Annotated in this window: 53 protein-coding genes, 1 tRNA gene and 1 riboswitch (1 of these 55 running past the window's edge); of the genes, 21 read left to right on the top strand and 33 right to left on the bottom strand. The window is 65.1% G+C overall.

The annotated features are described in order from the left end of the window. Positions 1-332, top strand: partial view of a nucleoside-diphosphate kinase gene (gene ndk, locus AC13EK_RS18165; protein ID WP_004210674.1) — the 3' portion only. It extends 91 nt beyond the left edge of the window; the window shows 332 of its 423 coding nt (coding positions 92-423); the start codon falls outside the window, past its left edge; it ends in the stop codon at positions 330-332. 275 nt (positions 333-607) lie between these two features. On the opposite strand, the gene AC13EK_RS18160 is transcribed toward ndk, so the two are convergent. Together AC13EK_RS18160 and AC13EK_RS18155 are read right to left on the bottom strand one after the other, a co-directional pair. Beyond that, entirely contained in the window at positions 608-1,246 is a 639-nt protein-coding gene (locus tag AC13EK_RS18160) for a hypothetical protein (RefSeq protein WP_069336662.1), read from the bottom strand. Positions 1,247-1,250: 4 nt separating this feature from the next. Continuing rightward, positions 1,251-1,925 carry a glutathione S-transferase family protein gene (locus AC13EK_RS18155; protein ID WP_026109031.1) on the bottom strand — a complete coding sequence of 225 codons (675 nt, stop codon included), beginning with the start codon at positions 1,923-1,925 and terminating at the stop codon, positions 1,251-1,253. Positions 1,926-2,008: 83 nt separating this feature from the next. Then, positions 2,009-2,118, top strand: a riboswitch (TPP riboswitch). A gap of 29 nt (positions 2,119-2,147) precedes the next feature. On the opposite strand from AC13EK_RS18155, the gene AC13EK_RS18150 reads away from it, so the two are divergent. From AC13EK_RS18150 to pnuC, 3 genes are read left to right on the top strand one after another with little or no spacing between them, the layout of a single operon-like run. Continuing rightward, positions 2,148-4,442, top strand: coding sequence for a TonB-dependent receptor (locus AC13EK_RS18150; protein ID WP_069336661.1), 2,295 nt, complete (start codon positions 2,148-2,150; stop codon positions 4,440-4,442). A 2-nt stretch (positions 4,443-4,444) separates the two neighbouring features. Further along, positions 4,445-5,587, top strand: a complete 1,143-nt coding sequence (locus AC13EK_RS18145) for a phosphotransferase enzyme family protein (protein WP_069336660.1) — start codon at positions 4,445-4,447, stop codon at positions 5,585-5,587. Then, a complete protein-coding gene (gene pnuC / locus AC13EK_RS18140; protein WP_037511505.1) occupies positions 5,587-6,153 on the top strand; it encodes a nicotinamide riboside transporter PnuC in 567 nt (188 codons plus the stop codon). The genes AC13EK_RS18145 and pnuC overlap by 1 nt, the downstream gene beginning before the upstream one ends. 47 nt (positions 6,154-6,200) lie before the next feature. On the opposite strand, the gene AC13EK_RS18135 is transcribed toward pnuC, so the two are convergent. Then, positions 6,201-6,274: transfer RNA gene (locus AC13EK_RS18135), tRNA-Cys, on the bottom strand. A gap of 190 nt (positions 6,275-6,464) precedes the next feature. Here AC13EK_RS18135 and AC13EK_RS18130 point away from each other — a divergent pair. From AC13EK_RS18130 to AC13EK_RS18095, 8 genes are all read left to right on the top strand, one after another. Beyond that, entirely contained in the window at positions 6,465-7,097 is a 633-nt protein-coding gene (locus AC13EK_RS18130; protein ID WP_004210712.1) for a protein-L-isoaspartate O-methyltransferase family protein, read from the top strand. Between the two features lie 10 nt (positions 7,098-7,107). Further along, positions 7,108-8,550 (top strand): TolC family outer membrane protein, encoded by a 1,443-nt coding sequence (locus tag AC13EK_RS18125; RefSeq protein WP_069336654.1) that lies wholly within the window; start codon positions 7,108-7,110, stop codon positions 8,548-8,550. A 69-nt stretch (positions 8,551-8,619) separates the two neighbouring features. Further along, complete coding sequence (locus AC13EK_RS18120) at positions 8,620-9,108, top strand: DUF2497 domain-containing protein (protein ID WP_004210714.1); 489 nt, start codon at positions 8,620-8,622, stop codon at positions 9,106-9,108. Between the two features lie 141 nt (positions 9,109-9,249). After that, complete coding sequence (locus AC13EK_RS18115; RefSeq protein WP_069336653.1) at positions 9,250-11,310, top strand: alpha/beta hydrolase family protein; 2,061 nt, start codon at positions 9,250-9,252, stop codon at positions 11,308-11,310. Between the two features lie 55 nt (positions 11,311-11,365). Further along, positions 11,366-11,581 carry a hypothetical protein gene (locus AC13EK_RS18110; protein WP_069336652.1) on the top strand — a complete coding sequence of 72 codons (216 nt, stop codon included), beginning with the start codon at positions 11,366-11,368 and terminating at the stop codon, positions 11,579-11,581. Then, positions 11,578-12,201 carry an ATPase gene (locus AC13EK_RS18105; RefSeq protein ID WP_069336651.1) on the top strand — a complete coding sequence of 208 codons (624 nt, stop codon included), beginning with the start codon at positions 11,578-11,580 and terminating at the stop codon, positions 12,199-12,201. Before AC13EK_RS18110 ends, AC13EK_RS18105 begins: the two co-directional genes overlap by 4 nt. Before the next feature lie 60 nt (positions 12,202-12,261). Then, complete coding sequence (locus AC13EK_RS18100; RefSeq protein ID WP_483022307.1) at positions 12,262-14,961, top strand: valine--tRNA ligase; 2,700 nt, start codon at positions 12,262-12,264, stop codon at positions 14,959-14,961. Between the two features lie 44 nt (positions 14,962-15,005). After that, positions 15,006-16,457 (top strand): MATE family efflux transporter, encoded by a 1,452-nt coding sequence (locus AC13EK_RS18095; RefSeq protein WP_069336649.1) that lies wholly within the window; start codon positions 15,006-15,008, stop codon positions 16,455-16,457. A gap of 14 nt (positions 16,458-16,471) precedes the next feature. Here AC13EK_RS18095 and AC13EK_RS18090 read toward each other — a convergent pair whose 3' ends face one another. Further along, the gene (locus AC13EK_RS18090; RefSeq protein ID WP_037491025.1) at positions 16,472-18,136 is read right to left on the bottom strand and encodes an ATP-binding protein; all 1,665 of its coding nucleotides are present in this window, start codon (positions 18,134-18,136) and stop codon (positions 16,472-16,474) included. 237 nt (positions 18,137-18,373) lie between these two features. Here AC13EK_RS18090 and AC13EK_RS18085 point away from each other — a divergent pair, with 237 nt between their 5' ends. Then, positions 18,374-19,456, top strand: coding sequence for an acyltransferase family protein (locus tag AC13EK_RS18085; RefSeq protein WP_069336659.1), 1,083 nt, complete (start codon positions 18,374-18,376; stop codon positions 19,454-19,456). Positions 19,457-19,460: 4 nt separating this feature from the next. On the opposite strand, the gene AC13EK_RS18080 is transcribed toward AC13EK_RS18085, so the two are convergent. The 11 genes from AC13EK_RS18080 to AC13EK_RS18030 all read right to left on the bottom strand — a co-directional run bounded on the left by AC13EK_RS18080 (position 19,461) and on the right by AC13EK_RS18030 (position 29,861). Continuing rightward, a complete protein-coding gene (locus tag AC13EK_RS18080) occupies positions 19,461-20,465 on the bottom strand; it encodes an LLM class flavin-dependent oxidoreductase (protein ID WP_069336658.1) in 1,005 nt (334 codons plus the stop codon). Positions 20,466-20,510: 45 nt separating this feature from the next. Further along, a complete protein-coding gene (locus tag AC13EK_RS18075; RefSeq protein WP_004210730.1) occupies positions 20,511-20,942 on the bottom strand; it encodes an Hpt domain-containing protein in 432 nt (143 codons plus the stop codon). A 55-nt stretch (positions 20,943-20,997) separates the two neighbouring features. Further along, on the bottom strand, positions 20,998-21,234 hold the full coding sequence (locus tag AC13EK_RS18070) for a sulfurtransferase TusA family protein (RefSeq protein ID WP_026109037.1): 237 nt from the start codon (positions 21,232-21,234) through the stop codon (positions 20,998-21,000). After that, positions 21,224-22,588 (bottom strand): ribosome biogenesis GTPase Der, encoded by a 1,365-nt coding sequence (der, locus tag AC13EK_RS18065; protein ID WP_010338561.1) that lies wholly within the window; start codon positions 22,586-22,588, stop codon positions 21,224-21,226. Before der ends, AC13EK_RS18070 begins: the two co-directional genes overlap by 11 nt. A 32-nt stretch (positions 22,589-22,620) precedes the next feature. After that, a complete protein-coding gene (locus AC13EK_RS18060; protein ID WP_004210733.1) occupies positions 22,621-23,970 on the bottom strand; it encodes an outer membrane protein assembly factor BamB family protein in 1,350 nt (449 codons plus the stop codon). A gap of 8 nt (positions 23,971-23,978) precedes the next feature. Continuing rightward, on the bottom strand, positions 23,979-24,677 hold the full coding sequence (locus AC13EK_RS18055) for a tetratricopeptide repeat protein (protein ID WP_004210734.1): 699 nt from the start codon (positions 24,675-24,677) through the stop codon (positions 23,979-23,981). A 74-nt stretch (positions 24,678-24,751) separates the two neighbouring features. Continuing rightward, a complete protein-coding gene (gene panB / locus AC13EK_RS18050; RefSeq protein WP_004210735.1) occupies positions 24,752-25,624 on the bottom strand; it encodes a 3-methyl-2-oxobutanoate hydroxymethyltransferase in 873 nt (290 codons plus the stop codon). 102 nt (positions 25,625-25,726) lie between these two features. Continuing rightward, positions 25,727-28,186, bottom strand: a complete 2,460-nt coding sequence (locus tag AC13EK_RS18045; RefSeq protein WP_069336648.1) for a TonB-dependent receptor — start codon at positions 28,184-28,186, stop codon at positions 25,727-25,729. Between the two features lie 167 nt (positions 28,187-28,353). Beyond that, positions 28,354-28,542: a YezD family protein gene (locus AC13EK_RS18040; protein ID WP_004210739.1), complete on the bottom strand. Its 189-nt coding sequence runs from the start codon at positions 28,540-28,542 to the stop codon at positions 28,354-28,356. A 110-nt stretch (positions 28,543-28,652) separates the two neighbouring features. Next, positions 28,653-29,321: an RBBP9/YdeN family alpha/beta hydrolase gene (locus AC13EK_RS18035; protein ID WP_010338566.1), complete on the bottom strand. Its 669-nt coding sequence runs from the start codon at positions 29,319-29,321 to the stop codon at positions 28,653-28,655. 174 nt (positions 29,322-29,495) lie between these two features. Continuing rightward, positions 29,496-29,861 carry a PRC-barrel domain-containing protein gene (locus AC13EK_RS18030; RefSeq protein WP_004210742.1) on the bottom strand — a complete coding sequence of 122 codons (366 nt, stop codon included), beginning with the start codon at positions 29,859-29,861 and terminating at the stop codon, positions 29,496-29,498. An 86-nt stretch (positions 29,862-29,947) separates the two neighbouring features. Between AC13EK_RS18030 and AC13EK_RS18025 the strand changes: the two genes are divergently transcribed. Beyond that, positions 29,948-30,379, top strand: coding sequence for an OsmC family protein (locus tag AC13EK_RS18025; RefSeq protein ID WP_069336647.1), 432 nt, complete (start codon positions 29,948-29,950; stop codon positions 30,377-30,379). Here the strand turns inward: AC13EK_RS18025 and AC13EK_RS18020 are convergent. The 7 genes from AC13EK_RS18020 to AC13EK_RS17990 form a co-directional block, all read right to left on the bottom strand. Further along, positions 30,376-31,281, bottom strand: a complete 906-nt coding sequence (locus AC13EK_RS18020; RefSeq protein WP_069336646.1) for a DMT family transporter — start codon at positions 31,279-31,281, stop codon at positions 30,376-30,378. The genes AC13EK_RS18025 and AC13EK_RS18020 overlap by 4 nt on opposite strands. A 53-nt stretch (positions 31,282-31,334) precedes the next feature. Continuing rightward, positions 31,335-32,141 carry a class I SAM-dependent methyltransferase gene (locus tag AC13EK_RS18015; RefSeq protein WP_069336645.1) on the bottom strand — a complete coding sequence of 269 codons (807 nt, stop codon included), beginning with the start codon at positions 32,139-32,141 and terminating at the stop codon, positions 31,335-31,337. An 87-nt stretch (positions 32,142-32,228) separates the two neighbouring features. Further along, positions 32,229-32,954, bottom strand: coding sequence for an anti-sigma factor family protein (locus tag AC13EK_RS18010; RefSeq protein WP_069336644.1), 726 nt, complete (start codon positions 32,952-32,954; stop codon positions 32,229-32,231). Next, complete coding sequence (locus AC13EK_RS18005; protein ID WP_037516480.1) at positions 32,947-33,474, bottom strand: sigma-70 family RNA polymerase sigma factor; 528 nt, start codon at positions 33,472-33,474, stop codon at positions 32,947-32,949. The genes AC13EK_RS18010 and AC13EK_RS18005 overlap by 8 nt, the downstream gene beginning before the upstream one ends. Positions 33,475-33,479: 5 nt before the next feature. Next, positions 33,480-34,703 (bottom strand): glycosyltransferase family 4 protein, encoded by a 1,224-nt coding sequence (locus tag AC13EK_RS18000; protein ID WP_069336657.1) that lies wholly within the window; start codon positions 34,701-34,703, stop codon positions 33,480-33,482. Positions 34,704-34,749: 46 nt separating this feature from the next. Further along, positions 34,750-35,475, bottom strand: a complete 726-nt coding sequence (locus tag AC13EK_RS17995) for a hypothetical protein (protein WP_234792185.1) — start codon at positions 35,473-35,475, stop codon at positions 34,750-34,752. A gap of 79 nt (positions 35,476-35,554) precedes the next feature. Then, a complete protein-coding gene (locus AC13EK_RS17990) occupies positions 35,555-37,087 on the bottom strand; it encodes a TadA family conjugal transfer-associated ATPase (RefSeq protein ID WP_004210759.1) in 1,533 nt (510 codons plus the stop codon). A gap of 243 nt (positions 37,088-37,330) precedes the next feature. On the opposite strand from AC13EK_RS17990, the gene AC13EK_RS17985 reads away from it, so the two are divergent. Together AC13EK_RS17985 and AC13EK_RS17980 are read left to right on the top strand one after the other, a co-directional pair. Further along, positions 37,331-38,356 carry a glycosyltransferase family 2 protein gene (locus tag AC13EK_RS17985; RefSeq protein WP_069336642.1) on the top strand — a complete coding sequence of 342 codons (1,026 nt, stop codon included), beginning with the start codon at positions 37,331-37,333 and terminating at the stop codon, positions 38,354-38,356. Further along, on the top strand, positions 38,353-39,054 hold the full coding sequence (locus AC13EK_RS17980) for a class I SAM-dependent methyltransferase (RefSeq protein WP_483022306.1): 702 nt from the start codon (positions 38,353-38,355) through the stop codon (positions 39,052-39,054). The genes AC13EK_RS17985 and AC13EK_RS17980 overlap by 4 nt, the downstream gene beginning before the upstream one ends. Here the strand turns inward: AC13EK_RS17980 and AC13EK_RS17975 are convergent. The 8 genes from AC13EK_RS17975 to AC13EK_RS17940 all read right to left on the bottom strand — a co-directional run bounded on the left by AC13EK_RS17975 (position 39,028) and on the right by AC13EK_RS17940 (position 47,836). Continuing rightward, positions 39,028-40,587 (bottom strand): hypothetical protein, encoded by a 1,560-nt coding sequence (locus AC13EK_RS17975; protein ID WP_069336640.1) that lies wholly within the window; start codon positions 40,585-40,587, stop codon positions 39,028-39,030. The genes AC13EK_RS17980 and AC13EK_RS17975 overlap by 27 nt on opposite strands. Before the next feature lie 121 nt (positions 40,588-40,708). Continuing rightward, entirely contained in the window at positions 40,709-40,963 is a 255-nt protein-coding gene (locus tag AC13EK_RS17970; RefSeq protein WP_004210764.1) for an ATP synthase F1 subunit epsilon, read from the bottom strand. A gap of 54 nt (positions 40,964-41,017) precedes the next feature. Then, positions 41,018-42,463 carry a F0F1 ATP synthase subunit beta gene (gene atpD, locus AC13EK_RS17965; protein WP_004210765.1) on the bottom strand — a complete coding sequence of 482 codons (1,446 nt, stop codon included), beginning with the start codon at positions 42,461-42,463 and terminating at the stop codon, positions 41,018-41,020. Between the two features lie 24 nt (positions 42,464-42,487). Then, entirely contained in the window at positions 42,488-43,372 is an 885-nt protein-coding gene (locus AC13EK_RS17960; RefSeq protein ID WP_004210766.1) for a F0F1 ATP synthase subunit gamma, read from the bottom strand. Between the two features lie 3 nt (positions 43,373-43,375). Further along, positions 43,376-43,966 carry a LysE family translocator gene (locus tag AC13EK_RS17955; RefSeq protein ID WP_037511450.1) on the bottom strand — a complete coding sequence of 197 codons (591 nt, stop codon included), beginning with the start codon at positions 43,964-43,966 and terminating at the stop codon, positions 43,376-43,378. Between the two features lie 42 nt (positions 43,967-44,008). After that, positions 44,009-45,538 (bottom strand): F0F1 ATP synthase subunit alpha, encoded by a 1,530-nt coding sequence (atpA, locus tag AC13EK_RS17950; RefSeq protein WP_004210768.1) that lies wholly within the window; start codon positions 45,536-45,538, stop codon positions 44,009-44,011. Between the two features lie 2 nt (positions 45,539-45,540). Then, positions 45,541-46,095 carry a F0F1 ATP synthase subunit delta gene (locus AC13EK_RS17945; RefSeq protein WP_004210769.1) on the bottom strand — a complete coding sequence of 185 codons (555 nt, stop codon included), beginning with the start codon at positions 46,093-46,095 and terminating at the stop codon, positions 45,541-45,543. A gap of 181 nt (positions 46,096-46,276) precedes the next feature. Then, complete coding sequence (locus tag AC13EK_RS17940; RefSeq protein WP_069336656.1) at positions 46,277-47,836, bottom strand: S1C family serine protease; 1,560 nt, start codon at positions 47,834-47,836, stop codon at positions 46,277-46,279. Positions 47,837-47,961: 125 nt separating this feature from the next. Here AC13EK_RS17940 and ada point away from each other — a divergent pair, with 125 nt between their 5' ends. After that, a complete protein-coding gene (gene ada / locus AC13EK_RS17935) occupies positions 47,962-49,035 on the top strand; it encodes a bifunctional DNA-binding transcriptional regulator/O6-methylguanine-DNA methyltransferase Ada (RefSeq protein ID WP_069336639.1) in 1,074 nt (357 codons plus the stop codon). A 59-nt stretch (positions 49,036-49,094) separates the two neighbouring features. After that, complete coding sequence (locus AC13EK_RS17930; RefSeq protein WP_069336638.1) at positions 49,095-50,609, top strand: hypothetical protein; 1,515 nt, start codon at positions 49,095-49,097, stop codon at positions 50,607-50,609. Here AC13EK_RS17930 and AC13EK_RS17925 read toward each other — a convergent pair. The 3 genes from AC13EK_RS17925 to AC13EK_RS17915 are packed head-to-tail and all read right to left on the bottom strand — an operon-like array spanning position 50,560 to position 53,590. Next, on the bottom strand, positions 50,560-50,745 hold the full coding sequence (locus AC13EK_RS17925; RefSeq protein ID WP_081331659.1) for a DUF1289 domain-containing protein: 186 nt from the start codon (positions 50,743-50,745) through the stop codon (positions 50,560-50,562). The two genes, AC13EK_RS17930 and AC13EK_RS17925, sit on opposite strands and share 50 nt — an antisense overlap. Next, positions 50,745-52,913 carry a primosomal protein N' gene (locus AC13EK_RS17920; RefSeq protein ID WP_069336637.1) on the bottom strand — a complete coding sequence of 723 codons (2,169 nt, stop codon included), beginning with the start codon at positions 52,911-52,913 and terminating at the stop codon, positions 50,745-50,747. Before AC13EK_RS17920 ends, AC13EK_RS17925 begins: the two co-directional genes overlap by 1 nt. Positions 52,914-52,951: 38 nt before the next feature. After that, positions 52,952-53,590, bottom strand: coding sequence for a DUF2490 domain-containing protein (locus AC13EK_RS17915; RefSeq protein ID WP_234792184.1), 639 nt, complete (start codon positions 53,588-53,590; stop codon positions 52,952-52,954). Positions 53,591-53,731: 141 nt separating this feature from the next. Between AC13EK_RS17915 and fsa the strand changes: the two genes are divergently transcribed. From fsa to AC13EK_RS17900, 3 genes are all read left to right on the top strand, one after another. Beyond that, entirely contained in the window at positions 53,732-54,385 is a 654-nt protein-coding gene (gene fsa / locus AC13EK_RS17910) for a fructose-6-phosphate aldolase (protein ID WP_004210778.1), read from the top strand. Between the two features lie 86 nt (positions 54,386-54,471). Further along, complete coding sequence (locus tag AC13EK_RS17905) at positions 54,472-54,798, top strand: antibiotic biosynthesis monooxygenase family protein (RefSeq protein WP_004210781.1); 327 nt, start codon at positions 54,472-54,474, stop codon at positions 54,796-54,798. Between the two features lie 57 nt (positions 54,799-54,855). Further along, positions 54,856-56,076 carry a GGDEF domain-containing protein gene (locus tag AC13EK_RS17900; RefSeq protein ID WP_069336636.1) on the top strand — a complete coding sequence of 407 codons (1,221 nt, stop codon included), beginning with the start codon at positions 54,856-54,858 and terminating at the stop codon, positions 56,074-56,076. Positions 56,077-56,273: the final 197 nt, after the last annotated feature.

Raw genomic sequence — 56,273 nt, 5'->3', positions numbered from 1 at the left:
GCCTGCGCGTCGTCGCTTCCAAGCGCATCCGCATGAGCCGCGAGCAGGCCGAAGGCTTCTATGCCGTTCACAAGGAACGGCCCTTCTTTGCTGACCTGGTCGCCTTCATGATCTCGGGCCCGGTCGTCGTCCAGGTTCTGGAAGGCGAAAACGCCGTGACCCGCAACCGCGACATCATGGGCGCCACCAACCCGGCCAATGCCGACGCCGGCACCATCCGCAAGGAACTGGCCGAATCGATCGAAGCCAATTCGGTCCATGGTTCGGACAGCGAAGAAAATGCCGCGATCGAGATCGCCTATTTCTTCAAGCCCGAAGAAATCGTCGGCTAAACCCGACCCCCGTCCCCGGACGAGCAAAAGGCCCGGCGCTCCCGCAAGGAGCGGCCGGGTTTTTTGTTGCTGGGGCGCGGGTGGGTAGTAGGCGACTGTCCGTAATCCTCCCCAAGCTTGCTTGGGGAGGGGGACCGCCGAAGGCGGTGGAGGGGCAAGTAGATGAGGTCGCGCCATTGCCCCTCCGTCAGCGCTTCGCGCTGCCACCTCCCCAAGCAAGCTTGGGGAGGAACTGAGACGTCAGCTTCGGCCTGCCTGAACGTGGCCGTGCGGCTCTAGCCTTTTGTCTGGCGGGCCCAGCGGGCGTCGATCTTGGCCTGGGCGTCGGCGCCCTGGGCGTGGCTGACGAGGGACAGGCCGCGCAGGGTCAGCTTGTGGCCGGACAGCCATTTGCCGGCGATGCCATAGCCGATGTCGTAGACGGCGGAATCGCTGTGGGTGTCGCCATTGACGACGAACTGGGTGACGATGGTCACCGGCAGTTTCTCGTCGCCGATGCTGTCGTCGGGCAGCTTGGCGGCATTGCGCGCCTTTTTCAGCGCATCCTCGAACCAGCCGGCCTCGATCCGCGGTTCGCCGGTGGTGTCGACCGGTGCGATGCCGAGCGCCCTGGGGAAATGGATGGTCTGGCTCTGCACCAGCTGATCGGGATCGGCGGGCTTGAGCGTCAGGCGGCTGTCGCCATCGGCCGCGGCGTGCAGCACCAGCCGGGCAGCGCGGGCGGAGGCCTTGCTGCTTTCGGCGGCCTTGCTGGCGCGTTCGTCCTTCTTGTCGGCCCAGTTGAGATAGAGGGTGAGGGCGGAGATCAGCACCGCCGCCACTGCCAGCAACTCGCCCAGCGTGATCCAGCGCCGGCGGATGCGGGCGGCTTCCTCCTTGCGGGTCTCCTGCTTGGCCTCGGGGCTGTCGCTCATCGGATCAGGCCGTCTGTGGCGGGACTTCGAACTTGTCGATCACCCATTCCTCGGCCTGCGCCTCGCCGATCCATTCCTGCATCCAGGGATGGGCGATGATCGCGCGCATATAGGCTTCGGCAAAGCGGGCGACCGGCAGCTGATAGGTGATGAAGCGGGTAACGACCGGCGCGAACATCAGGTCGACGGCGCCGAACTCGCCGAACAGGAAGTCGCCCTCGCCACCATAGCGGGCGCGGGCCTGGGCCCAGAGCTGCATGATCCGGCTGATGTCGTGGGCGACGGCCTCCGACGGCGGGACCGGATCATAGATCTGGCGGATGTTCATGCTGTGCTCGCGGCGGAGCGCGGCGAAGCTGCTGTGCATTTCGGCCGCCATCGAGCGGGCCATGGCGCGGGCACCCGGATCGGTCGGCCAGAACTGGTCGCCCCCGGTCTTTTCATTGAGATATTCGACAATGGCCAGGCTGTCCCACACGACGATGTCGTCGCCATCCCACAGGATCGGCACCTTGCCGGAGGAGGGGGCGAACTCGTCGCCCTCGCGACGCTTTTCCCATTCCTCGTCATAGAGAGGGACCACCACTTCCTCGAACGGAAGGCCGGAGAGCTTGCACGCCAGCCAGCCGCGCAGCGACCAGCTCGAATAGGCCTTGTTGCCAATGAACAGCTTCATCATGGCCATGTCTTAGCCGGGCGGGCTTCGATAAGTCGAGAGCCGATAGAGAGGGCTTTCCACTTCGCGTCGAAACGCCTAAGGGGCGGGCATCCCCGGGGGGCCGCTGATGCGCGGCTGAGAGGTGGTCAGCAGACCACGACCCGCTGAACCTGATCCGGCTGATACCGGCGTAGGGAGGGCAAGGCGGCAGGTCCGTCGTCCCTCCTGTGGAGTGGACGTGAGATGAAGACTGCCCGATTGCCCCATGTTGGAAGCGCCTGCCTGACGCTGGCCCTGTTGATGATTGCATCGCCCGCGATGGCGGAGGATGAGCTGGACCAGTCGACCAATATTCAGGTCGTCGGCCATCCCGATCCGGAAGGGCTGTTGCCCGATCAGAGCGCGCCCAAGGCGGTCAGTGCGATCTCGACCGACTTCATCATCAAGCAGGCGCCGACGCTCAACGCGTTCCAGCTGGTCAACCTGCTGCCCGGCGCCAATGTCTCTTCCAGCGACCCTTATGGTCTGTCGGCATCGTCCAGCCTGACGCTGCGCGGCTTGGGCCAGGACCAGATCGGCGTGCTCATGGAAGGCGCGCCGCAGAATGACATCGGCTATTATTATGCCTATCCCTCGCAATTTGCCGATGCGGAGAATGTGCGGCAGGTGATGCTGGCGCAGGGCGCGGCAGACATTGACTCGCCGGTAGTCGCGGCGGCCGGCGGCCTGTTGTCGCTGACGCTGGATGATCCCAGGGCGGAGGCGGGCGGCCTCGTCAACCTGTCGGTCGGTTCCTATGACGAGCGGCGCGTCTTTGCGCGGATCGACACGGGACGGATCGGGTCGACCGGGCTGAAGGGCTTCATTTCCTATTCCAACAACCGCGCCGACAACTGGCGCGGGGCGGGCCATGACCAGCGCCAGCATATCGACGCCAAGCTGCTGAACGAATGGGGTGAGGGGAACCGGGCGAGCATCGCCTTTTCCTTCAACGATGCCAAGACATCGACCTATCCCAGCCCGAGCAAGGCGGACTGGGACGTCTCTGGCCGGGGCTATAATTTCGACGAGACCTATAGCGAGGGGAATACCAACTACTGGCGGCTCTATCGCGCGCCGTTCCGCAATTTCTATGTCGCGGCGCCGGTGCATCTCAAGCTCGGCGACACGCTGAGCTTCGACAGCAGTGCCTATCTGCAGATGGGCCATGGCAATTCGCCCTATGGCACGCAGCTGGCCACCACCGGCAATTATCTGGGCACCGAGGAGCTGACCCAGCCGATCGACCTGCCCGGTGCGGTCGATGGCGTCGCCACGGTGATGGGCAACTGGACCGGCAAGCAGTTCCGCGTCGGCGACGTCAGCAAGTTGACCTTGCAGGCCGGCGCGCATCGGATCGTCGCAGGCCTCTGGTTCGACTATGGCACCGATCGGGTGACGCAATCCTATACGTCGATCGATGCCGATGGCCGGCCGGTCGACCAGTGGGGCTATCAGGACAAGGCGATCCGCACCGCCGACGGGCGGCTGCTGGCCTATGAAAATCAGCGCACGGAGACGGTCACCAAGGGCTTCTTCCTGTCCGACAGCATTGCGGTGACGCCCAAGCTGGGCATCGACATCGGCTTCAAGGGCGTCAACCTGCTGCGCAACGGCCGCAATTATCTGCCGGGCCCGCAATCGACGGTGCGGATCGACAGCTTCGCCGCGCTGCCGCGGGCGGCGATCCATTATCAGCTGGACGACCGGCAGCAGCTGTTCGCCAACATCACCACCAATTTCCGCACGCCCAACGAGTTCGCGCTCTACAACAGCTATTATGGCGGCGAACTGGTGAGCCAGGGCACCGACGGCCTGAAGAACGAATATTCGATCTCGCAGGAACTGGGCTATCGCTATATCGGCCCCAGCCTGTCCTTTTCGCTGACCGGTTTCCATTATCATTTCCGCAACCGCCAGGTGGCGACGGTGATCGACAGCGGCGGCGCGCTGGTCAATTCGACCATCAATGCCGGCAGCCAGAGCAGCTATGGCCTGGACGGCGAGATCGACTATCGCCCGGCCAAGGGGATGAGCATCTATGCCTCGGCCGAATATCTGCACACGCGGCTGAACGACGATCTGGCGATCAACGGCGATTATCTGCCGACCAGGGGCAAGCGGGCAGTGTCGGCCCCCAGCTTCCAGTTCGCGCTGGGCAGCACCTATGATGATGGCCGACTGTTCGGCAGCAGCGCGCTCAAATATGTCGGCCGCCAATATGCGACCTTCATGAATGACGAGAGCATCAAGGGTTATGCCACACTGGACCTGTCGGTCGGCGTCCATCTGGCCGGGCTGATCGATGCGCAGGTGATGGACCTGCGCATCAACGCGATCAACGTCACCAATCCGCGTGTCCTGTCGGGCGTCTATGCGATCAGCACCAACGCGCAGGACACGGTCGGGCGCAACGGCACGCTGATCGCCGGTTCGGCGCCGACCTATTATGTCGGCAGCGGGCGCGCCGTGGTGGCGACGCTGTCGCGCGCCTTCTGACGATGAGCGCCGCCGCCCCGCATCTGGTCCATGGCATGGGGCTGGCGCTGGAGGCGCCGGCCTGGCCGGCGATCACGGCGGATGAGGCCGCGGCGGTGCTGGCCCATTTCCCTGATGCAGGCCGGCTGGCGGCGCTGGCCTGGCATTCGCCGCGCCCCTTCTCGGCGGCGGCGCTGGTCGAGACGGATCGTGGCCCGCTGTTCCTGAAGCGGCATCACCAGAGCTTGCGGACGCCGGCGGCGCTGGCCGAGGAGCATGGCTATATGGCGCATCTGCGCGGTGCCGGGCTGGCGGTGCCCGATGTGCTGCGCGCCGCCGATGGCGCCGGCGCGGTTGCGCTGGGCGAATGGAGCTATGAGCTGCATCGCCAGGCGCCGGGTATCGATCTTTATCGCGATCGCCAGTCCTGGACGCCATTCCTGTCGCCCGATCACGCCTTTGCGGCCGGCGTGGCGCTGGCGCAACTGCATCGGGCGGCGGCCGGTTTCGCCGCGCCGGCACGCGGGCCGCATCCGCTGGTGTCGAGCTTCACCATATTGCCTGCCGTTGATCCGCTGGCCGCAGTGGACGCCTATGTCGCGGCGCGACCGGCGGTGGCGGCCTTTCTGGCGGAGCTGCCCTGGCGGTCGGAACTGGCGCGGCTGTTCGCGGCACTGGGGCAGGGACTGGCGCCGCGGCTGGCGGAACAGCCTGCGCTCTGGACCCATAATGACTGGCACCCCTCCAACCTGCTCTGGTCGGCGGAAGGCGCGGTCAGCAGCATCTTCGATTTCGGCCTGTCGACCCGCAGCTGCGCACTGCATGATCTGGCCACCGCGATCGAGCGGACGGCGATTCCCTGGCTGACGCTGGATCAGGGCCGGCTGGCCGAGCCGGCGGATGTGGATGGGGCGCTGGCCTTGCTGGCGGGCTATCGCAGTGTGCTGCCGCTGGGGCCTGCCGAGATCGATACGCTGCTGCGCCTGCTACCGCTGGTCCATGTCGAGTTCGCCCTGACCGAGATCGACTATTTCTTCGGCATATTGGCCGATCGCGAAGGGGCGATGCTGGCCTGGCAGGCTTATCTGGTCGGCCATGCCGACTGGTTCCTGTCGGGGGCGGGGCAGGGCTTTCTGGCGCAACTTCGCGAGGGCGTGGCGGGCTGATGTCTGTGCTGGAGATCATTGCCGTCATCATCAGCTTCCTCGGCATCTGGCTGACGGCGCGGCGGCATCTGCTGTGCTGGCCGGTCAACCTGATGGCCTGCGCCCTGTATGCCAAGCTGTTCCTGGACGTGCGCCTCTATGCCGACATGGTGCTGCAGGGGCTGTTCGGCATCGCCATCGTCTATGGCTGGATCGGCTGGGCGCGGGGCAAGCGCGACGAGGGCGAGGTAAGGGTGGTGCCGCTGCCGCCGATACGGGCCGCCAAGGGGCTGGCGCTGGGCGCACTCTGTGCCGGCGCGATCGGCTGGTTCACCCATCATTATACCGATGCGGCGCTGCCCTGGATGGATTCGGCGCTGAGCAGTTTTAGCCTGGTAGCCCAATATTGGACCGCGCGGCGCCATGCGGCGAGCTGGCTGCTGTGGATCGCGGTCGACATTTTCTATGTCGGCATGTTCGCGTTCAAGGGATTGTGGCTGACGGCCGGCCTCTATGCCGCAATGATCGGGCTGGCGGTGCTGGGCTATTGGCGCTGGCGGCAGGCGATGCGACGCAGCGCAGCCTGAACAGGGCTGCTGCCTTGAGTCGGCAGGGATCGGATCTATCTGGAAAATGGAGGCCCGAGCCGGAATCGAACCGGCGTGCAAGGATTTGCAGTCCTCTGCGTCACCACTCCGCCATCGGGCCTTCCGTGCGGTGGAGGCGGCAAATGTCCGCCTTTGATCGCAAAGTCAAGCGTGGGAAGGCGAACAATCCCAAGAATCTCGCTCTCCATCGTGGAAAGCCGCTTGGCGCGGGGGAAATGCTGATTTAGAGGTCCGGTAACCCCCTAAGTGTATTGCATTGCCAATACAGTTGTGCCAAGCGAGGAACTATCGTGACCGAGCAGAACTTTTCTTCGATGCGGACCGCCATGGTCGAGAGCCAGCTGCGCACCAGCGCCGTGGACGATCAGCGCGTGATCGCTGTGATGGCGAAGGTGCCGCGCGAGGACTATGTCCCCGCCGAGCGCCGGGCCATGACCTATGTCGATCGCCCGATCCCGCTGGACGGCGACCGTGCGCTGAACCCGCCGCTGGTCACTGGCCGTCTGCTCAAGGAAGCCGATGTCCAGGCCGGCGAGAAGGTGCTGCTGATCGGCGCCGCGACCGGCTACAGCGCGGCGCTGCTCGCCGAGCTGGGTGCGCAGGTGACGGCAGTCGAGGTCGAGGGTGGCGCGGAGATCGCGGTGCCCGGCGTGACCGTGGTGCGTGGCCCGCTGGCCGCCGGCGCATCGGCCGGTGCGCCCTATGATGTTCTTTTCATTGACGGCGCGGTGGAGGAAGTCCCCGCTGCGCTCGTCCAGCAGCTAGTCGATGGGGGACGGGTGGTGACGGGCGTCGTCGAACGCGGTGTCGCTCGCCTGTGCAGCGGCCGCGCGGTGGCGGGCGTGCTGGGTCTCGCCAGCCTTACCGACATGGAAATGGTCGTGCTTCCCGGTTTCGCCGCGCCGGAGCAGTTCGTTTTTTGAGACAGGATAGATGACAGCAAAGCGTATGACCCTTCGGCGCCAAGCCGCTACAGCCTTGCTGTTGCTATCCTCCTCCATGGCAGGGGTGGCGCATGCCGAAACCCTGCAGGGCGCGCTGGCCAAGGCCTATCGCACCAACCCGACCCTGACCGGCGCACGCGCCGGTCAGCGGGCGACGGACGAGAATGTCCCGATCCAGAAGGCGGCGGGGCGGCCCACGGCCAATTCGCAGCTCCAGTTCCAGGAACTGGTGATCCGCCCGTCGAACAGCTTCCTGGCGCCGCATCGGTCCGCCAGCGCCAGCGGCAGCATCGATGTGCCCATCTATTCCGGCGGCACCGTGCGCAACAGCGTGAAGGCGGCGGAAACGCGCGTCGAATCGGGCCAGGCCAATCTGCGCGGGACGGAGGCGAGCGTGTTCTCGCAGACTGTCGCCGCCTATATGGACGTGATCCGCGACATCGCGCTGGTGTCGCTCAATGCGGCGAATGTGAAGGTGCTGGAGGTCAATCTCCGGGCGACCAACGACCGGTTCGAGGTCGGCGATGTTACCCGCACCGACGTCGCCCAGTCCGAATCGCGTCTGGAGCTGGCTCGGTCCGACCTGCAGCGCGCCGAATCCAACCTGATCACCAGCCGCGAAAATTATATCGCGATGGTCGGCGAGGCGCCGGTCGATCTGGAATCGCCGCCCGCTCTGCCGGGCCTGCCGGCTGATCCCGACAGCGCCGTGCGCGTCGCGCTGGCCGATAATCCCGATATCCTTGCTGCGCAGAAGTCGCGTGAGGCGGCGCGTTATGACGTGAAGGCGGCCAAGGGCGCCACGCTGCCGACCCTGAGCGGGTTCAGCCAGGGCAGCTATACCGACTATATGGACAAGGACATTGCGGCCAACAAGCAGGCGGCCGTTGGTGCGACCCTGACCATTCCCTTCTACCAGGGCGGTCGCCCGGCCGCGCAGGTGCGCCAGAACCAGGCGCTCGAGTCGCAGGCGATCGAACGGCAGATCGAGGTCGAGCGCGGCGTGATCTCGCAGGCGCGCGCCGCCTATGCGGCGTTGCAGGCGTCGCTGCGCACCATCCAGTCGAGCCAGAAGGCGGTCGATGCCGCCGAACTGTCGCTGGAAGGCGTGCGCGCGGAAAATTCGGTCGGCAGCCGCACCATCCTCGACATCCTCAATGCCGAGCAGGAATCGCTCAACGCCAAGGTCGAACTGGTGACCGCGCGCCGCAATGCCTATGTCGCCGGCTTCACCCTGCTGGCAGCCATGGGTCATGCCGAGGCCGATGATCTGGGCCTGGAGAGCGGCACCCTCTATGACCCGATGGTCAATTATGACCGGGTCGAGGGCAAGTGGTTCGACTGGGACTATGACGGCAAGCCCCAGGCGGTTTCGACACGTACCGTTGACACGCCGGCTCAAAACGCCAAAGTCGATGCCGTGCAGCCTTAACCGCTTGTTAACCTGAACAGGTAATCTTGGCGGAATAGGTGCGGAATGAAATTTGGACGGGAATTATCCATGGGTGACATGACCAAGGAACCCTCGATGGAAGAGATACTCTCGTCCATCAAGCGGATCATCGCCGAAGAGGGCGAGGATGCCGTTCAGGCCGCGCCGCAGCGCCGCCAGAAGACCCCGATCGACCTGAGCGCCGCGTCCCATGCGGTGATGTCGGCTGAGGTCGAGGAAGTGCTGGAACTGACCGACGAGATTCCGGTGGAGGAAGTGATGCCCGCGCCCAAGTCGACCCGCGCCGTGAAGGCCGTGGCCCCGTCCGAATCGGACGGCGACTCGATCCTGTCGGTGGAAAGCGAAGTGGCTGCGCGTCATTCGCTCTCGGCCCTGTCCACCATGCTGGTCAGCCCGCGCGAGGGCGAGGACAATACGCTTGAAGCCCTGGTCCGCTCGATGCTGCGACCGATGCTCAAGGAATGGCTCGACGCGCGTCTGCCCGCGCTGGTAGAGGACATGGTCGCCAAGGAAATCTCCCGCATCACCGGCCGCTGAGGTGGACAGGCCGGCGATCGCGCGCCGGCCTCTTGCCGGGGGCGTAAGGCGCGCCTAGACCACGGATCATCTCATCGACGCGCCCGGCCGTGCATCGCATGCGCCGGCACGCCGTGTTTTCGATCCGAGGGTGATTTTTCCATGAAACATATCCTGCTTGCCGGCCTTGGCGCACTGGCCCTGTCGCCGATGCTGTCGTCTGCGCTGGTGGCGCCGGCGGCTGCCCGCCCTTTCACGCCCAATGACATGGTGTCGCTGGACCGGGTGTCGTCGCCGACCGTCTCGCCGGACGGCAAGTGGATGGCCTATCAGCTGCGCAGCACGGATCTCGCCAATAATCGCGGCCGCACCGACCTGTATCTGCTGGCGATCGACAAGGCGGGGCAGGCGCCCCGGCTGATCGCGTCGGTGCCCGACAAGAATGAGGCATCGCCGGTCTTTTCGGCCGACGGCGGCGCGCTTTATTATGTCTCCAACGCCAGCGGCGACGACCAGTTGTGGCGTGCGCCGATCGCCGGTGGTCAGCCGGTGCAGATTAGCAAGGCGCCCGGCGGCATTTCCGGGTTCCTGCTGAATCCCCAGGGTGACAAGGTGGCGCTGTGGGCTGACCGTCCGGTCGGTGCGCGCACGATCGACGATGTGAAGGCGCCGACCCCGCCGAGCGCGGGCAGCGGCCGGGTCTATGACCAGCTGTTCGTGCGCCACTGGGATACGTGGAGCGACGGCCAGCGTTCGCAGATCTTCGTCATGCCGGTCGCGGGAGGCAAGGCGGTGTCGGTGATGGGCGGCCTGGTCGGAGACAGCCCGTCCAAGCCGTTCGGCGGGGCGGAGGAACTGGCCTGGAGCGCGGATGGCAAGACGCTGTTCTTCACCCTGCGCGAGGCCGGGCGGATCGAGCCGCTGTCGACCAACCTCGACATCTTCAGCGTGCCGGCCGACGGCAGCGCCAAGCCGGTCAACCTGACCGACGCCAATGATGCGACCGACACGATGCCGGTGGTGTCGCCCGACGGCAAATGGCTGGCCTATGCCGCGATGAAGCGGCCCGGCTATGAAGCCGATCGGCTGGTCCTGATGCTGCGCAACATCGCCACAGGCGAGACGCGCGCGCTGACGCAGGGCTGGGATCGTTCGATCGGCTCGATCGCCTGGGAAGCGCATGGCAAGGGGCTGCTGGTCACCGCCAATGACGTGCTCGACAATCCAGTGTTCCGCGTCGATGCCGCATCGGGCAAGGTGACGCGCCTCACCGAAAAGGGCCATGCCGGCAGCGTCGTGCCGCTGCCCGATGGCGGTTTCGTCTATGCGCTGGACAGCATCCAGTCGCCGGCTGATTTCTGGAAGATGCCGGCGAAAGGAAAGCCGTTGCGCCTGACGAATGTCAACGCGCAGAAGCTGGCCGGGGTGGACGATGTCTCGGTCCAGCGCTTCAGCTTCAAGGGCGCCAATGGCGACACGGTCTGGGGCCAGATCGTCAAGCCGACCGGTGCCAAGGGCAAGCTGCCGGTCGCCTTCCTGGTGCATGGTGGGCCGCAGGGCAGCTTCAACGACAGCTGGTCCTATCGCTGGAATCCCAAGGCGTTCGCCGCCCATGGCTATGCCGCGGTGATCGTCGATTTCCATGGCTCGACCGGTTATGGCCAGGCCTTCACCGATGCGATCAACCAGGATTGGGGTGGCAAGCCGCTGGAGGATCTGAAGCTGGGCCTTGCTGCGGCCGCGGCGAAGGATGCCAATGTCGATGCCAAGAACGCTTGCGCGCTCGGCGCCAGCTATGGCGGCTATATGATGAACTGGATCGAGGGACAGTGGGCCGACGGCTTCAAGTGCATCGTCCAGCATGACGGCGTGTTCGACGCCCGCGCCATGGCTTATGAGACCGAGGAACTGTGGTTCGACGAATGGGAGCATGGCGGCCCCTATTATGAGAAGCCCGAAGAGTTCGAGAAATGGAACCCGGTCAATCATGTCGCCCAGTGGAAGACGCCGATGCTGGTGGTGACCGGCGAGAAGGATTTCCGCATTCCTTATACCCAGGGGCTGGCTGCCTTCACCGCGTTGCAGCGGCGCGAGATCCCGTCGCGCCTGGTCGTCTTCCCGGACGAGAATCACTGGGTGCTGAAGCCCAAGAATTCGCTGCAATGGTATGACGAGGCGCTGGGCTGGCTGGACCAGTGGACCGGCGCGGCCAAGGGCAAATGATGGGCTGAACCACGAGGCTCTTTCACTATAGCAGGTCAATTGTTATATCTTGGATATGGCGACGCAGCTGATCGAACTGGTTGATGGCCCTCTGGATACAGGGAAGCCCAGCAAGCCCAAATTTCGGACCGTTCGGAAGGATGGTCAGATCGTGAAGCTGCGTATCGTCGATGCTGACAGCCCAAATTTCAGTGCCGACCTCACCGCGTCGTTCCAGGCGAATATTCGTCGTGCCCGTAAGGAAAATCGCGAGATAGAGAACGATAGTTGATCAACAAGGGAACAGCGCGTCCACGATTATGGATTGTCGCTGGTCCCAACGGGTCAGGCAAGAGTACCGCTTACGGTCGCAATGACCTTGTCGGATTTGACGGTTCGGTATGGATCATCAATCCAGACTTGCTGACTGCCAGGTTGCAGAAAACTGAAAAGCTGCCTTTGCTCGATGCCAATCTGGCAGCGGTTCAGCGCATTGGAACATGGCTGGATGCCTCGATCAGGGTGCATCAGACCATTGGCGTGGAAACCGTATTGTCCAGCGGGAAGTATCGGCGATTGGTCGAACTCGCACGCAGCCATGATTTCGAAATCCACCTGATCTATGTTTTTCTGGATAGCGTCGAAAAGCAGTTGAAGCGCATCAAGCAGCGCGTCGCTAAAGGCGGGCATGATGTCCCGGCCGACAAGGTCCGATCGCGACGAGAGCGGTCGTTTGAACAGCTCTCCTGGTTTTTCTACCAGGCAGACAGGGCTTGGGTATATGACAACAGCGGTGCGGAACTCGAATTGGTTGCGCAAAAGGGGGATGGCAAGGTTCGCGTCAAAGCCGATGCCATTCCCGAACTCTTGAAAGCGTTATTGCCGCCCGCAATGTTGGATGACGCAACATAGTTTGGCTCTGACGTCTGGGCGCTCTCTTGCGTGTCGTGCGGCAGGCGTTAAAGCGCGATCATGACCGAACTGCCCAAAACCTTTGACCCCGCCGCCATCGAGACCCGCTGGTGCCAGCATTGGGAGGCCAATGGCCTGTTCCGTCCGGACCGTCCGGGCGCAGAACCCTTCACCATCGTCAATCCGCCGCCGAACGTGACCGGCAGCCTGCATGTCGGCCATGCGCTCGACAATACGCTGCAGGACATCGTCGTGCGCTATGAGCGGCTGCGCGGCAAGGATGCTTTGTGGGTGGTCGGCACCGACCATGCCGGCATCGCGACCCAGATGGTGGTCGAGCGGCAGCTGAACGCGGCCGGGCAGAAGCGCACCGATTTCAGCCGCGACGATTTCGTCGCCAAGGTGTGGGAATGGAAGGCGGAAAGTGGCGGCGCGATCACCAGCCAACTGCGCCGTCTGGGCTGTTCGATGGACTGGGCCAATGAACGCTTCACCATGGACGAGGGCTTTTCCAGGGCCGTCATCAAGGTGTTCGTGGAACTGCATCAGCGCGGCCTGCTCTATCGCGACAAGCGCCTAGTCAACTGGGATCCGCATTTCCGATCGGCCATTTCCGACCTGGAGGTCGAGACCAAGGAAACGCAGGGCGGCTTCTGGCGCTTCCGCTATCCGCTGGCCGACGGCGTGACCCTGGCCGATGGCAGCGACCATATCGTCGTCGCCACCACCCGCCCGGAAACCATGCTGGCCGACATGGCGATCGCCGTGCATCCCGACGATGCCCGCTATCAGGCGGTCATCGGCAAGGAGATTCTCCAGCCGATCACCGGTCGCCGCTTCAAGGTGGTCGCCGACGAACATGCCGATCCGGAACTGGGGTCGGGCGCGGTCAAGATCACGCCGGGCCATGACTTCAACGATTTCGAGGTCGGCAAGCGCGCGGGCATGAAGGCCGCGGACATGCTCAACATGTTCGATGCCGACGCCAATGTCGTGCAGACCGCCGACGGCCTGATCCCCGATCGCTTCCTGGGGCTGCACCGCTTCAAGAAGGACGGCGTGGACGGCGCGCGTGAAATCGTCGTCGCCGAGATGAAGGCGCTGGGCCTGCTGGTGCCGCATGTCACCAAGAACAAGGAAGGCGAGGACGTCGCCGCCGATTTCGAGCCGCGTACGATCCAGACGCCCTATGGCGACCGTTCTGGCGTGGTGATCGAACCCTGGCTGACCGACCAATGGTATGTCGACGCCGGCAAGCTGGCGGTGGCGCCGATGCAGGCGGTGCGCGACGGCCGGATCGAGATCGTCCCCAAGAGCTGGGAAAAGACCTTCTTCAACTGGATGGAGAATATCCAGCCCTGGTGCGTGTCGCGCCAGCTCTGGTGGGGCCATCAGATCCCGGCCTGGTTCGATGACGAGGGCAATGCCTATGTCGCGGAAACCGAGGAAGAAGCGCAACTGCAGGCCGGCAACAAGAGGCTGGTGCGCGATCCCGACGTGCTCGACACCTGGTTCTCGTCCGCCTTGTGGCCGTTCGGCACGCTGGGCTGGCCGGAGCAGAGCGAGACGCTCAGCCGCCATTATCCCAATGACCTGCTGATCTCCGGCTTCGACATCCTGTTCTTCTGGGATGCGCGCATGGCGATGCAGGGGATGGAGTTCATGGGCGATGTGCCGTGGAAGAAGCTCTATCTCCATGGCCTGGTCCGCGCGGCCGACGGCCAGAAAATGTCCAAGTCCAAGGGCAATGTGGTCGATCCGCTGGGCTTGATCGACAAGTTCGGCGCGGACGCGCTGCGCTTCTTCATGGCGGCGATGGAAAGCCAGGGCCGCGACGTGAAGATGGATGAGAAGCGGGTCGAGGGTTATCGCAACTTCGCGACCAAGCTGTGGAATGCGGCGCGCTTCCTGCAGGCCAATGGTGTCACCGCCTCGACCAGCCGCGAAGCGCCGCACGCGACGCTGCCGGTCAATCGCTGGATCATCGCCGAAACGGTGGCGACGGTGCAGGCGATCGACACGGCCATGACCGAACTGCGCTTCGACGCGGGCGCCAATGCCATCTATCACTTCGTCTGGGACCAGTATTGCGACTGGTATATCGAACTGACCAAGGGTTCGATGGATGACGAGACGAAGGCGGTCGCGGGCTGGGCGTTCGACCAGATCCTGGTCATGCTGCATCCCTTCATGCCCTTCATCACCGAAGAATTGTGGCAGCTGACCGGCGAGCGCGCGCAGGAACTGATCGTGGCCGAGTGGCCGGTCGCCCTCTATGAGGTCGATACCGACGCACAGGGCGAGATCGACTGGCTGATCCGTCTGGTGAGTGCGATCCGCACCGCGCGGACCGAACTCAACGTGCCGCCGGGCGCCAAGCTGCGCATGGTCGTGCGCGATGCGGCGGACGCAACCCGTGGCCGCCTGGATCGCCAGGGCGCGGCGCTGGCGCGTCTGGGCCGGATCGAGAGCCTGGCCTTTGGCGAGGATGTCGCTGGCGGTGCGGCTCAGATCGTCGTCGACGAGGCGACCTTCATCCTGCCGCTGGAAGGCGTGATCGATATCGCGGCGGAAAAGACCCGCCTCGAAAAGGCGCTGGCGGCAGCGGCCAAGGAACGGGATTCGCTGGGCGGTCGCCTGTCCAACCCGGCCTTTGTCGAAAAGGCCAAGCCCGAAGCGGTGGCCAAGGCGCGCGAGGACCATGCCGAAAAGACCGCCGAGGCGGAAAGGCTGAAGGCGGCACTGGACCGGCTGGGCTGAGCCGCCTAGCCTGCGCCGCAATCGGGGATAAGGGGTAAGGGCGAATGGCAGCAGGGGCACAAGGGGCGCGGGACCTGACTCAGGGGCCGATCGCCTCCACCTTGCTGACATTCGCCATCCCGACGCTGGCGTCCAATATCCTCCAGTCGCTGAACGGATCGATCAACGCGATCTGGGTCGGTCGCTTCCTGGGGCCACAGGCGCTCGCCGCGACGGCGAACGCCAATATCATCATGTTCCTGATGTTCTCCGTCGTGTTCGGCTTCGGCATGGCGTCGACGGTGATGATCGCGCAGGCGGTCGGCGCGCGCGACATGGATGCGGCGCGGCGGGTGTTTGGTTCGGCGGTCGGCTTCTGCTTCCTGCTGGCCATGGGCGTGGCGGTGGCGGGCTGGTTCGGTGGGCCGGCGCTGCTCCATCTGCTGGCGACCCCGCCCGAAGCATTTGATATGGCGCTGACCTATTTGCGCGTCATCTTCGTCGCGATGCCGGCCTCGCTGCTGAGCGTCATGATGATGATGGGGCTGCGTGGCACCGGCGACGCGCGCACGCCGTTGATCTTCATGATCCTGTCGGTGGCGATCGACCTGGTACTCAATCCGGTGCTGATCCTGGGGCTGGGTCCGATCCCCGCCATGGGCATTGGCGGTTCGGCGGCGGCAACGGCGGCGGCGGGCTTCATCAGCCTGATTGCGCTGGTCATCTATACCTATGCCAAGGATCTGCCGTTGCGGCTTCGCGGCGCGGAGCTTGGCTATCTCAGGCCGGCGATGGACGAGATGCGAGTGCTGTCGACCAAGGGCCTGCCGATGGGCCTGCAGATGATCGTCATGTCGACGTCCGGCCTGGTGATGATCGGCCTGGTCAATCGCGAAGGGTTTCTGGTGACCGCCGCCTATGGCGCGGCGCAGCAGATCTGGACCTATCTGCAGATGCCGGCGATGGCGATGGGCGCGGCGGTCAGCGCCATGGCGGCGCAGAATATCGGCGCGGGTCGGTGGGACCGGATCAGCCGGATCACCGGCTATGGCATATCCTATCTGCTGGCGATCACCGGCGCGATGGTGGTCGTCATCCTGATCTTCCACGAAGCGCTGCTGGCGCTGTTCCTGAGCCATAACCAGGCGGTGATCGATGCGGCCTGGAACATGCAGTTGCTCGCAAGTTGGAGCTTCATGCTGTTCGGCTGCACCATGATCCTGTTCGGGGTGATGCGCGCCAACGGCGTGGTGGTGGCGCCGCTGCTGATCCTGGTCTTCACCCTCTTCGCAGTGCGGCTGGGCTTCTATTATCTCGCCTATCCCCGGATCGGCGCGGATGCGCTGTGGCTGAGCTTCCCGGTGGGATCGGCGGTGTCCCTGACACTCGCGGCTCTGGTCTATTGGCAGGGCGGCTGGCGCAAGGCCAAGCTGATGGTGCCGATGCATGAAGAGGAATGCCGCGAGGCGGTGCATAGCGAGACCGAGCCGGCCGGTCGGATCGCGCCGACCGGCTGAGGCCGATACGCCGATCAGCGGCCCTGGTTGCGCCAGCGGGTGATGGTGCGGGTGAGGATGTCGTCCTCGCCGCCGGCCTGGCGCCAGAGCTGGGTGAAGCTGGGATCGCCGGAAGCCGGGCGCCGCGCTTCTTCCAGATTGTCGAGCGCGACGCGGATCGGCACGGCGACACCTTCGCCGCAGATGATCGCCTCGCGGTTGCGCAGGGCAGGGATCGAATCGAGGAAGCCGCGCGCGCCTTCGGGCATGGCCGCCTTCACGAAGGCCTGGTCGCGGTCGTTGTTGAGGCGCATCGAGATGATGGTGCCGCACTGCGACAGCACGCCTTCGGCAAGGTCCGACGGACGCTGGGTGATGAGGCCCAGCGAGACGCCATATTTACGGCCTTCCTTGGCGATCCGCTCCAGGATGCGGCGCACCGCCTGACCGCCGCCGGCGGTGCTGGCGGGAATGTAGCGATGGGCTTCCTCGCACACGAGCAGGATCGGCCGTTGCGGTTCGTCGCGCGCCCATAGCGCATAGTCGAACACCAGTCGGGACAGCACCGAGACGACCACCGAGGTGATGTCGGAAGGCATGGAGGACACGTCGATGATCGAGATCGGCTTGCCGCCAGAAGGCAGGCGGAAGACCTTGGCCAGGAAGGCCTGCATCGAATCGGCCACCAGCATGCCGGAGAACATGAAGGAATAGCGCGGGTCGCCCTTGATCTCGTCGACCTTGGACTTGAGGCGCAGATAGGGAAGCGATCCGGTGCCCTTGTCGAGCTTACCCATCTCGTTCTGCAGGATCGCGGTGAGATCGGACAGGAGATAGGGGACGGGCGAATCCACGGTCAGGCGGCCGATGCTTTCGGCCAGACGGTTCTTCATCCGCGCGGCGAGCAGGCATTTGGCGAGGATGTCGCAATCCTGGGTGCGTTCGGCGCCTTCGGAGGTGACGAACACCTCGCAATGTTCCTCGAAATTCATCAGCCAATAGGGCAGGGCGAGGTTGTTCACGTCGAACACCGCGCCATTCTGCTGGAAGGCCGCGCCATATTCGCCATGCGGGTCGATCATGACGATATGGCCCTGGGGCGACAGGTCGCAGATGCGGTGCAGGATCAGCGCCGCGCTGGTCGACTTGCCGGTGCCGGTGGAGCCGAGCAGCGCAAAATGCTTGCCCAGCATCGAATCGACATAGAGCGCGGCGCGCGTGTCCATCGTGGGATAGACCGTGCCGATCTGGACATGCGGCCGGTCGTCGGCGGCATAGATTTGCTGCATGTCATAGCTGGACACCGGATAGATGTCGGTGCCGGGCGTGGGATAGCGGGTGACGCCGCGCCGGAAGCCGTAGATGCGGCCGGTCAGCTTTTCCTCATCGCCTTCGCCCAGAAAATCGATATCGGCGATGATCGCGCCACCATCGCGCCGGTCGAGCATCAGCGACCGGATATTGGCGATCAGCCAGCGATCGCCGACCCGCATCTTCACCTGGCTGCCGACCTGGCCGGCCATGGCGAGGCAGGTGTCGGGATCATGGGCCAGCGCCGCGAGACTGTTGGGATCGACCAGGATCTTCGAACTCGACCCGGCGATCTGGAACACCATGCCCAGCGCCTGGTGCAGGCCGGCAGACGATGCGGCAGCGCCCGTGTCGTGCGAAAATTGATGTGCGCCCGGCATCTGGGTCATGAGCCTCTATTGTCCCCCGCAGCCGGCACGCGTCCGGCAATCGACCAGATTGCTATCGGGGGGAGGTAAATATTGGATTACCCACGGGCCGAAATGCCCTTTGCCGATCGGCCCGTGGAGCGCGGAAATCCGCGCTGATGCGTCCCATGATCCCGCTTCCGGCTCGCTCCGTCGCGAGGGAGGGGGAACAGGAGCGGGTTTCGGGCATTGGAAACCTGCCACAATCAGGATTTTTGCTTGCCCGATATCGTCTTGGCCAATGCGACGCGCCGTTCCGACGCGATCGCGATTGCGCGTGTGATCTGCATTCTGGGTGTCGTCTATGTCCATGCCTGGACCGGACGGAACGGCCAGGATCTGGAATTGCTGCGTGGCTCCCCGCAGGAAGGGCTGCGCTGGGTGCTGATGGAGATTTTCGGCCGTAGCGCGGTGCCGCTGCTGGGCCTGATTTCCGGCTGGCTGGTCGGCGGGTCGGCGCGCACGCGCAACTGGTTCGATCATGTCGGGCGCAAGGCGCGGACGATCCTGCTGCCGATGCTGTTGTGGAATGCGGTGGCGATCCTGCTGGTGTCGGGCGCGGCCTGGCTGCTGGGTCTGTCGGCGCCGGTGCCGCAGTCGGGCGGCTGGATCGCCGAGGAATTGTTCATCATCAACCGCAATCCGGACATCAATGTCCAGATGCCGTTCCTGCGCGACCTGTTCCTGTGCATGGTGGCCGCGCCCTTGCTGGTGCGGTTGCCCAACTGGATGCTGATGGCGGTCGCGCTGGCGGCGCTGTCGTGCCAGATTGCGGGGCTTGGGCCGCCGGTGCTGATGCGCCCGTCGATCCTCTTCTTCTTCACCATCGGCATATTGGCCCGACGCGAGGGCTGGGCGGACCGGGCCGCGGCGGTGCCGATGCTGGCAGCTTCATTGCCCTTTGGCCTGCTGATGGGCGCGCAGCTCTATGTCTCGCTCAAGGGCGGGGCGGGGCTGGCGCCGCTGGCCTTGGCGAGCCTCGACATGGCGGTGCGCATGGCGGCGTCGCTCTGTTTCTGGCGGCTGGCCTGGGCACTGGCGGAAAGCCCGGCGCGCGGCCTGCTGATGCGGGTCGAGCCCTATGCCTTCTTCCTCTTCTGCGCCCATCTGATCCTGATCTGGCTGGGCGGGCCGTTACTGGGGCAATTGTTCGGTCCGCTCGGATCGCCGCTCTATCCGCTCTATCTGATTGCCCAGCCCTTCTTGGTGCTGGCGGTGGTGATCCTGATCGGCAACCTGATGCAGCGCCTGTCGCCGACCATGGCCGGGCTGATGAGTGGCGGCCGGCTGGCCGCCACCTGAGGCATCAGGCTAGTTCACGGGCGCCGATCGCCTGCGCCGCTGCCATGGCGATTTCATAGCTGCGCTTGCGTGCCGCCGGATCGAAAATCTGGGCGGCGATGATCACCTCATCCACGCCGGTGCGATCGATGAAGGCGGCCAGGTCGCGCTCGACATCCGCCTGGGTGCCGATGCTGGAGGCGCTCAGGACATCGGACAGCATCGCCCGCGCCTGCATCGGCAGGCTGTCATAATAGCCTGCCAGCGGCGGTTGCAGCTTGCCGGGCTGGCCGGTGCGCAGCCGCACGAAGGCCTGCTGCATCGAACTGGCGACCAGTTCGGCCTCCGCCGCACTGTCGGCCGCGAAGACATTATAGCCGGCCATGGCATAGGGGCGGTCAAGCTGGGCCGAAGGGCGGAAGTCGCGGCGATAGATGGCCAGCGCCTCGTCCAGCGCGGCCGGGGCGAAATGGGAGGCAAAGGCGTAGGGCAGCCCGAGCGCGGCCGCCAGTTGCGCGCCGTAGAGGCTGGAGCCGAGAATCCAGAGCGGCACATTGGCGCCTTCGCCCGGCGTGGCCTGAATGCCCAGCCGATCGTCGCCGGCGAAATAGGCCTGGAGTTCGAGCACGTCGCGGGGGAACTGGTCGGCCCCGCCGCTGAGGCTGCGGCGGATGGCCTGCGACACTTTCTGGTCGGAACCGGGGGCGCGGCCCAGGCCCAGGTCGATGCGGCCGGGGAACAGCGCGTCCAGCGTGCCGAACTGTTCGGCAATCAGCAGCGGCGCGTGGTTGGGCAGCATGATGCCGCCCGCGCCGATGCGGATGGAGGATGTCGCCTGACCGATATGGGCGAGCACGACGGCCGTGGCGGCCGACGCGATGCCGGGCATGCCATGATGTTCGGCCACCCAGAGGCGGTGATAGCCCAATGCTTCGACATGGGCAGCCAGATCGGCAGCGTCGGCAAGGGCGGCGGACACGTCGCTGCCTTCGCGGACAGGAACGAGATCAAGGACGGAGAAGCGGGTCATGGCCGCCATATGGGGCCATGGTCAGTTTTATTTCAATACCGAATATCAGCCGGCGCGACCAAAGCCCTGTGGTTCGACGCGGCGGCCGAAGGTGGGACGGCGCGCGACCAGCGGATTGGCGTCGCGATCGAGCAGGGCCATGGTCTCGGTAAAGCAGGGGCGCAGCGCCACCACGGTCTCGATCAGTTCGTCCGGGCTCTCGCGAAACTCGACGCAGCGGCGTGCGACCATTTCGATCTCCTCGGCCATGGCACTGAGCCGATGGGCGCCGAATTGGGCTGATTCGCCCTTCAGCGTATGGGCCGGACGGACGAGGGAGACGGCATCGCGGTCCCGAAAGGCCTGCTCGATGGTGCCGATCGCCTTTTCACCATCTTCGCGGAAATAGCCCAGAATGCGCATGAATGCCGTACCCAGCTCCGTGCGGGTCCGGGCAAAATCGTTCCAGTCCACCAGTTCGGTAGCGTGTTCGGGCACCTGCGCACTCCTTTCCTGACGCTCGCGAGATTAGCCGGCGGGCGTAAACAGCCGGTTAAGCCGGCACCTTGCTGAGTGCGAAACGCTGCGGGGAAAGGGCGGAAAATTGCCATCCATGCTGCTGCGCCAGGGCCGCCAGCTCGCGCGGGGCGATAGCGTCATCGGCATCGATCGTCACATGATCTGCATCACGCATCGCTCGGGCGGCGCGCAGGACGGGCCAGGGACATTTCATGCCCCTGGCGTCGACATGAAAGGGGGCGGCATCGGGGCCGCCCGCCTCATTTGGCATAGGGGTTCTTGGCGCTGCGCAGCGTCAGGCGCACCGGCACGGCGCCGAAGCCCAGTTCCTTGCGGATGCCGTTCACCAGATAGCGGCGATAGCTTTCGGGCAGTTCGTCGAGCCGCGTACCGAACAGAACGAACGTCGGCGGGCGCGTCTTGTTCTGGGTGATGTAGCGCAGCTTGATCCGCTTGCCACCCGGTGCCGGCGGCGGATTGGCCTCCAGCGCGGCTTCGAACCAGCGGTTGAGCACGCCGGTCGAAATGCGCTGCGACCAGGCGGTGCGGGTTTCGAACGCGACCTTGATCAGGTCATCGAGCCCCTTTCCGGTGGCCGCCGACACGGTCATGATCGGCACGCCGCGCACCTGCGCCAGGCCGTCGAACAGCGCCTGCTTGATGCCCTGATACAGGGCCGAGCCATGTTCCACCGTATCCCATTTGTTGAGGGCGACGATGAGGGCGCGGCCTTCCTCCAGCACCTTGTCGGCAATGCGCAGATCCTGCGCCTCCAGGCCGCGGGTGGCGTCGAGCAGCAGCACCACGACTTCGGCGAAGTTCACGGCGTTCAGGCCATCGGAAACGGCCAGCTTTTCCAGCTTGTCCTGCACCTTGGCGCGCTTGCGCATGCCGGCGGTGTCGATCAGGCGGACGGGGCGTTCCTCGCCCTCATAGCTGGTCCACATCCAGTCGACGGCGATGCTGTCGCGGGTGATGCCGGCTTCCGGTCCGGTCAGCAGGCGGTTTTCGCCGAGCAGCCGGTTGATGAGGGTCGACTTGCCGGCATTGGGACGGCCAACGATGGCGAGCTTGAGTGGCGCGCTCTCCTCGTCCTCGTAAAATTCCTTCTCATGTTCCTCGCCATCCTCGCGTTCGAGATAGGGGAGCAGTGCCTGGAACAGGTCGGCCAGGCCCTGGCCATGTTCGGCGGAGAAGGGGATGGGTTCGCCCAGGCCCAGTATGAAGGCTTCCATGACGCCGGCTTCGGTCGCCTTGCCCTCGGCCTTGTTGGCGACCAGGATCACCGGGGCGTCGCCCTCGCGCAGCCAGCGGGCGATTTCCTCGTCCAGCGGGGTGATGCCGGCGCGGGCATCGACCATGAATAGGGCGACGTCGCAATTCTCGACCGCTGCCTGGGTCTGCATGCGCATGCGGCCGGGCAGGCTGTGGGGATCCTCATCCTCATAGCCGGCGGTGTCGATGATGGTGAAGTCGAGGCCCAGAAGATGAGCCTCGCCCTCGCGCCGGTCGCGGGTGACGCCGGGCTGGTCATCGACCAGCGCCAGCTTCTTGCCGACCAAGCGGTTGAAAAGGGTGGACTTGCCCACATTGGGCCGCCCGACAATGGCAACTGTGGGCAGCATGATGTGGGCCCGTTTCCTTTCTATCGCTGCCCTTAACGCAGCGCCGTCAGCTTGCCGTCATCGGCAAGGATGTAGAGCATGTTGTTGGCGACCACCGGCGAGAGCGACATGGACTTGTTCATGTCCACTGCCTGCTGGATGGTGCCGGTCGCCGGATCGACATAGTTCAGATCACCGTGGGTCGATACCAGAATCAGGCGGCCACCGGCAAGGACCGGGCCGGTCCAGCGGATCGCCTTGTCCTTCTTCTTTTCCTTCTGCCAGCGGCGCAGCTGGCTGATCCAGCGGATCTTGCCGGTCGCGCGGGCGACGCAGAGCAGCTTGGCATCGCTGGTGACGGCAAACACCCACTCACCCGCGATCCAGGGGGTGGAGATGCCGGCGATGTTGATTTCCCACAGGCGCTGGCCGCTGGTGAGTTCGTAGGAGGCCATGCGGCCGCCCTGGCCGATCGCGAAGACGCGGCCGCGGTCGATCACCGGATCGGCGTCGATGTCGGTCAGCGAGGCGACGGCGGTGGAGATGCTGGTGCGCGACAGCGCATCGCCCCACAGGGTGCGGCCATTTTCATAGCGATAGGCGTTGATTTCGCCCGAGCTGTAGCCCGCGATCACCGTGCCCTGCGCGGCGGCCGGAGCGGCCACGCCGAAAATGCCGGTCACCTGCAGCGTGCCGCTGTCGGTCCACTGGGTCGCGCCGTCGCTCTGGTTGAGAGCGAAGATCTGGTTGTCCTGGCCCATCACATAGACATGGCCATTTTCCAGCGTGGGGGCGCCGCGCAGCGGGCCGCCGGGATGGACCTTCCACCCGATCGAGCCATCGGCCACGTTCATCGACACGACGTCGCCGACGCCGGTGCTGGCGAACAGCTTGTCGCCCAGGACGCTGACGCCGCCGCCGAACAGGGCGCGGCCATTGCCTTCGGCCGGAAGGCTGGTCTGCCACAGCTTCTGGCCGGTGTTGGCATCCATCGCGATGACATGGGCGCCGGCGTCGATCACGAACAGCTTGCCGCCGGACACGACGGGCGCGGAGGCCAGACGCGCCTGGGGCGTGCTGCCTTCGATCGATGCGGTCCAGGCCTGCTGCGGCGCTGCGCCCAGCGCCAGATGGCCCATCGCCTTGGACGGATCGCCGCCCGGCTGCGACCATTGGTCATTGGCGTAGGATTCGGGCAGGGTGACGGGCACGTCGGCCAGCGTTGGATCGACCTCGATCCCCTGTTCGTTCGACAGGATCGAGGTGCGGTTGCCGACCACCGGGGTCTTGGGGCCGCCCTTCTTGCCGCCGACCACACCGCAGCCCGCCAGCATCGCAACCAGGGCGACGGTGGTCAGGGTACGGCCCATCGGGCCGAATTTCGTGATGCTGTGCTTAGCCATGCGCTTGCTTATCCCTGTACCGGTTCGGCGGGCGTTTCGACCGCATCAATTCCCAATAGCCCCGCCATCTGTCGCGCACGTGAACGGATCGACTGGGGCACATTCTCATCCTTGGCCATGGCCGCGAACATCGGGCCGGCCAGTTCGGGCTTGCGCATCTTCATATAGGCAATGGCAACCAGTTCGCCGGCGCTGCCGAACCAGGGCGCACCCTCGACGGCGAGGGGCTTGAGGCGGTCGACCACCTGCTGCGGCTTGAGCGCGTCGAATTCGATCGTGGTCTGACGGATCAGGGCCAGGTCGCGATAGGGCTGGTCGAGCGAGCTGTCCGCTGCCATTGCCTTATAGGCTTCGATCGCGGCCTTGTTGTCGCCCTTGCGCGCGGCAAGGCCAGCCTTCACCAGCAGGGCAGAGGCGCGATAGCCGGGTTGGCTGGCCTTGGCCAGCGCATCGACATCCTTGGCATCGGGCGTGCCGCCGCCGACCGCCGTCGCCAGCATCTTGTCCATCTGTTCGGACACGGCTTCCGACTGGGTCTTGCTGTAATGCTGCCAGTAAAGCCAGCCGCCAAAGGCGGCGAGGCCGACGATCAGCAGCACGGCCAGGGCGCGGCCATAACGCTGCCAGAAGGTCAGGAGCTGGTCCTGGCGGACGGCGTCATCGACCTCCCGCATGAAGGCTTCGCTGTTTTGCGGCGTCAGGGCCACGGGAATCTCCGAAAAATGGTCATTAGGGGCAGCCGGAAGGCGGGATCATTAGCGGCGCAGCGTGGCCACGCAAATCACTTTTTCGGCCGATAGACCTGATCATCGCCCGGAAAGCTGCGATTGCGCACCTCCGCGGCATAGCTTTCTGCCGCCTGGCTGATCGTTTCGGCAAGGTTGGCGTAGCGTTTCACGAAGCGCGCGGTGCGTTCGAACATGCCCAGCATGTCCTCCGCCACCAGCACCTGGCCATCGCAACGGGCCGATGCGCCGATGCCGATCACGGGTATGTCGACGCTGGTGGTGATGATGTCGGCCAGTTCCTCCATCACCCCTTCGACCACCATGCCAAAGGCGCCTGCGGCGGCCACGGCCTTCGCGTCGCCCAGGATCTTGGCATGTTCCTCCTGGCTCTTGCCGCGCGCGCCATAGCCGCCCAGCGCATTCACCGCCTGCGGCGTCAGGCCGATATGGGCCATCACCGGGATGCCGCGCTGGGTGAGGAAGCGGATCGTCTCCGCCATCGCCTCGCCGCCTTCCAGCTTGACGCCGGCGCAGCCGGTTTCAGCCATGACGCGGCTGGCGCTGGCAAAGGCCTGCTGCGGCGATGCCTCATAGGAGCCGAAGGGCATGTCGACCAGCACGACGCTGTGATAGCTGCCGCGCACCACGGCGGCGCCATGGGCGATCATCATGTCGAGCGTGACCGGCAGGGTGGAGGGCAGGCCATAGATGACCTGCGCCAGCGAATCGCCGACCAGCAGCATGTCGCAATGCGGATCGAGCAGTTGCGCCTGACGCGCGGTATAGGCGGTCAGCATCACCAGCGGCTCGTCGGTCTTGCCCTCGAACTTGCGGCGCTGGATCTGGGGCACGGTCAGCCGCTTCATCGGCGCGGGCGTGGGATTGGCGCGGCTGGTCGCGGTGTCGAGCGTAAAGGTCGTGGACATGGGGCGCGGTCTAGCCCAGCGCGGGGCGACGTGCAAATGGCGGACCGGCCGGCGCGGCATGATGCGCGCGCCGGCCGGCCGTCCCGTCCGTGTCCGATCGGATCAGAAGGAGAATTTGATCGTGCCGCCCCAGGTCTGCGGATCGCCGACCTGGCCGGCGATCAGGCCGGTATTGCCCGGCGCGACCTGAAGATTTTCGATATAGTTGACGTCGAAGGCGTTGCGCACCCAGCCGAACACATCGAAGCCTTCGCCGCGGAAGCCGGCGCGGACGTTGGTCAGGGCATAGCCCTTCACTTCGGTGTAGATGGATGGCGAAGCATTGCTGTTCCAGTGCGAACGGTAATTGCCGTCGACGCCCAGATAAAGCTGCCCGTCCTTCGCCAGCAGCGTGACCGGGATGTTATATTCCGCGCCGTAGGAGAAGGCCCATTTCGACACGCCGGGCAGGTTCTGCCCCGAAATGTCGCACTGGCGCGGGCTGAGTGCGCCGGGGACGCCGGGCTGCGAATAATCCGGGGTGGCGCCCGACGGCTGATAGGTGCCGCCGGACAATTCGGGCGGGCAGGGGGCGTCGACGAACTTCTTGTACTTGGCGTCGGTGAAGGCGCCATTGGCATAGGCGGTGAAGCGGTCGCTGGCGACGATCTTGAAATCCGCCTCGATCCCCTGCGAGCGCACCTTGCCGGCATTGGCGAGATAGCCGCGCACCGTGCCGAACTGGCCGCCATTCACGGTTGCCTGGAAATTCTTGATGTCGGTGCGGAAGGCGGTGAGGTTGAAGGTCGCCCGGCGATCCAGGAACTGGGTCTTGAGGCCGATCTCATAATGATTGACCGATTCCGGCTTCACCGTGCTGGCGTCGTAATTGACGGTGTTGTCGGCGTTGAGCGGCAGGCCATTCTGATTGATGCCCAGCGTTTTGAAGCTCTTCGCATAGGTCGCATAGGCCAGCACGTCCGGCGCGAGCTTGTAGTTGACGTTGAAGTCATAGGTGAAGTTCCAGGCGCTGTCGGACGGGGAACTGACCTGGGGCTGATAGACGCCGCACTGCTGCGTGGTCCCCTTGATGGTGCCGGGCTCCGCAACCGTGGTGCAGCTGATGGCCTGACCCTGCGCATTGGTGACGACGCGCTGGTAGAAACCGGACTTCTTGTCATAGTTCAGGCGCACGCCGGGCTGGATGGTCAGGGCGTCCGTGACCTTCCAGCTTAGTTGCCCGAACAGGGCGGCGCTGTCGGCCTTGAGCCATTGCGTGTTGCTGGCGGTCAGGCCCGCCAGAGTGGCCGGAATGTTGGCGGGGTTGTTCGGGTCGGTCGAGGGGGCAAGGCTCCACTGGGCCGCATCTTCGCCCTGCTGTTCGGTGCCCTGGGTGTCGATCCGCTGCTTGAAGCCGAACAGGCCGACGACGAAGTCGATGTCCTTGCTTTCGTAATTATAGCGGAATTCCTGGCTATACTGGTCCTGCTGCGAGGGGTTCTGCGACTTGGAGACGATCGACAGGCCGGTGAAGTCGCGGTCATTTTCCGGCTTCCAGTCCCAGAAGCGCCAGGCGGTGACCGAGGTCAGCGTGCCGGGGCCGACATCCCATTTGATCTTGGCCGACACGCCGCCAATCTTGTTGCCGGCATTGAGGTTGGAATCGAGGTCCGTCAGCCGGTCATAGGGGTTGCGGCTGGGCACGACATAGCCCTGCGCAGCGGCGAGCGCATCATATTGGCGATTGAGCGGACGCTGGGTCTTGCCGACGCGCACGAAGGTGGTGCCGCAGCATTCGGGATCCTGCTTGCTATAGTCGCCCGACAAGGTGAGGCTGAAATCCTCGGTCGGCTGGAACAGCAACTGGCCGCGAATGCCCAGATTGTCCTGCTCGTTGATCCAGCGCTGGCTGGTCACATTGTAGAGCGTGCCGCGGCGGCTGGTCGCGGCGACGGCGATGCGGGCGGCGATCGTGTCGGTCAGCGGGCCGGAAATGGCGGCCTTCGCCTGCTTGTAGTTCAGATTGCCGACCGTCAGTTCGGCGCGGCCCTCGAAGTCGAAGGTCGGCTGGTTGGTCGTGATGTTGATCGCGCCCGCCGTGGTGTTCTTGCCATAGAGCGTGCCCTGCGGACCGCGCAGCACTTCCACCTGGTTGACGTCGAGAAAGTCGAAAGTCGCGGCGGCGACGCGGCTGTTATAGACATCGTCAACATAGATGCCGACGCCCTGTTCGAAGCCGTCGCTGGTGAGGCCGAAGGGCACGCCAAGGCCACGGATGTTGACCGAGGTGTTGCGTGGATTGGTGGTGTAGACCTGCAGCGTCGGTGCGAGCTGCTGCAGCTTCACGATGTTGAAATTGCCGGTCGCCTCGATGCTGTCGCCCTTCACCACGGAAATGGCCAGGGGCACTTCCTGCGCGGTTTCCTGACGGCGGCGGGCGGTGACGACAATCACGTCGCCGCGCGGGCTGCTGGCCTGCTGGTCATCGGCGGCCGCGGGTTGGGCGGCTTCAGCCGCAAAGGCGGCAGGCGTGACAAATGACGCGCTCGCCACGCTGGCGAGCAACAGAAAACGCGCAATCATGTTCTTCCCCTTGGTTCCGGAGGTCCGGTGAGTTTTGATCGCGGCGTTTCCGGTGGTCCGGTCAAAGCCGTGCTGGGGTCGTTTCTGGTGATGCGGCGTCCCCAGTGCCGCATCGGCATGCCATCCCCGACATGCCCTGATCTATGCGCTTGCCCTCCCTTGATCGGTCAGGCGGTCAGGCGCGTCTTTTCGGTGACGTCGATCTGCACGACGCGGGCGTCATGGACGGTCAATGTGATGGAGCCGAAGCGCAGCCCTTCCAGTACGTCGCGCACCTTGTCGATGCTGGCGATGATGTCGGGGCGCTGGCCTTCGGCGCGGCTGTGGCGAAGTTCGATGGTTCTATGTTCGGTCATGTTCATCCCTCTGGCCGCGTTTTAACTCAACTGCATTAGTAGACAAAAAAGCAAATATAAGGGGCGCGCAAGATTCTCTTGTCGCGCCCCGGCGATGTCTGGGGCCGATATCAGCTGGTCATGCGCAGCCCGTCGGACGGGCGATCGAGCCGCGCCATCGGCATGGCCGGGCGCATCTGGCGCACGGCGGACGCCTGTTCCTGCGCATTGTCGATCAGCCGTTCCAGCAGCGCCTGGCCAAAGCCCCAGGCGCCCAGCCCCGAATCCGCGTTGATATGGCCGCTATGGCCGGCATCGACGAACTGGCTGCCCCAATTCTTGCCGATGCTGTGGGCGCGTTCGAAGAAGATATAGGGGTCGTTGCGACTGGCGACGAGGATCGACGGGAAGGGCAGGGGCGTGCGCGGCGTCGGGCCGAATCCGCCAATCGTCTCGGGCGTTTCCATCCGGTCGCAATCGGGCGGCGCCACCAGCAGCGCGCCGGTCACCGGCCAGCCATAGGCCTGGCTTTGCAGGGCGCCCCACCAGGCGACGGCCAGGCAGCCCAGGCTGTGCGCCGCCAGGATGACCGGCCCATCGGCCTGACGAATGGCAGCGTCGAGCCGCGTGACCCAGGCATTGCGATTGGGGCTGGCCCAGCTGCCCAGGTCGACGCGCTGGCAATCGCCGCGTCCGCTGTCCCACAATGTCTGCCAATGATCCGGGCCGCTGTTGTTGAGGCCGGGGATGGTCAGCACGACCGGCTGGCGCGCGTCACCCGAATGTCCGAATCGCTCCATTATCCTTATCCTCGTCCTATATTCTGAGCCTCCCAAAATAATACTATTCATCTGGTAGACAATGGGTGAGCGCCGAAATGTGTCAGAATCTGGGCAACCTGAATGCCAGATAAACAGGCGCGTCGACCCCATGGCCGCGCGCCCGCATCAAGGCCCTGAACGGGCAGGAAAAAGCTACCAGGGGTAAATCAGCCCATAATATTGGTAGACGTTGCGGCCATAGGCATCGTCGAAGGCCGGCCGGTCCTCGTCCAGATAATGGGGCGCCTGTTCCAGCACCTCCTTGGCCAGTTCGATCACATAGCCGCCCTTGTCCATATCATAGGCCAGCATCGACCAGGGCAGGGGATAATGTTCATTGCCCATGCCCAGGAAACCGCCGAAGGACAGCAGCGCATAGCGCACATGGCCGCTGCGCTTGTCGACCATGAAATGGGATATCTTGCCAAGCCTGTCGCCCTGGCGGTTGTAGACGGCGGTGCCCTCGACCCGGTCGGACGCGATCAGGTCATGGCGATGCGCGCTCATCATCTCGGCCATTGTCACTCTCCTGCAAAAACATTCTATTCTGATGCAACCATGGGGAACCGCTGGGGTTCCTCCGCTTCACAGCAAGGAGCATCGGCATGAAGATCAATCGCAGCGGTTCGGCGGCCTGGAGTGGCGGCCTGAAGGACGGCAAGGGCACGATCTCGACCCAGAGCGGCGCGCTCGACGCCTATCCCTATGGCTTCGCTACCCGGTTCGAGGGCATGCCGGGCAGCAATCCGGAAGAACTGATCGCGGCGGCCCATGCCTCCTGCTTCACCATGGCATTGTCGCTGATCCTGGGCGAAGCCGGACTGACGGCGGAAAAGATGGAGACGAGTGCGGTCGTCACGCTGGAGCAGCAGGAGGGCGGCTTTGCCATCACCGCGAGCAAGCTGACGCTGAAGGCGAAGATACCCGGCGCCGACGATGCGACTTTCCAGGAACTGGCGGCCAAGGCGAAGGCCGGGTGCCCGGTATCGAAACTGTTGAAGGCCGATATCGGCCTGGACGCGGAACTTCTGGCTTAGGCCGTCGCGATACGCCTGGCGTGGCGATGTTCACGCCAGGCGATATAGAGGCCGCTGGCGATGATCAGTGCAGCGCCGACCCAGGTGGTCCACATCGGCCAATCGCCCCAGATCGCCCAGCCCAGCAGGGTTGTCCACAGGATCGAGCTATAATCCATCGGCAGCACCACCGACACCGGCGCCCAGCGCAGCGCGGCGGTGAGGCAGAGTTGCGCGATGCCGCCGAACAGGCCGATCATCAGCAACAGCCCCCAGGTCTGCGCGTCATGCGGCTGGCCATAAAAGAGCATGCCGATGCCGAGCGGCGGCACCGACAGGGCCGTGAACCAGAAGACGACGACCCCCGCGCTCTCGGTGCGGCCCAGTTCCCGCAGCACCAGGCTGACGCTGGCCGTCACCAGCGCGGCGGTGATGGCGACGGCGACGCCCATCGGCGGGAAATGGCCGCCTTCGGGCCGGACCATGATGAGGACGCCCAGAAAGCCGATCAGGACCGCGGCCCAGCGATGGATGCCGGTGGGTTCGCGCAGGATCAGCGCCGACAGGATCGTGCCGAAGATCGGCATGGTGAAGCCGATCGTCGTCGCTTCCGCCGGCGGCAACAGGATGTAGGATAGGAAATTGAGCGCCATGCCGGTGAGGCCGATGACCATGCGGGTCGCATGGACACCGATCCGCCGGGTGCGGATGGCGCCGATGCCGCTGCTCATCGCCAGCCAGGCGAAGACCACGGGCAGGGCAAGCGCCTGACGGTAGAAGAGGGTTTCGACCAGATGGACGCCATGGGCGTCAGCAACCCGGCCGGTCACGAACATCACCGCCAGACAGATGACCGCGACCAGGCGCAGACCGATGGCGAAGAGTGGGCGATGCGGGCGGGACGGGGCGGCGGCGCTGGACACGCCGCTTCCTTAACCCGGTTACGCGATGGCGCAACCGGGCTGGACCGGGTTTCTTACTTGAGCGGCTTACGGAATTTCAGCGTCATGCGGTCGCTTTCGCCGATCGCAACATACTTCGCCCTGTCAACTTCGCCGTTACGCAGCGTGGGCGGCAGGGTCCAGACGCCCTTTTCCCAGTCGGCCGTGTCCTTGGGATTGGCGTTCACTTCCGATGCGCCGACATATTCGAAGCCCGCGCCTTCCGCGATGCGGCGGATGGTCGAGACCTTGAGATAGCCGCTGCTCTTTTCCAGCGCCGTGTCGCGATCCTCGGGCAGGCGATGGTCGACGATGCCCAGCGTGCCGCCGGGCTTGAGCATGGCGAAAAAGGCCTTGAAGGTCGCATCCTCGCTGCCGCCCATGACCATGTTGTGGACATTGCGGAAGGTCAGCACGGTGTCGACGCTGTTGGCCGGGATGCTGGCGGCTTCCTCGGGATAGGCGACCAGCTTGACCTTGTCATAGGCCTGCGGCTTTTCGGCCAGGAACTTCTTGTAGCCGTCAAGATAGCGGCCGGTCGGCTGGAGCGCGTAGAAGCTGCCCTTGTCGCGCAGCAGCGGCGCCAGGATTTCCGTGTACCAGCCGCCGCTCGGCGCCCATTCCACCACCGTCTGGGTCGGCGTCACGCCAAAGAAGGCGAGCGTTTCCTGTGGGTGGCGATATTTGTCGCGGGCGACATTGGCCGGGGTGCGGCTGGACGCGCCGATGGCGGCTGCCACCGGATCGGCGCCATGGCCGGCATGCTGGGCGACGGCCGCGCCCAGCGGCAGGAGGGTAAGGGCAGCGGCAAGCGCGATCGATCGGCGGGGAAAAGCGGACATGGGCAACCTCTCAACGGATCTGGAGCGCAGGGTGTGCCGTGCCCGCATCCCACTGGCAAGGAAATCCGGTGGTTAGGGACGGGCCGGTCAGGACCAGCTGCCCGCGATCGATTCCGCCGTGGCGTCGATCGCGGCCGGTTCATCCTCGCCAGTCAGCGCATAGGACATGTCGCCGCGCCGCCAATAGGCCACCGACTGGGCGCCCTCGCGCACCGAATCCGGCCGCTCGGGCGCGTCGGTGCGCTGGTGCATGGCATAGATGGACAGGTCGCGTCCTTCGGGCGTGCGCAGCGCGATCAGCAGCGCGGGGGTGCGTTCACCGGGGAAGAGCTGGACATCGGTCACGCGCCAGTCGGCGGGCAGGCCGGGAATGTCGATATGGGTGCTGGCCAATATCTCGCGCGGGTCGAAGCTGGGCGATTCGATCTGCCCCTGCATCCGGGCGCGGATCATGGCGACGCGGTGGGAGGTTGCGGCATCGACCACATAGGCGGGCGGCCCGTCGCGCACCATGAGCAGGGCAACGAAGCTTGCCGCCAGCAGGCCGAGGCCGCCGCCAGCGCCAATCGCAAAGCGACGATGGCGCGTGGCGGGCGGGCTGATCGCGCTCGCCTGTGCCGCCATGGCTTCGGGCAGGGGCGCGCGGTCCTGCGCCAACAGGCGCAGCCCGGTGCGGGCGCTGAGGTCGCCCATAACCTGCGCGGCGAGGTCGGGCCGGCGCGACAGGCGGGTTTCCACCGCAAAGCGCCGGCCAGGATCGAGCTGGCCGTCGACATAGGCCATCAGTTCGATCTCCGAAGGATCCTCACTCATCCTGTCCTCCCACGATGCGCAGCCGATCGCGCGGCTGCCTGTCCCTGTCCTGTCGCAATGTCGCCCGCGCGCGGGCAAGGCGCGACATCACCGTGCCGACCGCTATGCCCAGAAGGTCGGCGCTTTCCTGATAGCTCAGCCCTTCGACGACGGTCAGGTGCATGACGGCGCGCTGATGGTCGGGCAGGTCGGCAAAGGCGCGGGCGACCTGCATCAGGTCGGCGCGCACCTCCTGGTCGGGATCGGCATGATCGACCTGGATCTGGGCAAAGGCCATATTGCGACGCGTTTCCGCCGCCTCGCGCCGCTTCGCCGAGATGAACACATTGTGGACGATGGCCAGCAGCCAGCGGCGGCGGCTGCGATCGGGCTGGAACTGGTCGCGCCGTTCGATCGCGCGCATCACGGCGTCCTGCACCACATCGTCGGCGACGACATGGTCGCGCGACAGGGCGCGGGCATAGCGGCGCATGGCGCGCAGGTCCGCCTCCATTTCCATGTCCGTCCGCTTGCCCGTCATCCACATCATTCCATTGGGGCGCCCGCCAGTTCGCGATAGACGCGCGCCACCGAATCCAGGACATGGTCCCAGCGATAGTCGCCCGCCGTCGCCTCCGCCGCGCGGCCAAGCCGCCGCCTTAGGCCGGTGTCGCGGACGAGGGAAGCCAGGCCGCCGGCATAGGCGCCAACGTCGCCCGGCGGCACCAGCAGTCCGTTGACGCCATCATCGATCAGGGCGGATGCGCTGGGGACGTCGGCCGACAGGACGGCAAGGCCGCTGGCCATCGCCTCCAGATTGACGTTGCCGAACGCCTCCGTGACGCTGGGATTGACCAATATGTCGGCGCTGGCGACCAGTGCGCCGAGACGTGCCCCTTCGACATGGCCGGCAAAGCTGGCATTGGGCAGATGGCGGGCGAGGGCATCGCGTGCCGGGCCATCGCCCAGGATCAGGGGGCGCAGCGACAGGCCGTTGGCGCGCGCCGCCATGATGGCGTCGGCAAAGATATCGAGTCCCTTTTCCCGGACCAGCCGGCCGAAGAAGAGCGGCACGACATCGTCGGGCGCATAGCCAAGCTGGGCGCGCAGGCCTTCATCTCGCATCGCCGGGTGAAAGGCGGATCGATCGACGCCTCGGCTCCAGAGGGCAATGCGTTCGGCGCCATGGATTGCGGCGAGGTCCGCGGCGATCGGCGGGGTCGGGGCGAGGATGCGGTCGCAATCGCCATAGAAGCGATCGAGATAGGCCTCGACCTGCCGCCGCAGGAAGCCGAGGCGGTAATAAGCAAGATAGGTCTCGAACCGGGTGTGCAGGCTGGCGACGGCCGGAACGGCGTTGCGCCGCGCCCAGTTCAGCGCCTGCCGGCCGAGCAGGTCGGGCGCGGACAGATGCACGATGTCAGGCTGGAACGCCTCCAGATCGGCGCGGGCGGCACGGGTCAGGCCGATCGCGAGCCGATATTCCGGGCGACCGGGAATGCAGAGCGAGCGCACTGATCGGACATCGCCGGCCGAGGCGAAGGCCGGCGTCGGTGCGGTCGGCGAATAGATGCGCACCTCTGCCTTGTGCTCGTCCAGCATATGCCGGACCAGGCGGTTGAGCGCCCGGTTCGCGCCATCGCGCACGCAATCATAATTGCCCGAAAACAGCGCGATCTTCAGCGGCCGGGATGATGCCGGCGCCGCGGCGACCGGCAGGGCGGCATGAATATGGGCGCGAAGGGAAGAGAGCGGGGAATGCAGCGTCATGCCCCGCATACGCTTGTCGGATCGCGCCTATTCCATCGATGGCCAATTAAAATTGACGAATGATGCGCAGGCCAGCGGTGGGACGGAAGACATCGCCGCGCGGCCGTTCCGCTCCAAGCCCTGCCTGCATGGCGAAATTGCCGCCCAGTTGCTGGTGCAATTGCGGCATCAGCAACAGGCCGCCCTCGCTGCCGCCCTGATAATTGATCTCCAGCCCCAATACCTGCCCTTCGCGGCTGTCGTAGAAGGCTGAGTGGTTGAGGATCACGCCGTTGCGGCCATGGCCGCCCGACAGCTTGACGTCGGCAAGCCCTGCCATCGTCACGCTGCTCCAACGGTTGTTGTAGCGGTGGGCCGCCATATAGGCGAAACTGCTGCGATACTGTTTGGCGCGGCGGTCATAGATGCCGAGATATTGGACGCCATGGCCGGTGCGCCCGCCGCCTGTGGTGCCGAAACTTGCCTGCAGACCCAATTTCAGTTCAGCAAGCCGGCCGTTGACGAAGGGCAATTCACCCTCGATCGCGAAGCCGTCGGCAAAGGCATATTCGATTTCCGGCGCCCAATGGACGGCGTCGTCATCGCCCGACAGCGGAACGGTCGCCAGGGTATTGACCTCCAGTTCGCCGCGCTTGGCGCCTAGCGGCCGCATCATGTCGAAGATCATCGGTTCGGGCACGTCGGGATAGGCGTCGGACGCCAGCGCGACATCGCCCAGAAAGGCGCTCGCCATGGCGGCAAGGCCATGGCGCGAAAGGGATCGAACGGACAAGAAAGGCTGCTCCCGCGATGAGGATGTGACGATTCACATCCCCGTCTACGCGGGAGCGGGCGCCCTTATTCCCTAAGGGTCAGAGACAGGCTTCGAGGAAGGGCTGGTCGAAGCCGAACATGCGGGCCTTGTCCAGCGTATAGGGGCGCAGGCCCATCGAGCGATATTCGCCGATGATCTTACCGCTGTCATCCTCGTCATGATATTCGAACTTGAACAGTTCCTGGGTGACGATGACGTCGCCTTCCATGCCGATCACCTCAGTCACGTTGGTGACGCGGCGCGAACCGTCGCGCAGGCGCTTCACCTGGACGATCAGGTCGACCGAGTCGGCGATCTGCTTGGAAATGGCTTCCTTCGGGATCTTGATGTCGCCCATCAGGATCATGTTTTCCATACGGCCCAGGCATTCGCGCGGGCTGTTGCTGTGGAGCGTACACATGGAACCGTCATGGCCGGTGTTCATCGCGGCGAGCAGGTCGAAACATTCCGCGCCACGAATTTCGCCCAGGATGATGCGGTCCGGGCGCATACGCAGGGCGTTTTTGACGAGATCGCCGATGGTGATCGCGCCCTGGCCTTCCAGGTTGGGCGGGCGGGTTTCGAGCGGCAGCCAGTGTGGCTGCTGCAGGCGCAGTTCGGCCGCGTCCTCGATGGTCAGCACGCGCTCGCCCGGATCGATCATCTTCGACAGCGCATTGAGCATCGTCGTCTTGCCCGAACCGGTACCGCCCGAGATCACGATGTTGAAACGGCAGGCGCCGGCGATCTTGAGTGCGGTCGCCATCTTCTGGTTCATCGCGCCCCATTGGGCGAGCATGTCGATGGTGATCGGCTTGGCCGAGAATTTACGGATCGAGATGGCCGTGCCCTTGAGGCTGAGCGGCGGCACGATCACGTTGACACGCGAACCGTCGGGCAGGCGGGCGTCGGCCAGCGGCGTGGTCTGGTCGACGCGGCGGCCGACCTTGTTCACGATGCGCTGGGCGATCTGGAACAGATGTTCTTCATCGCGGAACTTGATCGGCGCGATCTGGAGCTTGCCCTTCTTTTCGACATAGGTCTGCTCCGGGCCGTTGACCATGATATCGCTGATGTCCGGGTCGGCCAGCAATTCCTCGAGCGGGCCGAGGCCCAGAAGCTCGTCGACCAGCACCTTTTCCAGCGCGAACTGCTCGCGCCGGTTGAGCGTCAGCTTCAGCTCGGCCAGCACTTCCATGATGATCGGCCGGAATTCCTCCGCCAGTTCATCCTTGGTGAGGGTCGCGGCCGCTTCGGGATCGACGCGTTCGAGCAGGCGGGGAAGCACCTGTTCCTTGATCTTGTGAACCGACGCCTCGAACCCTTGCGGACCGGCATCGGCGACATGTTCGGCATTGGCGCGTTCCGACAGGCGCGACATGGCGTCCGCATTGCGCTGCATCTGGCTGGTCGGGGCCGACAACGGATCGAGCGGAATTTCGCCGGGCAGGGCGGCCAGATCGAGCGGCGGGAACTGCTCGCCGCCGCGCGGGGCCTCCTCGCGCGCTGCGCCGCCGCTGTGCATCGGTCGGGCGACGCCGAAACCCGGCTTGATGCCGGCAGGTCCATTTTTCCGTCCAAATGCGCTCATAACTCTCCGCCGGAATTCTGCGATCGGGCCAGCCACCCCAAAATGGGCCGATTCACCATGGCTGGAGAAGGTGAATAAGCTGGAAACTTTGACAAATGGCTAATGGGCCGGCGCCCATTCTGAGGATCGTGGATCGCCGGCAAGGATGGCGTCGTGCCGGATCGGGGTGAGGGGCGGGGCACGGTTACCCGACATTAACCAATCTCGCCGATAGGGATTGCAGGCTTTCAGGATTTCGGTGCCATGCGAACCTTGTCCATCGTCATTCCCGTTTTCAACGAACAGGATGGCATCTCCCTTTTCCTTGATGCGGCGCGGCCTGCAGTGGATGAGGCGCTGTCCCTGATCGGCGCCGACGCGCGCGCCGAATATCTGTTCGTCGATGATGGCAGCGCGGACCGCACCGGTGATGTGCTGGAGATATTGTCGCGGTTCAACCCGGACCTGCGCTATGTCCGCCTGTCGCGCAATTTCGGCAAGGAGGCCGCTTTGGCGGCCGGCATCGACCATGCTGTCGGAGACGCGGTCATCCCGATCGATGTCGATCTGCAGGATCCGCCCGAAGTGATCGTCGACATGGTTCGCCTCTGGCTCGCTGGTGCCCAGGTGGTCAATGCGCGGCGGGCCGATCGATCGAGCGACAGCTGGTTCAAGCGCTGGAGCGCGCGGGGCTTCTATGCGCTGCTCAACCGCCTGTCCGATTATCCCATTCCCGAAAATGTCGGTGATTTCCGCCTGCTTGACCGGCAGGCCGTCGATGTCGTCAAGCAATTGGGGGAACAGGCCCGGTTCAACAAGGGCCTGTTTTCCTGGATCGGCTTCCGGGTCGCGACGGTCGATTATGTCCGGGCGCGGCGGGAAACCGGACGCAGCAAATGGGGACTGGGCAAGCTCTGGTCCCTAGCCGTGGACGGCATCACCGCATCGACCACCATGCCACTGCGCATCTGGTCCTATGTCGGTGGCGCGATCGCGCTCATCGCCTTTGCCTATGCCGGTTTTCTGGTCGTGCATACGCTGGCGACCGGCGTCGACGTGCCCGGCTATGCCTCGATGATGGTTGCCGTCCTGGGCCTTGGCGGGCTCAACCTGCTCAGCCTGGGCATCATGGGCGAATATGTCGGGCGGATCGCCCGTGAGGTGCGGCAGCGGCCACTATATATCGTCGCCGCCGATGCCGGGGCGCGCAACGTCGGGGGCGCCGCGACCCCGACGCTCGATCAACTGGAAAGGGACGAAGAATGGACCGCTCAGCCTATACGAGCATGAATGCTCAGGAGGGCGAACATTGGTGGTTCGTCGCCCGCCGCGCCATCATCGATGGCCTGATCCGCGATCATGCCGCCTTGCCCGATGACGCCCGCATCTTGGAAGCCGGCTGCGGTACCGGCGGCAATCTGGCGCTTCTGGCGCAGCATGGTAACGTCGATGCGCTGGAATATGATGACGAAGCACGGGCCATCGCGGCCGCGCGCGGCGTCGCCACCGTGGAGGCAGGCGCCTTGCCGGAGAAGGTCGGCTTCGGCGACCGGCGCTATGACCTGATCGCCCTGCTCGACGTGCTGGAGCATGTCGACCAGGATGAAGCGTCGCTCGCCGCACTGCGCGGCCGGCTTGCGGCAGGCGGGCGACTGCTCGTCACCGTGCCGGCGGTTCCCTGGCTATGGTCCGATCATGACGTGCTGCACCACCACAAGCGGCGCTATACGCATGATGGCCTTGCCCGCGTCGCCGCGGCGGCCGGCTTGCGGGTCGAGGCATCGGGCTATTTCAACAGCCTGTTGTTCCCGCTCGCCGTTGCCCAACGGCTGGCGCATCAGTTGCTTCGGCGGGAAGCGCCGCTCGATGCGCGCCCAGCCCCCTGGCTCAATCGCTCGCTGCAACAGGTGCTCGCGGCCGAACGCCACATGCTGGGCCGCATCAATTTCCCGATCGGCCTGTCACTTTACGCGATTCTCTCCGCCTGATCCTGGCTGCCGGAAATTATGCGGACTGAACCATAGCCGGTCCCAGCACCGGGCCGGTTCGCTGGCAGGAGCAGGTGTGGGCCTTGCCGGTCGCACCAGGGCGGGCATGGCGGGCAGGGGCGCGAAATAGGATCCCTTGGGGAAGGCGGAAAAGGTCTGATCCCACGCCTTCGATACCGAACAGCGCACTTCGGGCGCAGGCGGATGGACAAGCGCGCGGCGGATTTCGGCCAGCCCCGTCAGGCTGCCGATCAGCAGCATGGCGATCAGCCAGGTGCGCCGTTCGTTCCCATTGCCCAGTTCATCGGCCAGCATCGCTGTCAGGATGGCCAGCGCGGTGATGGATGCCCGCGCCATGAAATCGATCGACCAGCCGATCTGCACGAACGGGATCAGCATCAGCCAGGCGAAGGCCAGCCAGAGCGTGTCTCGGCCAAATCGCGACGGTCGGGCGACCAACAGCAACGGCACCAGATAGGGCAGGGTCTCGATCCCCTGGAACATCAGCCATTGCAGCGGCGGAATCGGCTGGAACCGCAGTCCCACGTCCGCGCCAGATGCCGCGCCGAGATAGAGAAGGGACGGGACGGCCAACAGGCTGGCCAGAGCCGGGAGCAGCATTTCGGCGATACGCAGCCGGCGCGCCGCCCGGGTACGGATGCCGGCCAGCGCGGCAAAGGGCATCGCGCCCATCAGGCCGAGCGGGGACCATAAGGCCGTCAGCGGCAGCAGCGCGAGATAGGGCGCCAATGGCAATCGCTCGCGGCGCCAGAGCAGATAGCCCATCGCCCCGATCCAGCCGGACATGGCATGTTGCGGAACCCAGAAGGCCAGGGTGATTGTCGAGGAATATTGGAGGCCGATCCAGTCCTCCAGATGGTCGCCCAGCCGGCCGTTGAGGAGCAGGTCGCCGATCGCGTCTAGGCCGCTGAAGCCGAGGAAGACGAGCAGCGCGACCAATCGACCGCGCCGGCCGTCGAACAGTTGCGCGGCAAGCGCGAGAGTCAGGCCCAGCAGCAGGGCATTTTGCGCCAGCAATGCGATATCGCCCGCGCGCACGCCCAGCGCCTTGTAGAGCAGGGCAGGGGCGAGGAACATGCCGATCGGCGCCCGCAACAGGTCGGGGACAGCCCGTTCGGTATAGACGAAGGGCCAGGGATTGACGGCCATGTCGCGAAGCGCGGCGAGCCGCACCTGCCAGTCGACATTGGCATAGAAGAACCGGCCTTCGCCGCCGAGCATCAGCAGCAGCAGAGAGACCCCCGTGCATAGCAGCAGCGTGCCGATGCTCGGCCCCGATCGGTCGGGCATGGTGCGCAGCATGACGGTGCACAGCCCGCCGATCAGCAGCAGGGCGAGGGGATAGGCCCAGAACGGGGCGACATCCAGGAAGCGCCAGAGCAGCAACTGGTCGAGGCCGAGCCAGGCAAACAGCGCGGCGATCAGCCAGCCGGCCGGAACGGTGTGCGCGAGCAGGCCGCCAGAGCCGGCCGGTGGCGCAGAAACAGCGGTCTTGGCGGCGAGGGCGGTCATCGGCGGGCGGCACTCACAAGAAAAAGGGGCGCGAAGCGCGCCCCTTGGTCCGTTCGTCTGGCATGAATGCGGCAGGTTGGAAAGAGCCTGGCTCCCCCATCGGCCTGCGCGCCAGGAAGCCTCAGCCCGCCTTTTCGGCGAGAACCGTCAGGCCCTTTTCATTGACCTCGGCAAAGCCGCCCTCGACCGGGATGATTTCCGGTGCGGCGCCAGCCGATGCGAAGATCTGGATCGCGCCGTCGCGCACGGTCGACATGAAGGGCGCGTGGCCCTCCAGCACGCCGAAGTCGCCATCGGTGCCGGGAACGACGACCTGATAGACCTCTTCCGAGCGGACGAGCTTTTCAGGGGTCACGAGTTCGAAATGCAGTGCCATTTTTATGTCCTATGCCCCCTCCCCGAACCGGGGAGGGGTATATGAGGTTAGAGCTTAGGCTGCTTCGGCAGCCAGCTTCTTCGCCTTTTCGATGGCTTCGTCGATGCCGCCGACCATGTAGAAGGCGTTCTCGGGCAGATGGTCATATTCACCATCGACCACGGCCTTGAACGACTTCACCGTGTCTTCGATCTGGACGAACTTGCCCGAGATGCCGGTGAAGACTTCGGCGACGTGGAACGGCTGCGACAGGAACTTCTGGATCTTGCGCGCGCGGGCGACGGTGATCTTGTCCTCTTCCGACAGCTCGTCCATGCCCAGGATCGCGATGATGTCCTGCAGCGACTTGTACTTCTGCAGGATCGACTGGACGGCACGGGCGGTGTCGTAATGTTCCTGGCCGACGACGCGGGGTTCCAGAACGCGGCTGGTCGAGTCAAGCGGATCGACCGCCGGATAGATGCCCAGTTCCGAAATGGCGCGGTTGAGAACGGTGGTGGCGTCAAGATGCGCGAACGAGGTCGCCGGCGCCGGGTCGGTAAGATCGTCCGCGGGGACGTAGACGGCCTGGACCGAGGTGATCGAGCCCTTGTTGGTCGAGGTGATGCGTTCCTGCAGCTGACCCATGTCGGTCGCCAGGGTCGGCTGGTAACCCACGGCCGAAGGAATACGGCCGAGCAGAGCCGACACTTCCGCGCCCGCCTGGGTGAAGCGGAAGATGTTGTCGACGAAGAACAGCACGTCCTGGTTCTCGACGTCGCGGAAATATTCGGCGATCGTCAGGCCCGACAGGGCGACGCGGGCACGGGCGCCCGGCGGTTCGTTCATCTGGCCATAAACCAGGGCCACCTTCGAACCTTCGCTGATCGCGTTGCCGTCGGCATCCTTGGCGATGACGTTGGCGTCGAGGAATTCATGGTACAGATCGTTACCTTCACGGGTGCGTTCGCCGACGCCCGCGAAGACCGAGGTGCCGCCATGGCCCTTGGCGATGTTGTTGATCAGTTCCTGGATGAGAACGGTCTTGCCGACGCCGGCGCCGCCGAACAGGCCGATCTTGCCGCCCTTGGCATAGGGGGCCAGAAGATCGATGACCTTGATGCCGGTGACCAGGATCGACGCGTCGGTCGACTGGTCGACGAATTCCGGTGCCTTGGCATGGATCGGCGAACGCAGTTCGGTGGCAACCGGGCCGCGCTCGTCGATCGGCTCGCCGACGACGTTCAGGATGCGGCCGAGGGTGGCCGGGCCGACCGGAACCGAGATCTGCGCGCCGGTGTCGGTGACTTCCTGGCCGCGGGTCAGACCATCGGTCGAGTCCATCGCGATGGTGCGGACGGTGTTCTCACCCAGATGCTGGGCGACTTCCAGCACCAGGCGCTGGCCGTTGTTGCTGGTTTCCAGCGCCGAAAGGATCGCCGGAAGCGCATCGGGGAAGGTCACGTCGACGACGGCGCCGATGACCTGCGAGATGCGGCCTACATTGTTGGTGGTTGCCATGACTATGTCCTTGCCTGCTTGTCCTTAGAGGGCTTCGGCGCCCGAGATGATTTCGACGAGTTCGGTGGTGATCGCGGCCTGGCGGCTGCGGTTATACTGGATCGTCAGCTTGTTGATGAGGTCGCCGGCATTGCGGGTCGCATTGTCCATCGCGGTCATCGACGCACCCTGTTCGGACGCGTTGTTTTCCAGCAGCGCCTTGAAGAGCTGCACCGTGACGTTGCGCGGCAGCAGGTCGTCGAGGATCGCTTCCTCGCTCGGCTCATATTCCACCGTGGCGGCGATCGCATTGCGGTCGGCGTCGGCGGGGATCTTCACCGGGATGATCTGCTGTTCGGTCGGGATCTGCGCGAGCGCCGACTTGAAGCGCGAATAGAAGAGATGGGCGACGTCGAACTTGCCGTCCAGGAACATCTGGCTGAGTTCCTGCGCCACCGCCTGGGCCTGGGCAAAGCCCGGCTCCTTGGCACCGGTCGTGTCGTAATTGGCGACGATCTTGCCCGGATAGGTGCGGTTGATCACCGGACGGCCCTTGCGGCCGATCAGGTAGAACAACACCTTCTTGCCATCCAGTTCCAGCGCGCGGGCCTTGGCCAGCGCGGCCTTCACGATATTGGCGTTGAACGCGCCGGCAAGGCCGCGATCGCTATTGGCGACGACCAGCAGATGGACTTCGTCCTTGCCGGTGCCGGCGAGCAGCGGCGAAGCGCCTTCGCCCGAGCCACCGGCGATCTTGGTCGCCAGGCTCGCGACGACCGCTTCCAGTCGCTCGCTATAGGGGCGGGCAGCTTCGGCAGCGGCCTGCGCCTTGCGCAGCTTGGCCGCGGCGACCATCTGCTTCGCCTTGGTGATCTTCTGGGTCGACTTCACCGACCCGATGCGCAGCTTCAGTTCCTTGAGGCTAGCCATAGTTCAAATATTCCGAGCAAGGGCCAGACGGCCCGCGAGACCAAAGAAACCGACGCCCATGGCGCCTTCGAACCAGCGCATCGCGCTGCTCTGCCCCACTTTGCGGCCCGCCTTGGTGGCGAGCAGCGCGAGCAGGGCGCACCACAGGAAACCGAGCCCATAGACGATCGCGATCAGCAGCATGCCCTGCCACGGCGCATCCGGGCCGGTGCCCACGAACTGCGGCAGCGCGGCGAGGAAGAAGATCGCAACCTTGGGGTTCAGCACGGTGCTGACCAGGCCCTGGGCGAAGGGCGATCCGCCGATCCGGACCTTGGGCGTTTCGCTTGCCGGCGCCGGCTTGATCGCGCCGCGCAGCAGGCCAAAGCCCATCCAGGCCAGATAGAGGGCACCGGCGATCTTAACGCCCAAGAACAGCCCCGGCACCGCATTCAGCACGCTGAGGAAGCCGAAGCCGCACAACAGCATGTAGAACAGGCCGCCGAGCTGGATGCCGCCGATCGCCGCCATTCCCGCCTTGAAGCCGCGGCGTGCCGCGTGGCCGGCCACCAACATGGTGTCCGGCCCCGGCAGCAGCACCAGACCGATCGACATCACGGTCCAGGCAAGAAGGGAATGGGCGGTCAGCACAGCGTCTTAAGCGAAGGTCTTGCCGAACGAGTCCAGCGCAGCCTTCAGCTTGCCCTTGGCGTCGTCGCCCAGATCCTTGCTGTCGCGAATCGCGGTCAGCACTTCGGGGTGGTCGTGACGCAGATAGGCGAGCATCAGCTCTTCATAACGGGTCACGTCCTTGACCGGGATGCCGTCCAGATAGCCGTTGGTGCCGGCGAAGATCGACGCGGTCTGCTCTTCGAACGGCAGCGGCGAGAACTGGCCCTGCTTCAGCAGCTCGGTCAGGCGCGCGCCGCGGTTCAGCAGCTTCTGGGTCGAGGCGTCGAGGTCCGAACCGAACTGGGCGAAGGCCGCCATTTCGCGATACTGGGCCAGCTCCAGCTTGATCGAGCCCGAAACCTTCTTCATCGCCTTGGTCTGCGCGGCCGAGCCGACGCGCGACACCGACAGGCCGACGTTGATGGCCGGACGGATGCCCTGGTAGAAGAGGTTGGTTTCGAGGAAGATCTGGCCGTCGGTGATCGAGATCACGTTGGTCGGAATATAGGCCGACACGTCGCCTGCCTGGGTCTCGATGATCGGCAGCGCGGTCAGCGAGCCATTGCCATTGGCGTCGTTCATCTTCGCAGCGCGTTCCAGCAGGCGGCTGTGGAGATAGAAGACGTCGCCCGGATAGGCTTCGCGGCCCGGAGGACGACGCAGCAGCAGCGACATCTGGCGATAGGCGACGGCCTGCTTGGAAAGGTCGTCATACACGATCACGGCGTGCATGCCGTTGTCGCGGAAAAATTCGCCCATGGTGACGCCGGTATAGGGCGCCAGATACTGGAGCGGAGCGGGTTCCGAAGCGGTCGCGGCGACGACGATCGAATATTCCATCGCGCCATTTTCTTCGAGCTGCTTGACGATCTGCGCGACGGTCGAGCGCTTCTGGCCGACGGCGACATAGATGCAGTAGAGCTTCTTGCTCTCGTCGTCGCCCGCGTTGATGCCCTTCTGGTTGATGAAGGTGTCGATTGCGACGGCGGTCTTGCCGGTCTGGCGGTCACCGATGATCAGTTCGCGCTGGCCACGGCCGACGGGGACGAGGGCGTCGATCGCCTTCAGGCCGGTCTGCACGGGCTCGTGCACCGACTTGCGGGGGATGATGCCCGGCGCCTTGACTTCGACGCGCTTGCGCTCGGTATATTCGATCGGACCCTTGCCATCGATCGGGTTGCCGAGGCCGTCGACGACGCGGCCCAGCAGACCCTTGCCGACGGGAACGTCGACGATGGTGCCGGTGCGCTTGACGGTGTCGCCTTCCTTGATCTCGGCGTCCGAGCCGAAGATCACGATGCCGACATTGTCGGCTTCGAGGTTGAGTGCCATGCCCTGAACGCCATTGGCGAACTCGACCATTTCGCCCGCCTGGACGTTGTCGAGGCCATGGACGCGGGCGATGCCGTCACCCACGGTCAGAACGGAACCGACTTCGCTGACCTGCGCTTCGGTGCCGAAATTGGCGATCTGGTCCTTGATGACCTTCGAAATTTCTGCGGCGTTGATATCCATGTTCAGCCTTTCATCGCCAGGGCGAGACTATTCAAACGGGTGCGGATGGAGGAATCGATCATCTGGCTGCCGATCTTGACGACCAGCCCACCCAGGATCGCGGGATCGACCTTGGCCTCGACGGCGACGTCGCGGCCGACACGCGCCTTGAGGCCCTTGGCCAGCGCGGTCAGTTGAGTCTTGGTGAGCGGATGCGCGCTCGTCACTTCGGCGCGGGCCTCGCCCTTGTGATTCGACAGCAGCGTCTCATAGGCGCGGATGACCGCGGGAAGCTGCGAGAGGCGACGGTTCTGGGCGAGCACGCCCAGGAAATTCGTCGTCAGCGGATCGATCGACATGGCGGATGCAACCGCCGCGATCGTCTTACCCGCTGCGTCGCGGCTGAGAACGGGACTGTTGATCAGGCCCTTGAAATCAGACGATTCTGCGATCGCCGCCTTGATTGCCGCGAGGCTCGCTGCGACGGTGTCGAGCGTCTTGCCGTCGCGGGCCAGATCGAACAGCGCCACCGCATAGCGGCCGCTGAGGCTGGCCTGAATACCGCCGGTAGTCTCCACGCGCTTACCGTCCTCCAACTTGATTTGCCGGTCATGCAAAAAGAGGGGGAGCAGTAATAACCGTCCCCTGTTGTCGGGCCGGTTAGCAGTGCCAATATGACTATGCAAGTCATGTGACACGATTCCATCGCATCGACGAAATCAAGCCAATTTGACTGAGTTTTTCGGGAAAACGGACAGGCTAGGGAGCGGGGTCTGCGGGGGCAAGCCGTCCTTTTTGGCAATGATAGACCAGCCGCTCGTTCGGCTGGGGCGGCAGCAGCGCGGCGAGGTCCGACTGGAGCGTCGCGATCCGGGTCAACATCGTGGAATCGCTGCTGCATCCCTTGATCGGACCATCCTTCAGCAGGGCGCGGGCCTTGTCCATCGTGTCGCCATCGGGCAGCCAGCGCTGCACCCGCAACAGGCCGGTGGTCGGGTCGAATTCGCTGCGGCTGACATAATTGCCCTCGTCGGGCACATGGGCGCGCTGCCAGGTCGTGCCGGTCGCCTGATACTGCGTGTCGCCGTTGACGCAGCCGCCCTCGGCCCAGTTCAGACCGACATCATTGGGCTGCGACACGGTCAGCCGGCTGCGGTTGAGGTCGATCCGGCAGATATTGTCGCCGGCCCAGGCAAAGGCCTTGTTGCTGACCACGCTCTGGTCCTCGGGCAGCTTCACCCGCTCGTCGATGCTGGCAAAGCTGGGCTTGAACACGAACAGGCCAAGCGCGCCCATCAGCAGGATGCCGCCACCGGCGATGAACCAGGTGGCACGCTTTTCACGGCCCTGGCTGTAGAAGAGGCCGCCAGCGCCCAGGCCCAGCACGGCGAGGGCCAGCAGCACGGCGGCGCCCGCCATCGCATTTTCGCGGCCGGAAATGACGTCGCGCTCGGCGGTGTCGCGGGCCTGCTGCAGCGCCTGCTCGCGCTTGTCGGCGGCGGCGCGGTCATTCTGTTCGGTCAGCTGCGATTCGCGCTGGGTGATCGAGGCTTCGGCCGCGTCGGCTTCGGCCATGGTGCGGCAGGCGACGACGGTGTGGAGCGAGGACACGCCGGCCTGACGCAGGAAGGAGGCGACTTCGCGCCAGGATACGGCAAAGCCGAATTCGGCATCATTGCCGTCCGAGATCGAGCCGAAGCTGTTGACGCCCAGCACCCGGCCGCAATCATCGACCAGCGGGCCGCCGCTGTTGCCTGCGGCAAGCGGGGCGGTGTGCAGGATGGTGTCGAAGCTCTGGCTGGAGCGGCCGGACGAGATGCTGCCGCTGGTCTTCACCGTGCCGAGCGGTTCGACCAACTGCTTGAGGCTAAGGCCCTGGGCGCGATCGACGGTGCCGGGATAGCCGATGGCGGTGACATGCTGGCCGTCATCGACCGCCCCGGCATAGAAGGTGGCGACCGGCAGGCTGCCTTCCTCCAGCTGGATCAGGGCCAGGTCATTGCCCGGCGAATAGGCGATGATCCGCCCGCCATAGCTTTTCTTGCCCTCCGACGGGATCACGCCGATGACGAGATCCTTCTCCTCGCGCGCCAGTTCGACGACATGGGCGTTGGTCAGCACCTTGTCCGGGGCGATCGCGATGCCGCTGCCATGGCCCACGAAATAGGCGTCCGCGCCATTGGTCGCGACCAATGCGACGCGCACCACGCTGCGCGCGGCGGCGGTGATATCCTGCTGTTCGGCCCGTGCGGGGCTGAGCAGGACGAGGGACGCGACAAGCGCGGCGATCGGGCGAAGGCGACGGAAAAGGGCGACCATAGGAGGCGCATACATATGCGAAGGCCCGCTTTAGGCAATCGGGAAAAAGCGGATGCGACGGGCCGTGTGCTTTTGACCGCAAGCGACGGGAAGCCTCGCCAAGCCGTCTGGATTACCCCATATCCATGAACCAGATGACACGCCCCGAACCCGTCCCGGCTGCCATGCCCGATGCCGCAGACTGCTGGACCGCCTTTCTGGCGCGTGATCGCCGGCAGGATGGCTGCTTCGTGGGCGCGGTGCTGACCACCGGCATCTATTGCAAGCCGAGCTGCCCGGCCCGGCACCCGAAGCGGGAGAATATGATCTTCCTGCCCGACGGGGCGGCCGCGCGGGCGGCGGGCTTTCGCGCCTGCCTGCGCTGCCGGCCGGATGAGGTGGGGCGCGACCAGCAGGCGGTGGAGGCGGCGATTCGCCTGATCCGCGCGGCCGAAACGCCGCCCCGGCTGGAGGAGATGGCCGACCATGTCGGCTATGCGCCGCATCATTTCCATCGCTTGTTCAAGCGGATCACCGGACTGACCCCGGCGGCCTATGCCCGCGATCTGCGCACCGAGCGGCTGAAGGCGGCACTGGCGACGCCGGGCAGCGTGACCGATGCGATCTATGAGGCGGGCTATAACGCGCCGAGCCGCGCCTATGCCGATGCCGAACGGCATCTGGGCATGACGCCCAGCGCCTGGCGCGAGGGCGGGCGTGGCGTCGATATCCGTCATGTCGTGATTGGGACGAGCCTGGGCGCGCTGCTGGTCGCGGCGACCGAGCGCGGCCTGTGCCGCATCGCCTTCGAGGAAGGGGAGGCGGACCTGCGCCGTCGATACCCCAATGCGACTCTGTTGCCCGCGGACGCCGCGCTGGATCGCTGGGCAAGTGCCGTGGCCGCGCTGGTGGATGATCCGGGGGCAGGTGCCGACCTGCCAACCGATGTCGGTGGCACTGCCTTTCAGCAGGCGGTCTGGGCCGCCTTGCGGGCGATCCCGGCGGGCGAGACGCGCAGCTATGGTGAGATCGCCGCGGCGATCGGCCGGCCGGGCGCGGTGCGCGCGGCGGGGACGGCCTGCGGCGACAACAGGCTTGCCATCCTGATACCCTGCCATCGCGTCGTACGCAGCGACGGCAGCCTGGGCGGCTATGCCTGGGGCCTTGAAAGGAAGCAGGTGCTGCTCGGCAAGGAAAAGGCAAGTAACGGGAGAGATTGAACTTTCCATCGAACCTGTCGTCCTTCACCTTGGAACCCAGGTCTTTGGGGAAATGCGGGATGATGCGATTCTGGATGAAGGCACTGGCCGGGGCCGGGCTGGCCCTTGCCGGCACCGCGCCGGCACAGGCGGCCTGGTGGCAGGCGCAGACCCGGCATTTCACCGCCTATAGCGAGGGGAAGGACGAAACCCTGCGCGGCTTTGCCGAGCGGCTCGAGAAATTCGATTATTTGCTGCGCCGCCTGACCGGTGTGACCAGCCCGGAACAGGGCAGCCCGGTGAAGGTCTATCTGCTGTCCAGTGAAGCCAAGGTCAGGGAACTGGCGCGCAACCCCAATGTCGCGGGCTATTACACCACGTCCGATCGCACCGCTTATGCCTTCCTGGCGCGCGGCGCGAAGACCGGCAAATTTGATGCCGGTGCCGAGGAAATCCTGTTCCACGAATATACCCATCATTTCATGCTGCATCATTTCCCGGCCGCTTATCCGGCCTGGTATGTCGAGGGGTTCGCGGAATTCTTCTCGGTCGTGGATTTCCCCAAGGATGGATCGATCCGGTTCGCCCAGGTGCCGATGGCACGGGTGCCGGGGCTGGTGCTGGGGCAGCCTTATCCGCTCGTCCAGCTCCTGTCGCGCACGACCGATGGCCTGAACCGGCAGGACGGCGACCGCTATTATGGTACCGCCTGGCTGCTCACCCATTATTATTTCCAGAACAAGAATGGCTATACGGCGGCGATGACCCGCTATCTGGGCGATTTGGCGCAGGGGAAGCCGGACGTTGAGCCCGACAGCTATTTCGAAGGCGGGGTGGCCGGGCTGGAGAAGGAACTCAAGGCCTATATGCGCAAGCGCCTGTCGATGTCCGTGCTGACGCCGCAGGACATGACGATCGGCGCGATCACGGTGGTGCCGGTCGACCCGGCGCAGGGCGCCCTGATCGAGGATGAACTCCACCTCGTCAATCGACCCAGGACGGAGGATATTCCCACATTGGTGGCATCGATCCGCGCTACCGCCGCCAAATATCCCGACAGCGCCTATGCCCTGACGCTGCTGGCCGAATCCGAATGGGCGGCCGAAGAGGGCGCCGCCGCGCTCGGCGACGCGGATCGCGCGATCGGCATTGATCCGAAATCGTCGCGCGCGCAGGCCGTCCGCGCGCAAGTCCTGCTGGCGCGGGCGCAGGACAGCGGCAAGGAGGAGGATTGGAAGGCGGCGCTGACGGCGATCGTGCGCGCCAATCGCGCCGATACGGAGGACCCCGTGCCGCTGGCGCTATTCTATCGCTATCATGCCATGCGTGGCGGCAAGATGCCCGACATCGGCTATGACGGCCTGTACAAGGCCTTCTCCCTTTTGCCGCAAAACCCCAATTATCGCTTCCAGTTCGCGCGCGCCTTGGCGGCCCGAGGCGAATATGCCGCCGCCTCCACCATCATGGACCCGATCGCCTTTTCGCCACATGGGTCGGACATGCGGGAGGCGGCGATCAAGATGAAGGCCGCCTTCGACGCCAGGACTAAGGCGCAGGGCGACGCAAAGGCTCGAAATCCTTCACCCGCGCCATGACGGCGGTGCGCTGGGCATCGGTCATGCTGCGCCAATGGACTATTTCGTCGAGGGTGCGGCCGCAGCCGGTGCAGCCTCTCCTTTCCGCATCGAGCGAACAGAGATTGCGGCAGGGGCTCTCGATCGGCGCGGCCATCACATGAAGCTGTAGGGATCGACGTCCACCGCGACGCGGGTGGTCGATTTCCATACCAGATTGCCCAGCCATTCGCGGATCACCGACTGGATGTCGACCTGGCGCGTGGCGTGGATCAGCAAGCGATGGCGATGGCGGCCGCGAAGGACGGAGAGGGGCGCAGGGGCGGGGCCATAGACGCGCATGCCCTCCACCTGCGGCGCCGACTTGCCGATCAGCCGGGCGGTCTGTGCAGCTTCGTCGCTGTCCTCGCTGGAGATGATGATCGCGGCGAAGCGGCCGAAGGGCGGGGCATTGGCGCGGCGGCGATTTTCGGTCTCGATCAGATAGAAGCGCTCGCTGTCGCCGGCGATCAGCGCCTGGATCACTTCGGCATCGGGCATGCGGGTCTGGATGAAGACATGGCCCGGCTTTTCGCCGCGCCCGGCGCGCCCAGCGACCTGCATGATCTGCTGGAAGGTGCGTTCGGACGCGCGCAGATCACCGCCCTCCAGCCCCAGGTCCGCGTCGATCACGCCGACCAGGGTCAGGTTGGGGAAATGATAGCCCTTGGTGATGAGCTGGGTGCCGACGATGATGTCGATGTCGCCAGCCTCCACCGACTTGACGAAATCGGCGGCGCGAGCCGGCGAGTGCAGCGTGTCGGACGTGGCGATGGCCACCCGCGCCTGTGGCCACAGCGCCTTCACCTCGTCGGCGATGCGCTCGACGCCGGGGCCGCAGGCGACCAGGCTGTCCTCTTCCTTGCACTCGGGGCAGAAGCGCGGCGCGGGGATGACATGGCCGCAATGATGGCAGGCCAGCCGCTTGGTCAGCCGATGCTCGACCATCCAGCTGGTGCAATTGGGGCATTGGAAGCGATAGCCGCAATGGCGGCACAGCGTCAGCGGCGCATAGCCGCGCCGGTTGAGGAAGAGCAGGCTCTGCTCGCCCTTGGCCAGCACTTCCTCCATCGCTACCACCAGCGGCGGCGCGATCCAGCGACCGCGCTCGGGCGGATCGGTCAGCAGGTTGATGCCCTCGATATCGGGCATCTGCGCGCCGCCGAAACGGGCGGGCAGCTTGATCTCGCGATAACGGCCGAGATCGACCTGGTGCCGTGTCTCGATCGCCGGCGTGGCGGAGGCCAGAACGACCGGGAAATGTTCGATGAGGCCGCGCATCACGGCGACGTCGCGGGCGTGATAATGGACGCCTTCCTCCTGCTTGAAGCTCGCCTCATGCGCTTCGTCGACGACGATCAGGCCCAGATTGGGGTAGGGCAGGAACAGGGCGGACCGGGCACCGACGACGACACGGGCCTCGCCCGCCGCGATCGCGCGCCAGGCGCGCCGGCGTTCGCTCTGGCGCAGGCCGCTATGCCAGTTGACCGGGACCGTGCCGAAGCGTTTTTCGAACCGTTCAAGAAAGGGTTCGGTCAGGGCGATTTCGGGCAGCAGCACCAGGGTCTGCTTGCCGGCGCGGATGGCAGCGGCGATCGCCTCGAAATAGACCTCGGTCTTGCCCGACCCGGTGACGCCGTCGAGCAGGAAGGGGGCAAATTCATGGGCGCGCACCGCGTCCGCCATGTCGGTCGCGGCCGCCATCTGCTGATCGGACAGGGCCGGCGGCGCGTGGGCCGGGTCGGGTTCGGGGAAGGGGGTGTCGACGCTCACCTCGACCGGCTCGAACGCGCCGGCCTTCACCAGACCGCGGATCACCGTATCGCTGACCCCGCCGATCATCGCCAGTTCGCGCACCAGCCCCTGCCGGTCGCCGATCCGCTCCATCGCCTGGGTTCGCTGCTCGGTCATGCGATCGGGCAGCTGGCCGGTGGCACGATATTCGATGACGGTGCGCGTGCCCTCCAGCGCGGACATCGACGCCAGCGCCATGCGCAGCACGGCGGCCGGCGGGGCGAGATAATAGTCGGCGGTCCATTCGATCAGCCGGCGCAGCGTTTCGGGCAGCGGCGGCGCGTCCAGCACTTCCAGCAGGTTGCGCAGCCGGTTGTCGCCGACCGTCTCGACATCCGGGAAGGACTCCTCGTCCCACACCACACCGACCAGCTGGCGCGGGCCCAGCGGGGCGACCACGATGCTGCCCGGCCTGGCCGTCATGCCATGGGGGATGCGATAGTCGAGCGGGCCGAGGGCGGCATTGAGCAGGAGGACACGGGCGCGGGCCATTGAGCGTCCTTAACCGCTCTTGCCGTTCTGGCAAATCGTCAGAGCCGCCAGGCGATCGCCAGCCAGGGGACATGAACGACCTCATCGGGGCGGTTGTCGGGGAAACTATGCTGGCGCATATAGCTCAGCTGCATGCCGAGCCGCGGCGTCAGCACATGACGCAGACCGATCAGTTGCCGCGTGGTGACAAGTTCGCTGTCCTGGACCGCGCTTGGCTTGTGCAGTTCGAAGAAAAATTCGGCGGAGGTCAGGAGGAACCATTTGCGCTGCTTTTCCAGCGGGATGTCGAGCTGGATACGTTCGCGCAGGCGCCAGGCCGGCTGCGCGGCGCTGTCGATATAGCGCTGTTCCAGCCGGGTGCGGCTCTGCAGCACGCCCAAGTCGATGATCAGTTGCTGGTGGAAGCGCATTTCCTTCTGCCTTCGGCTGGTGACGAAGGCGAAGCCGCCGCCCAGCTGCACGCCGTCGGCAATCCGATGGTCCAGGGTGATCCGTTGCAGCAACTGGTCGTCGGCCGGCCGCAGGCGATAGCTTGTTTCGATGCCGATGCGATCATTGTCGTCAATCTGCGCGACGCCGCCAGCGCTGATCCAGGTCTGCGCCTCCTGATCCGCAGCGCGGGCAGGAAAGGGCAGGACGAGCATGGCGAGGGCGGTCAGGCAAATATATGCGCGCATCGCAAACTTCATCGCCGCTCCCCTGTCGCGGAAGAGGTAGAAGGCGGCGGGGGCCAAGGCAATCGCCGTTCGCCCCGATGGCCAATCCATCGGCCAGCCGCTAAAGGGAGCCGATTCGCGAATCCTGCCCCGGAGCATCCCATGAAATTCTTCGTCGACACCGCCGACATTGCCGAAATCCGTGATCTGGCCGCCACCGGCCTGCTGGACGGCGTCACCACCAACCCGTCGCTGATCCACAAGTCGGGCCGTAAGTTCCTGGAAGTGATCGAGGAAATCTGCGGCGTCGTTGACGGCCCGGTGTCGGCCGAAGTCGTCGCGCTCGACCATGAGACGATGATGAAGGAAGCCGCGGTCCTGCGGAAGATCGCTCCCAATGTCTGCATCAAGGTGCCGCTGACCATCGACGGCCTCAAGACCTGCAAGGCGCTGACCGACGATGGCGTGATGGTGAACGTCACCCTCTGCTTCTCGGCCAACCAGGCACTGCTCGCGGCCAAGGCCGGCGCCAGCTTCATCTCGCCCTTCGTCGGCCGTCATGACGATAATGGCTTCGACGGCATGCAGCTGATCGAAGACATCCGCCTGATCTACGACAATTACGCGTTCGACACCGAAATCCTGGTCGCGTCGGTCCGTCACCCGATCCACGTGCTCGACAGCGCCAAGATCGGCGCCGATGTGATGACCGCGCCGCCGGCCGTCATCAAGGCCCTGTTCAACCATGTGCTGACCGACAAGGGCATTGCCGGCTTCATGTCGGATTGGGCCAAGACCGGCCAGTCGATCCTCTAAGCGACATTGCCGGCGGGCGGGCGATCAGCCTGCCCGCCGGAACTCCTGCCGCCGCCCGGCCATTGTCTCCGCACGAGGAGGTGGCCATGTTCGTTGCGGTCTATTGGTGGCGCGTCCACCCCGGCAAAGAAGAGCAGTTCCGCGCAGCCTGGCGCCGCGGCACCGACCTGATCCGCGAAAAATATGGCAGCTATGGATCGCGCCTGCACCGTGATGCGGACGGGCGGTTCGTGGGCTATGCCGAATGGCCGGACGAGGCGACCTGGCGCGCCGCCTTCGACGCGAAGATGGTCTATGACGACCCGGCAACCCGCGCCGCCTTTGTCGACGCGATCGCCGAAGTGCCGGCGGATGCCGATCCGATCTTTACCATGACGGTCACAGACGACCTGCTGGTTCGTGCGACGAGCTGAGCCGGGCGGGAACCTTTTGTTCAGCATATTCGGCTAGATAGCACGCTCCTTTCCCCGATGAACCTGTCCATGCCGATCGACGCCGTCACCATGCTGCTCATGACCCAGGCCATCGCCCTTGTTGCGGCGCTGGTGCTGGCTGCCGAATGGCGTCTGGCGAAGGTGCGCTCGCTCGCCTGGTGGAGCGCGGGATTTGCGACCATCGTAGTGGGCAGCGGCATGTCGGTGCTGCGCACGGTGGACAGCTTCCTTCTCTATGTCTGGCTGGCCAATGGCCTGCTGGTGGTGGCGCATCTGCTGTTCGCCAGGGGGGCAGCCGCCTTTGCCGGGCGACGCCTGCCCGGCATCTGGCTGGGCGTGCTGCTGGTCTGGGTGGCGCTGCTGGGCACCGATCCGGCAAGTGATCGCACTGCCCTGTTCGGCCTCGTCAATTCGGCGCTGGTCGCGATCTTGTCGCTCAAGGCCGCGTCCCTCCTGCTCTCGCTCCGTCGCACCAGCGAAGTGCGCGATGCGGTGCGGTTGGGGCATATTTTCCTTGGCCATGGCATATTCTACCTCGCCAAGTCGGGGCTGATCTTCATGCCGGGCCTGTTTGTCAGCCTGGTCGGCTTCAAGGGGCTGCTGATCAAGGCGTCGCTCTATGAGGGCATATTGGTCGAGGTGTCGCTCGCCCTGCTGATGCTGGCGGCGGTGCGTCACCGGCGCGAACGGCAGATTACCGCGCTGGCGGAGCGGGATTCGCTGACCGGGGCCTATAATCGCCGCGCGTTCGAGGCGAAGGCGGCGGCCGGGATGGCGCTGGCACGGCGGACCGGCCAGCCGGTGGCGCTGCTGCTGTGCGACGTCGATCATTTCAAGGCGGTCAATGACGGTTTTGGCCATGCGACCGGCGACCGGCTGCTGTCGGGACTGGCCGCGATATTGACGGATTGCGTGCCCGCCGATGCACTGGTGGCGCGGCTGGGTGGCGATGAGTTCGCCGTTCTGCTCTTTGGCCTTCCACCCGAAAATCTGCCGGCGCTCGGTCGCCGCATCTGCCATCGTTTTGCACAGAGCGGGGCGGGTGTCGCCGGGGCGAGTCTGCAAGTGTCGACCAGCATCGGGGCGGCGACCAGTAACATGGGCACGGAGGAGCTACCGCATCTGTTCGATCGGGCAGACCGTGCGCTCTACGACGCCAAGCGCAAGGGGCGCGATCGCATCTCGGTTGAATCGGGCGTGGACCTGAGCGTCGCGACTCCGCCGCTGCGCCTCGCCAAAGTGGCACGTCGAGCCTGATTGGCGACCCCGAGATATCTTTTCGTGTCGGTTGTCAGGAAGTCTGCTCCTGATCCCCTAGCCCATCCTATTCATTGAGCGCCTGCATTCCCGAGCGCGCACCTGCTTGCGGATTTTCCACGTAATCAGGTCGCGCGGGATCGTAGCGTCTTTTTCATCGCGTGGGATCGAGAGGTTTGCTGGGTTGAAGGGCGGGG

This window comes from Sphingobium sp. L-44, from assembly GCF_056859495.1.
This window is presented reverse-complemented; position numbering and strand designations above follow the sequence as displayed.

Coding starts and splice junctions, on each gene's coding strand:
- AC13EK_RS18160 (WP_069336662.1), bottom strand. CDS start 1,246: ATGAGCGACAGCCCCGAGGCCAAGCAGGAGACCCGCAAGGAGGAAGCC.
- AC13EK_RS18155 (WP_026109031.1), bottom strand. CDS start 1,925: ATGATGAAGCTGTTCATTGGCAACAAGGCCTATTCGAGCTGGTCGCTG.
- AC13EK_RS18150 (WP_069336661.1), top strand. CDS start 2,148: ATGAAGACTGCCCGATTGCCCCATGTTGGAAGCGCCTGCCTGACGCTG.
- AC13EK_RS18145 (WP_069336660.1), top strand. CDS start 4,445: ATGAGCGCCGCCGCCCCGCATCTGGTCCATGGCATGGGGCTGGCGCTG.
- pnuC (WP_037511505.1), top strand. CDS start 5,587: ATGTCTGTGCTGGAGATCATTGCCGTCATCATCAGCTTCCTCGGCATC.
- AC13EK_RS18125 (WP_069336654.1), top strand. CDS start 7,108: ATGACAGCAAAGCGTATGACCCTTCGGCGCCAAGCCGCTACAGCCTTG.
- AC13EK_RS18120 (WP_004210714.1), top strand. CDS start 8,620: ATGGGTGACATGACCAAGGAACCCTCGATGGAAGAGATACTCTCGTCC.
- AC13EK_RS18115 (WP_069336653.1), top strand. CDS start 9,250: ATGAAACATATCCTGCTTGCCGGCCTTGGCGCACTGGCCCTGTCGCCG.
- AC13EK_RS18110 (WP_069336652.1), top strand. CDS start 11,366: ATGGCGACGCAGCTGATCGAACTGGTTGATGGCCCTCTGGATACAGGG.
- AC13EK_RS18100 (WP_483022307.1), top strand. CDS start 12,262: ATGACCGAACTGCCCAAAACCTTTGACCCCGCCGCCATCGAGACCCGC.
- AC13EK_RS18095 (WP_069336649.1), top strand. CDS start 15,006: ATGGCAGCAGGGGCACAAGGGGCGCGGGACCTGACTCAGGGGCCGATC.
- AC13EK_RS18090 (WP_037491025.1), bottom strand. CDS start 18,136: ATGACCCAGATGCCGGGCGCACATCAATTTTCGCACGACACGGGCGCT.
- AC13EK_RS18080 (WP_069336658.1), bottom strand. CDS start 20,465: ATGACCCGCTTCTCCGTCCTTGATCTCGTTCCTGTCCGCGAAGGCAGC.
- AC13EK_RS18070 (WP_026109037.1), bottom strand. CDS start 21,234: ATGCCAAATGAGGCGGGCGGCCCCGATGCCGCCCCCTTTCATGTCGAC.
- der (WP_010338561.1), bottom strand. CDS start 22,588: ATGCTGCCCACAGTTGCCATTGTCGGGCGGCCCAATGTGGGCAAGTCC.
- AC13EK_RS18060 (WP_004210733.1), bottom strand. CDS start 23,970: ATGGCTAAGCACAGCATCACGAAATTCGGCCCGATGGGCCGTACCCTG.
- panB (WP_004210735.1), bottom strand. CDS start 25,624: ATGTCCACGACCTTTACGCTCGACACCGCGACCAGCCGCGCCAATCCC.
- AC13EK_RS18045 (WP_069336648.1), bottom strand. CDS start 28,186: ATGATTGCGCGTTTTCTGTTGCTCGCCAGCGTGGCGAGCGCGTCATTT.
- AC13EK_RS18040 (WP_004210739.1), bottom strand. CDS start 28,542: ATGACCGAACATAGAACCATCGAACTTCGCCACAGCCGCGCCGAAGGC.
- AC13EK_RS18035 (WP_010338566.1), bottom strand. CDS start 29,321: ATGGAGCGATTCGGACATTCGGGTGACGCGCGCCAGCCGGTCGTGCTG.
- AC13EK_RS18030 (WP_004210742.1), bottom strand. CDS start 29,861: ATGGCCGAGATGATGAGCGCGCATCGCCATGACCTGATCGCGTCCGAC.
- AC13EK_RS18025 (WP_069336647.1), top strand. CDS start 29,948: ATGAAGATCAATCGCAGCGGTTCGGCGGCCTGGAGTGGCGGCCTGAAG.
- AC13EK_RS18015 (WP_069336645.1), bottom strand. CDS start 32,141: ATGTCCGCTTTTCCCCGCCGATCGATCGCGCTTGCCGCTGCCCTTACC.
- AC13EK_RS18010 (WP_069336644.1), bottom strand. CDS start 32,954: ATGAGTGAGGATCCTTCGGAGATCGAACTGATGGCCTATGTCGACGGC.
- AC13EK_RS18005 (WP_037516480.1), bottom strand. CDS start 33,474: ATGACGGGCAAGCGGACGGACATGGAAATGGAGGCGGACCTGCGCGCC.
- AC13EK_RS18000 (WP_069336657.1), bottom strand. CDS start 34,703: ATGACGCTGCATTCCCCGCTCTCTTCCCTTCGCGCCCATATTCATGCC.
- AC13EK_RS17990 (WP_004210759.1), bottom strand. CDS start 37,087: ATGAGCGCATTTGGACGGAAAAATGGACCTGCCGGCATCAAGCCGGGT.
- AC13EK_RS17985 (WP_069336642.1), top strand. CDS start 37,331: ATGCGAACCTTGTCCATCGTCATTCCCGTTTTCAACGAACAGGATGGC.
- AC13EK_RS17980 (WP_483022306.1), top strand. CDS start 38,353: ATGAATGCTCAGGAGGGCGAACATTGGTGGTTCGTCGCCCGCCGCGCC.
- AC13EK_RS17975 (WP_069336640.1), bottom strand. CDS start 40,587: ATGACCGCCCTCGCCGCCAAGACCGCTGTTTCTGCGCCACCGGCCGGC.
- AC13EK_RS17970 (WP_004210764.1), bottom strand. CDS start 40,963: ATGGCACTGCATTTCGAACTCGTGACCCCTGAAAAGCTCGTCCGCTCG.
- atpD (WP_004210765.1), bottom strand. CDS start 42,463: ATGGCAACCACCAACAATGTAGGCCGCATCTCGCAGGTCATCGGCGCC.
- AC13EK_RS17960 (WP_004210766.1), bottom strand. CDS start 43,372: ATGGCTAGCCTCAAGGAACTGAAGCTGCGCATCGGGTCGGTGAAGTCG.
- AC13EK_RS17955 (WP_037511450.1), bottom strand. CDS start 43,966: ATGTCGATCGGTCTGGTGCTGCTGCCGGGGCCGGACACCATGTTGGTG.
- atpA (WP_004210768.1), bottom strand. CDS start 45,538: ATGGATATCAACGCCGCAGAAATTTCGAAGGTCATCAAGGACCAGATC.
- AC13EK_RS17940 (WP_069336656.1), bottom strand. CDS start 47,836: ATGGTCGCCCTTTTCCGTCGCCTTCGCCCGATCGCCGCGCTTGTCGCG.
- ada (WP_069336639.1), top strand. CDS start 47,962: ATGAACCAGATGACACGCCCCGAACCCGTCCCGGCTGCCATGCCCGAT.
- AC13EK_RS17930 (WP_069336638.1), top strand. CDS start 49,095: ATGATGCGATTCTGGATGAAGGCACTGGCCGGGGCCGGGCTGGCCCTT.
- AC13EK_RS17925 (WP_081331659.1), bottom strand. CDS start 50,745: ATGGCCGCGCCGATCGAGAGCCCCTGCCGCAATCTCTGTTCGCTCGAT.
- AC13EK_RS17920 (WP_069336637.1), bottom strand. CDS start 52,913: ATGGCCCGCGCCCGTGTCCTCCTGCTCAATGCCGCCCTCGGCCCGCTC.
- AC13EK_RS17915 (WP_234792184.1), bottom strand. CDS start 53,590: ATGCGCGCATATATTTGCCTGACCGCCCTCGCCATGCTCGTCCTGCCC.
- fsa (WP_004210778.1), top strand. CDS start 53,732: ATGAAATTCTTCGTCGACACCGCCGACATTGCCGAAATCCGTGATCTG.
- AC13EK_RS17905 (WP_004210781.1), top strand. CDS start 54,472: ATGTTCGTTGCGGTCTATTGGTGGCGCGTCCACCCCGGCAAAGAAGAG.
- AC13EK_RS17900 (WP_069336636.1), top strand. CDS start 54,856: ATGAACCTGTCCATGCCGATCGACGCCGTCACCATGCTGCTCATGACC.